This is a genomic window from Bradyrhizobium sp. (assembly GCF_027307225.1).
GTDB lineage: Bacteria > Pseudomonadota > Alphaproteobacteria > Rhizobiales > Xanthobacteraceae > Bradyrhizobium.
On sequence record NZ_DAHUXJ010000142.1, the window covers coordinates 55,637 to 99,061 of the forward strand.

The 43,425-nt window shown below is 62.7% G+C and carries 39 protein-coding genes, 1 tRNA gene and 1 pseudogene; 19 read left to right on the forward strand and 22 right to left on the reverse strand.

Annotation, left to right across the window (positions count from 1 at the left end):
- Window positions 1-31: 31 nt before the first annotated feature.
- From ubiE to trxA, 11 genes and pseudogenes are all read left to right on the forward strand, one after another.
- The gene (ubiE, locus tag M6D32_RS23735; protein WP_298260878.1) at window positions 32-793 is read left to right on the forward strand and encodes a bifunctional demethylmenaquinone methyltransferase/2-methoxy-6-polyprenyl-1,4-benzoquinol methylase UbiE; all 762 of its coding nucleotides are present in this window, start codon (window positions 32-34) and stop codon (window positions 791-793) included.
- Window positions 790-2,364, forward strand: a complete 1,575-nt coding sequence (gene ubiB / locus M6D32_RS23740) for a 2-polyprenylphenol 6-hydroxylase (RefSeq protein WP_298260879.1) — start codon at window positions 790-792, stop codon at window positions 2,362-2,364. The genes ubiE and ubiB overlap by 4 nt, the downstream gene beginning before the upstream one ends.
- Before the next feature lie 59 nt (window positions 2,365-2,423).
- Window positions 2,424-3,860, forward strand: coding sequence for a bifunctional phosphopantothenoylcysteine decarboxylase/phosphopantothenate--cysteine ligase CoaBC (coaBC, locus tag M6D32_RS23745; RefSeq protein ID WP_298260881.1), 1,437 nt, complete (start codon window positions 2,424-2,426; stop codon window positions 3,858-3,860).
- Window positions 3,857-4,315 (forward strand): dUTP diphosphatase, encoded by a 459-nt coding sequence (gene dut / locus M6D32_RS23750; protein WP_298260883.1) that lies wholly within the window; start codon window positions 3,857-3,859, stop codon window positions 4,313-4,315. The genes coaBC and dut overlap by 4 nt, the downstream gene beginning before the upstream one ends.
- A gap of 191 nt (window positions 4,316-4,506) precedes the next feature.
- Complete coding sequence (locus M6D32_RS23755) at window positions 4,507-7,026, forward strand: PAS domain-containing sensor histidine kinase (RefSeq protein WP_298260885.1); 2,520 nt, start codon at window positions 4,507-4,509, stop codon at window positions 7,024-7,026.
- Entirely contained in the window at window positions 7,023-8,546 is a 1,524-nt protein-coding gene (gene tsaE, locus M6D32_RS23760) for a tRNA (adenosine(37)-N6)-threonylcarbamoyltransferase complex ATPase subunit type 1 TsaE (RefSeq protein WP_298260887.1), read from the forward strand. The genes M6D32_RS23755 and tsaE overlap by 4 nt, the downstream gene beginning before the upstream one ends.
- Window positions 8,547-8,654: 108 nt before the next feature.
- Window positions 8,655-8,966, forward strand: a complete 312-nt coding sequence (locus M6D32_RS23765) for a PilZ domain-containing protein (protein WP_298260889.1) — start codon at window positions 8,655-8,657, stop codon at window positions 8,964-8,966.
- A 670-nt stretch (window positions 8,967-9,636) separates the two neighbouring features.
- Window positions 9,637-10,359, forward strand: a complete 723-nt coding sequence (locus tag M6D32_RS23770) for a nucleotidyltransferase family protein (protein ID WP_298260891.1) — start codon at window positions 9,637-9,639, stop codon at window positions 10,357-10,359.
- Window positions 10,360-10,535: 176 nt separating this feature from the next.
- Window positions 10,536-13,679: a double-strand break repair protein AddB gene (gene addB, locus M6D32_RS23775; RefSeq protein WP_298260893.1), complete on the forward strand. Its 3,144-nt coding sequence runs from the start codon at window positions 10,536-10,538 to the stop codon at window positions 13,677-13,679.
- Window positions 13,673-17,184, forward strand: a pseudogene (gene addA / locus M6D32_RS23780) (double-strand break repair helicase AddA). Before addB ends, addA begins: the two are co-directional and overlap by 7 nt.
- An 83-nt stretch (window positions 17,185-17,267) precedes the next feature.
- Complete coding sequence (gene trxA / locus M6D32_RS23785; RefSeq protein ID WP_298260895.1) at window positions 17,268-17,588, forward strand: thioredoxin; 321 nt, start codon at window positions 17,268-17,270, stop codon at window positions 17,586-17,588.
- Window positions 17,589-17,647: 59 nt separating this feature from the next.
- Here the strand turns inward: trxA and M6D32_RS23790 are convergent, their stop codons facing one another.
- The 13 genes from M6D32_RS23790 to aroA all read right to left on the reverse strand — a co-directional run bounded on the left by M6D32_RS23790 (window position 17,648) and on the right by aroA (window position 29,858).
- On the reverse strand, window positions 17,648-18,892 hold the full coding sequence (locus tag M6D32_RS23790; protein ID WP_298260956.1) for a folylpolyglutamate synthase/dihydrofolate synthase family protein: 1,245 nt from the start codon (window positions 18,890-18,892) through the stop codon (window positions 17,648-17,650).
- Window positions 18,893-18,978: 86 nt separating this feature from the next.
- The gene (gene accD, locus M6D32_RS23795) at window positions 18,979-19,920 is read right to left on the reverse strand and encodes an acetyl-CoA carboxylase, carboxyltransferase subunit beta (RefSeq protein ID WP_298260897.1); all 942 of its coding nucleotides are present in this window, start codon (window positions 19,918-19,920) and stop codon (window positions 18,979-18,981) included.
- Between the two features lie 99 nt (window positions 19,921-20,019).
- Window positions 20,020-20,844 carry a tryptophan synthase subunit alpha gene (trpA, locus tag M6D32_RS23800; RefSeq protein ID WP_298260899.1) on the reverse strand — a complete coding sequence of 275 codons (825 nt, stop codon included), beginning with the start codon at window positions 20,842-20,844 and terminating at the stop codon, window positions 20,020-20,022.
- Window positions 20,841-22,061, reverse strand: coding sequence for a tryptophan synthase subunit beta (gene trpB / locus M6D32_RS23805; protein WP_298260901.1), 1,221 nt, complete (start codon window positions 22,059-22,061; stop codon window positions 20,841-20,843). Before trpB ends, trpA begins: the two co-directional genes overlap by 4 nt.
- The gene (locus tag M6D32_RS23810) at window positions 22,058-22,717 is read right to left on the reverse strand and encodes a phosphoribosylanthranilate isomerase (protein WP_298260903.1); all 660 of its coding nucleotides are present in this window, start codon (window positions 22,715-22,717) and stop codon (window positions 22,058-22,060) included. The genes trpB and M6D32_RS23810 overlap by 4 nt, the downstream gene beginning before the upstream one ends.
- 65 nt (window positions 22,718-22,782) lie before the next feature.
- Window positions 22,783-23,163 (reverse strand): LapA family protein, encoded by a 381-nt coding sequence (locus M6D32_RS23815; RefSeq protein WP_298260906.1) that lies wholly within the window; start codon window positions 23,161-23,163, stop codon window positions 22,783-22,785.
- Window positions 23,164-23,204: 41 nt separating this feature from the next.
- Entirely contained in the window at window positions 23,205-23,510 is a 306-nt protein-coding gene (locus M6D32_RS23820) for an integration host factor subunit beta (protein WP_298260908.1), read from the reverse strand.
- 171 nt (window positions 23,511-23,681) lie between these two features.
- Window positions 23,682-24,659 (reverse strand): signal peptide peptidase SppA, encoded by a 978-nt coding sequence (gene sppA / locus M6D32_RS23825; RefSeq protein ID WP_298260910.1) that lies wholly within the window; start codon window positions 24,657-24,659, stop codon window positions 23,682-23,684.
- Between the two features lie 322 nt (window positions 24,660-24,981).
- Window positions 24,982-26,685 (reverse strand): 30S ribosomal protein S1, encoded by a 1,704-nt coding sequence (gene rpsA, locus M6D32_RS23830; protein WP_298260912.1) that lies wholly within the window; start codon window positions 26,683-26,685, stop codon window positions 24,982-24,984.
- 240 nt (window positions 26,686-26,925) lie between these two features.
- On the reverse strand, window positions 26,926-27,564 hold the full coding sequence (gene cmk, locus M6D32_RS23835; protein WP_298260914.1) for a (d)CMP kinase: 639 nt from the start codon (window positions 27,562-27,564) through the stop codon (window positions 26,926-26,928).
- Window positions 27,561-28,217: a zeta toxin family protein gene (locus M6D32_RS23840; RefSeq protein ID WP_298260916.1), complete on the reverse strand. Its 657-nt coding sequence runs from the start codon at window positions 28,215-28,217 to the stop codon at window positions 27,561-27,563. The genes cmk and M6D32_RS23840 overlap by 4 nt, the downstream gene beginning before the upstream one ends.
- Window positions 28,198-28,470 (reverse strand): hypothetical protein, encoded by a 273-nt coding sequence (locus M6D32_RS23845; protein ID WP_298260918.1) that lies wholly within the window; start codon window positions 28,468-28,470, stop codon window positions 28,198-28,200. Before M6D32_RS23845 ends, M6D32_RS23840 begins: the two co-directional genes overlap by 20 nt.
- 38 nt (window positions 28,471-28,508) lie before the next feature.
- Window positions 28,509-29,858 carry a 3-phosphoshikimate 1-carboxyvinyltransferase gene (gene aroA, locus M6D32_RS23850; RefSeq protein ID WP_298260920.1) on the reverse strand — a complete coding sequence of 450 codons (1,350 nt, stop codon included), beginning with the start codon at window positions 29,856-29,858 and terminating at the stop codon, window positions 28,509-28,511.
- Window positions 29,859-29,980: 122 nt separating this feature from the next.
- Between aroA and M6D32_RS23855 the strand changes: the two genes are divergently transcribed.
- The 3 genes from M6D32_RS23855 to M6D32_RS23865 all read left to right on the forward strand — a co-directional run bounded on the left by M6D32_RS23855 (window position 29,981) and on the right by M6D32_RS23865 (window position 31,053).
- Complete coding sequence (locus M6D32_RS23855) at window positions 29,981-30,391, forward strand: TIGR02300 family protein (RefSeq protein WP_298260922.1); 411 nt, start codon at window positions 29,981-29,983, stop codon at window positions 30,389-30,391.
- Window positions 30,392-30,496: 105 nt separating this feature from the next.
- Window positions 30,497-30,572 (forward strand) — tRNA-Ala (locus M6D32_RS23860).
- A gap of 241 nt (window positions 30,573-30,813) precedes the next feature.
- Window positions 30,814-31,053, forward strand: coding sequence for a GIY-YIG nuclease family protein (locus M6D32_RS23865; protein WP_298260958.1), 240 nt, complete (start codon window positions 30,814-30,816; stop codon window positions 31,051-31,053).
- A 15-nt stretch (window positions 31,054-31,068) separates the two neighbouring features.
- On the opposite strand, the gene M6D32_RS23870 is transcribed toward M6D32_RS23865, so the two are convergent.
- The gene (locus tag M6D32_RS23870; protein ID WP_298260924.1) at window positions 31,069-31,530 is read right to left on the reverse strand and encodes a MarR family transcriptional regulator; all 462 of its coding nucleotides are present in this window, start codon (window positions 31,528-31,530) and stop codon (window positions 31,069-31,071) included.
- Window positions 31,531-31,855: 325 nt separating this feature from the next.
- Between M6D32_RS23870 and M6D32_RS23875 the strand changes: the two genes are divergently transcribed.
- From M6D32_RS23875 to M6D32_RS23890, 4 genes are all read left to right on the forward strand, one after another.
- The gene (locus M6D32_RS23875; protein WP_298260926.1) at window positions 31,856-32,281 is read left to right on the forward strand and encodes an organic hydroperoxide resistance protein; all 426 of its coding nucleotides are present in this window, start codon (window positions 31,856-31,858) and stop codon (window positions 32,279-32,281) included.
- Window positions 32,282-32,406: 125 nt separating this feature from the next.
- Window positions 32,407-33,606 carry a CaiB/BaiF CoA-transferase family protein gene (locus M6D32_RS23880; RefSeq protein ID WP_298260928.1) on the forward strand — a complete coding sequence of 400 codons (1,200 nt, stop codon included), beginning with the start codon at window positions 32,407-32,409 and terminating at the stop codon, window positions 33,604-33,606.
- A gap of 195 nt (window positions 33,607-33,801) precedes the next feature.
- Window positions 33,802-34,227: an Hsp20 family protein gene (locus tag M6D32_RS23885; RefSeq protein WP_298260930.1), complete on the forward strand. Its 426-nt coding sequence runs from the start codon at window positions 33,802-33,804 to the stop codon at window positions 34,225-34,227.
- 50 nt (window positions 34,228-34,277) lie between these two features.
- Window positions 34,278-34,541: a DUF1150 domain-containing protein gene (locus M6D32_RS23890; protein WP_298260932.1), complete on the forward strand. Its 264-nt coding sequence runs from the start codon at window positions 34,278-34,280 to the stop codon at window positions 34,539-34,541.
- 245 nt (window positions 34,542-34,786) lie between these two features.
- Here M6D32_RS23890 and ptsN read toward each other — a convergent pair whose 3' ends face one another.
- The 8 genes from ptsN to M6D32_RS23930 all read right to left on the reverse strand — a co-directional run bounded on the left by ptsN (window position 34,787) and on the right by M6D32_RS23930 (window position 42,503).
- The gene (gene ptsN, locus M6D32_RS23895) at window positions 34,787-35,248 is read right to left on the reverse strand and encodes a PTS IIA-like nitrogen regulatory protein PtsN (RefSeq protein ID WP_298260934.1); all 462 of its coding nucleotides are present in this window, start codon (window positions 35,246-35,248) and stop codon (window positions 34,787-34,789) included.
- A 337-nt stretch (window positions 35,249-35,585) separates the two neighbouring features.
- A complete protein-coding gene (gene raiA / locus M6D32_RS23900; RefSeq protein ID WP_298260936.1) occupies window positions 35,586-36,179 on the reverse strand; it encodes a ribosome-associated translation inhibitor RaiA in 594 nt (197 codons plus the stop codon).
- Between the two features lie 57 nt (window positions 36,180-36,236).
- Window positions 36,237-37,871 (reverse strand): RNA polymerase factor sigma-54, encoded by a 1,635-nt coding sequence (gene rpoN, locus M6D32_RS23905; RefSeq protein ID WP_298260938.1) that lies wholly within the window; start codon window positions 37,869-37,871, stop codon window positions 36,237-36,239.
- Window positions 37,872-38,168: 297 nt separating this feature from the next.
- The gene (lptB, locus tag M6D32_RS23910; RefSeq protein WP_298260940.1) at window positions 38,169-39,179 is read right to left on the reverse strand and encodes an LPS export ABC transporter ATP-binding protein; all 1,011 of its coding nucleotides are present in this window, start codon (window positions 39,177-39,179) and stop codon (window positions 38,169-38,171) included.
- 353 nt (window positions 39,180-39,532) lie between these two features.
- On the reverse strand, window positions 39,533-40,225 hold the full coding sequence (locus tag M6D32_RS23915) for an LptA/OstA family protein (protein ID WP_298260960.1): 693 nt from the start codon (window positions 40,223-40,225) through the stop codon (window positions 39,533-39,535).
- A 79-nt stretch (window positions 40,226-40,304) separates the two neighbouring features.
- Complete coding sequence (lptC, locus tag M6D32_RS23920) at window positions 40,305-41,042, reverse strand: LPS export ABC transporter periplasmic protein LptC (protein ID WP_298260942.1); 738 nt, start codon at window positions 41,040-41,042, stop codon at window positions 40,305-40,307.
- Window positions 41,043-41,594: 552 nt separating this feature from the next.
- Entirely contained in the window at window positions 41,595-42,221 is a 627-nt protein-coding gene (locus M6D32_RS23925; RefSeq protein WP_298260944.1) for a ribonuclease D, read from the reverse strand.
- A gap of 123 nt (window positions 42,222-42,344) precedes the next feature.
- A complete protein-coding gene (locus M6D32_RS23930) occupies window positions 42,345-42,503 on the reverse strand; it encodes a hypothetical protein (protein WP_298260946.1) in 159 nt (52 codons plus the stop codon).
- 490 nt (window positions 42,504-42,993) lie between these two features.
- On the opposite strand from M6D32_RS23930, the gene M6D32_RS23935 reads away from it, so the two are divergent.
- Window positions 42,994-43,224, forward strand: a complete 231-nt coding sequence (locus M6D32_RS23935) for a hypothetical protein (protein ID WP_298260948.1) — start codon at window positions 42,994-42,996, stop codon at window positions 43,222-43,224.
- Window positions 43,225-43,425 lie beyond the last annotated feature (201 nt).

Genomic DNA, 43,425 nt, shown 5'->3' on the forward strand with positions numbered 1-43,425 from the left:
GCGCTATGGTCCGGATAGGAGAGACGAGTAGATGAACCAACCGGACGAAACCACGCATTTCGGCTTCAGGGACGTCCCCCTGGGCGACAAGCAGACGCTGGTCAACGACGTCTTTCACAGCGTAGCGCGGCGCTACGACCTGATGAACGATCTGATGTCGGGCGGCCTGCATCGCGTCTGGAAAGACCTGATGATCAACGCGCTCAATCCGCCGCGCGGCGATACGCCGTTTGCGCTGCTCGACGTCGCCGGCGGCACCGGCGATATCGCTTTCCGCGCGGCGAGCGCCGCGGGTCAGGGCTTCAAGGCGACCGTGTGCGATATCAATGCCGACATGTTGAATGTGGGGCGCGCACGCGCCGCCACGCGGCACCTCGATGACCGCGTCTCGTTCGTCGAGGGCAATGCCGAGGAGTTGGCTTTTGCGGACCGCGCATTCGACGCCTACACCGTTGCGTTTGGTATCCGCAATGTGCCGCGGATCGATCGCGCGCTTGCCGAGGCCTACCGCGTGTTGCGTCCGGGCAGCCGTTTCCTGTGCCTTGAATTCTCGACGGTCGACGTGCCCGGTCTGGATCGCATCTACGATCTGTTTTCGTTCAAGGTGATCCCCCCGCTCGGCCGCGCCGTGACCGGCGACGCCGACTCCTACCAATATCTCGTGGAATCGATCCGCAAATTTCCAAAGCCCGGCACGTTCGCCGAGATGATCGGCCAGGCCGGCTTTTCGCGCGTGACCTGGCAGAGTTTCTCGGGCGGAATCGTGGCATTGCATTCGGGCTGGCGTCTGTGATTTCGGCAACGATGCACATTGCGCGGATCGTCCGCGCCGCGTTCGTGTTTGCTCGTGAGGGTGTTTTCGGCACCGTCGATCCTTCGCTGGTGCCGCCGCCCGGACAGCTGGCGCTGAAATTCGCGCGGATGTTCGAGCGCACCGGCGCCAAGTCGGGACCGAGGCTGTCGCGCGCGCTGACCCGTCTCGGGCCGGCCTATCTCAAGCTGGGACAATTTCTTGCCACGCGGCCGGACGTCGTTGGCGTCGTACTGGCGCGCGATCTCGAAAGCCTGCAGGACCGCCTGCCGCCGTTCCCACAGGAAGAAGCGGAGACGGTGATCGCAACCTCGTTCGAGCGCTCTATTGCACAGGCATTTGCGAGCCTCGGTCCGGCGGTCGCCGCCGCTTCGATCGCCCAGGTGCATCGCGGCGAAGTCGCCTATGACGGCGTTCGCCGCGCGGTCGCGGTGAAGGTGCTGCGGCCCGATGTGGCTTCGCGTTTCCGGCGCGATCTAACCGATTTCTTCTTTGTCGCACGCCAGGCCGAAATCTATTCGGCGGAGGCGCGGCGGCTGCGGCTGGTCGAAATCATCAACACCATGTCGCGCTCGGTCGCGATGGAGATGGACCTGCGCCTAGAGGCGGCGGCGATGTCGGAGATGGCGGAGAATACCCGCGACGATGCCGACTTTCGCGTGCCCACCGTCGACTGGGATCGCACCACCCATAACGTCCTGACCATGGAGTGGATCGACGGCGTTGCGCTGTCCGACCACGCCCGCCTCGCGCAATCCGATATCGACCTGCCGGATCTCGGGCGCAAGGTGATCCAGAGTTTTCTGCGCCACGCGTTGCGTGACGGCTTTTTCCACGCCGACATGCATCCCGGCAATCTGTTCCTCGACAAGGAAGGTCGGCTGGTCGCAGTCGACTTCGGCATCATGGGCCGGCTCGGTCCGAAGGAGCGGCGCTTCCTCGCCGAAATTCTGCTTGGCTTCATCATCCGCGACTATCGGCGTGTCGCCGAGGTGCATTTCGAAGCGGGCTACGTGCCGTCGCATCATTCGGTCGACAACTTCGCGCAAGCGATCCGCGCCATCGGCGAGCCGATCCACAACCGCACGGCCGAAGAAATTTCCATGGCGAAGCTGTTGACCCTGCTGCTCGAGGTCACCGGCCTGTTCGACATGCGCACCCGACCCGAACTGATCCTGCTGCAAAAAACCATGGTGGTGGTGGAAGGTGTCGCGCGCAGCTTCGACCCCAGGCTCGATATCTGGAAGGTCGCCGACCCCGTGGTTCGCGAATGGATCGAACGCAATCTCGGCCCGATCGGCCGCATCCAGGGCGCGATGGCGGGCGCGGGCGAACTCGGACGCGTGGTCGCGAGCCTGCCGTCGCTCGCGACGAGAGCGGTGAGCGTAATCGAACAGTTGGAGACTATGACGCGCGAGGGGTTGACGCTGTCAGAGGAGACCATTGCGGCGATGGGGCGGACCGAGGGCCGCAAAAGCCGCTGGCGGGCGATCGCGCTCTGGGTCATCGCGCTGACCTTCATCGGCATCCTGTTCGCCATCCGCCAGATGTGATTGCATTGCAGTCGTATATCTGATAGCATTGCTATCAAATCTCCTCGTTGGAGGCAGCAATGGCCAGCCTGACCATCCGGAAACTGGACGACGCGATCCGCGATGCCCTACGGCTGAGGGCGGCGCGCAGCGGCCGTTCTGTGGAGGATGAGGTTCGGGTCATCCTGCGTGAGGCCGCCGAGGGGAGCCCTTCCGCGGTGTCGGCAACCGCATTACGCACCCTGCCAGGCCTCGCCGCACCCTCGTCCCGCCGCGACGTTGGTCTCGCGCGCGTCACCCTGATCATCGGCGGCGGCATTGCCGCCTACAAGGCGCTCGATCTGATCCGGCGGCTGAAAGAGCGGCAAATCGACGTTCGCTGCGTCCTAACCAAGGCTGCGCAGCATTTCGTCACGCCGCTGGCCGCAAGCGCGCTGTCGCACGAGCGCTGCTACACGGACCTGTTCGATCCTGGCAGCGAGTTCGATGCCGGCCACATCCGCTTAGCGCGCAACGGCGACCTGATCGTGGTGGCGCCGGCCACCGCCGACCTGATGGCCAAGATGGCGCACGGCACGGCCGATGATCTTGCCAGCGCCATCCTGCTGGCCGCGGGCGTGCCGATCCTGCTGGCGCCGGCGATGAATCCGCTGATGTGGAACAACGCCGCGACGAAGCGCAATGTCGCAACGCTGCAACGCGACGGCATCGTCATGATCGGACCCAATGCCGGCGAAATGGCCGAAGCGGGCGAAGCCGGTATGGGGCGAATGGCGGAGCCGTTGGAAATCGCCCAGGCAGCAGAACGCCTGTTGCGCCCGCCGCGGCCCGAACCACTCGCCGGCAAGCGCATGCTGATCACTGCCGGCCCGACCCATGAGCCGATCGACCCGGTGCGCTACATCGCCAATCGCTCGTCGGGCAAGCAGGGCTTTGCAATCGCGGCCGCCGCGCACGCCGCCGGCGCCGACGTCACCTTGATCTCCGGTCCGGTCGAACTCGGCGATCCCGCCGGTGTGCGAACGATCCACGTGGAATCGGCGCGCGACATGCTGCGTCACGTCGAAGCCACGCTTCCCGTCGATATCGCCATTTTCGCCGCAGCGGTTGCTGACTGGCGCGTCGCCCATGAGGGAGAGCAAAAATTGAAAAAGACGGCCACCGGCATGCCGCCGCTCCAGCTCGTCGAAAATCCGGATATTCTGGCGACGATTTCCCACCGCAAGGAAGGGCGGCCGCCGCTGGTGATCGGATTTGCCGCCGAGACCGAACATCTGATCGATAACGCTAGGACAAAACTTGCCCGCAAGGGCTGCGACTGGATCGTCGCCAACGACGTCTCGCCTTCGACCGGGGTGATGGGCGGCGACCGCAATACCGTTCACCTGCTGATCCGCCATGGCGGCAACATCGACGTCGATTCCTGGCCCGTGATGACCAAGGAAGAGGTCGCCACTGAGCTGATCGCGCACGTCGCCAAAGCCGTTGTCACCGAAGCTTTGGGCCAACCATCATGAGCAGTTCCGTCAAAGTCGAAGTCCTGCAACTGCCGAACGGCAAAGGCCTGAGCCTGCCGGCCTATCAGAGTGCCCTGGCGGCGGGCCTTGACCTGCTCGCCGCGATTCCCGAAGACGCGCCTGTTATCCTGGCGCCGGGAAAATATGCGCTTGTTCCCACCGGACTTTCGATCGCGCTTCCTCCCGGCTACGAGGCGCAGGTGCGGCCGCGCTCAGGGCTGGCGGCGAGGCATGGCGTCACCGTGCTGAACGCGCCGGGTACGGTCGATGCGGATTACCGCGGCGAGATCAGCGTGCCCCTGATCAACCACGGCGACGTGCCGTTTACGGTCCGGCGCGGCGAACGCATCGCGCAGATGGTGATCGCGCCGGTGGTCCAGGCCGAGTTCGTCCCTGTCGTCAAGTTATCCACCACCGCGCGTGGCAGCGGCGGCTTCGGCTCGACCGGGCGCTAATCCGTAAAAGTCCGGCGGCATTTTCCTAAAAGAAGCGCTCCGGTACTGACCTAATCCTCGATTTTTTGCTGACACGATTCGCGTTCACGAAATGGACTCTTACCCGCCCGGTCCCCTTGGCGATATTGTCGCTTGATTCGCGCACGGCGGGGGATTTCGCCGGGCTTGATGTCGTGCGGATTGGGGTATTCATGTCGGGCGTAGTCGCGGCGATGCGCCGGGCCTTGCTGTCGTGCACCTTTCTCGCACACGGCGGACGGGCAGCCTTGGGAATGATCGCAGGTGTCACCGGACTGGGCGTGGCCCAGCCGGCGCACGCGGTCGAGCTGCCTTTTGTACACCTTATCACCAATGTCATCGGCATCAGCCATCAGGAATTCGCCGCGCTGACGGCGGGGTTGTCGTTGCTCGGCTTTTCGGTCGTCTCCGCCATCCTCTTGATGCGAACGCGGCTGCGCGCGGCACGTACCGAGACGGGACTGCGCGGCGAAATCCAGGGCCTGCAAGGCGAGGCCGACCGCTACCGCGCGCTGCTGTTCGCCGAGCCGCAAATCCTGATTGCCTGGCCTGCGGGTGAAGATCGGCCGCAAATCAGCGGCGACCTCTCGGCTCTGGCCGGACAGGAGCAGCCGCAGCGCGTCCTGGCATTCGGGACCTGGCTCGCACCGGGTCCGGCGCGGCAAATGGACCGCGCGATCGACACCTTGCGCGAAACCGGCGAGGGATTTCTGCTCAACCTGACCACGTCGAAAGGCACGCCCATCGAAGCGCTGGGCCGCGCCATCGGCGGCCAGGCCGTGGTGCGGATCCGCGAGTTGTCCGGCGTGCGGCGGGAACTCGCTGAAACGAATCTGCGGCACCGGACGCTGTTGCAGGAAACCGAAATGTTGCGCGGCTTCGCGCAAGTCGCACCCTGGCCAATCTGGGCCAAACGCCCGGACGGCGGTCTCCAGTATGCCAACGACGCCTACGCCAGGGCGGCAGACGCAGCCAACAGCGCCGACGCGATCGAACGCAAACTGGAACTGCTCGACAGCGGCAGTCGCGCCGACATGGAGCGCGCGCTGAACGAGACCGCCGCATTCACCGCGCGGCTGCCGATCGTGGTTGGCGGCGCGCGCCGCTTTTACGACGTGCAGGCGCTCAATGTCGGGGGCGGTAGCGTCGGTATGGCGATCGATGCCTCGGAAGCCAACGCGCTGAACGATGCATTGGCGCGGATGATGGATGGCCACCGCCGCACGCTCGATCAATTGTCGTCGGGCGTCGCCGTCTTCGACGGGCGAAGGCGGCTTGCCTTCTATAACGACTCCTATCGCCGTCTGTGGGATCTCGACCGCGCCTTCCTCGACAGCAACCCGGACGATTCAAGCGTGCTCGACCGGCTTCGCGCCGCGCGCAAGCTGCCGGAGCAGCCGGATTTCCGGGCGTGGAAAGCCAGGTTGCATGAGGCCTACCGCGCCGTCGAGGCGGAAAAAGACACCTGGTATCTGCCCGACGGCCGTGCGCTAAGCGTCGTCACCACGCCCAATCCGGAGGGCGGCGTCACCTATCTGTTCGACGATGTCACCGAAAGCCTCGACCTCGCGCGGCGCTTCGACGGCCTGATCCGCGTTCAGCGTGAAACGCTGGACAGTCTCACTGAGGCGGTCGCGGTATTCGGCTCTAACGGCCGTGCGCAACTGTTCAATCCAGCTTTCGCCAGCATGTGGACGCTCTCGCCGGAGGCGCTCGGCGAACAGCCGCACATCAATACCGTCGAGACCTGGTGCAAGCCGCTGTTCGACGACGCGGCAACCTGGCGCATCATCCGCGAGGCGGTGACGCGGATCGGCAATCGCGTCGCGGTGCCGCTCAAGCTCGAGCGCAAGGACGGCAGCGTGCTCGACTGCATGACGATGCCGCTACCCGACGGCGCCACCATGCTGACGTTCCAGGACATCACCGACACCGAAAATGTCGAGCGCGCCTTGCGCGAGCGCAATGAGGCGCTGGAGACCGCCGACCAGATGAAGGTGGATTTCGTCCACCACGTCTCCTACGAACTGCGCTCGCCGCTGACCACGATCATCGGATTTGCGCATCTGTTGAACGACCCGACCACCGGTCCGCTGATGCCCAAGCAGGCCGAATACCTCAACTACATCACCGCTTCGACCAATTCGCTGTTCGCGTTGATCAACAACATTCTCGATCTCGCCAGCATCGATGCCGGAGCGATGACGCTCGAGATCGGCCCGGTCGATATCCGCAAAGCCATCGACAACGCGGCAGAGGGCATTCAGGACCGGTTGGCCCACAACCATATCGACCTCAAGACCGAGGTTGCTTCGAACATCGGAAGCTTTGTCGCCGATGGCGGGCGCGTGGTGCAGGTACTCTATAACCTGCTCGCCAATGCCGTCGGCTTTTCGCCACAGGATTCTGCGATTACGCTGAGCGCCAGACGCACCGACCACCACGTCACTTTTGCGGTGACAGATCACGGCCCGGGGATTCCGTCAGAGGTGAAAGACAAGGTGTTCGATTGGTTCGAGAGCCACTCCAATGGATCGCGGCATCGCGGCGCGGGGCTCGGCCTGCCGCTGGTGAAATCCTTTGTCGAATTGCACGGAGGCCGCGTGCGCGTCGATTCGGTGATCGGCAAGGGAACGACCGTGACCTGCGATTTCCCGATCGACCAGGCGGCGCATCGCAACGCCGCTGAATGACGAGCCCCTCCACATTCATCGTTGCGCTGGCGAACGAGACCGCGACCGCAAACCTGATGGCCGATCTCGCGCTCCTGATCGGCGCAGGCGACGTCATCACGTTGTCGGGCGATCTCGGCGCCGGCAAGACCGCAGCAGCTCGCGCCCTGATCCGCCATGTCGCCGATGACCCCGAGATCGAGGTGCCAAGCCCGACCTTCACGCTGGCGCAAAGCTATGACCTCGCCCCGTATCCGCTGATTCATGCCGACCTCTATCGCATTAACGATGCGAGTGAACTCGAAGAGATCGGCCTGTCGCCGCTGCCGGAAGGTGTGGTCGCCTTGATCGAATGGCCGGAGCGCGCGCCCGGCGCCATGCCGCCGGATCGAATCGATATCGCGCTCAGCCACCGCCCGGCGCTGGGATCGACCGCGCGCGCCGCCGAGATCACCGGCCATGGCAAGAGCGCCGCGCAGGTCGCGCGGCTGGAGGCGCTGCGGCAATTCCTCACCGCCGCCTCATACATCGAGGCGAAACGCCAGCGCATGGCGGGCGATGCCTCGACGCGCTCCTACGCCCGGCTCTACCGCGGCGACCAGCCCGTCATCCTGATGAATTCGCCCAAGCGTCCCGACGGACCCGCGATTTACGGCGGCAAATCCTACAGCGCCGGCGTGCATCTCGCCGAAGACGTCAGGCCGTTCGTCGCCATCGACAACGGCCTGCGCGAGCACGGGCTCTCCGCTCCGGTGATTCATCACGCCGATCTCGATGCGGGATTTCTGATCACCGAGGATTTCGGCCGCGAAGGTTTCGTCGAGGGCGATCCGCCGCACCCGATTGCCGAACGCTATGAGACCGCCGCTGACACGCTCGCGCTGTTGCACCGCGAGGCGCTTCCAGACGAGCTGCCGATCGCGCCGCAGATCACCTACGCGATTCCAACCTTTGACATCGACGCGATGCTGGTCGAGATCGGGTTGATGCTTGAATGGTATCTGCCGGATCGCGATGCTGTGCCGTCGGACGCGGCGCGCGAGGAATTCGTGACGCAATGGCGCGACCTCCTCGGCAAGACGGATGCGTTGCCGAAAACCTGGGTGCTGCGCGACTTCCATTCGCCGAACCTGATCTGGCTCACCGAGCGATCGGAGACGTCCAGGGTCGGCATCATCGACTTCCAGGATGCCGTGCTGGGGCCAGCGGCCTACGACCTTGTCTCGCTATTGCAGGATGCGCGGATCGATGTCCCCGAACAGCTCGAACTGACCTTGCTGACCCGTTACATCAAGGCGCGGCACGCGAGCGACAACACGTTCAATCCGGCCGGCTTTGCCGAAAGCTATGCGATCATGTCGGCGCAGCGGAACACGCGCCTGCTCGGCACGTTCGCCCGTCTCAACCGGCGCGACGGCAAGCCGCAATATCTGCGCCACCAGCCCCGAATCTGGACCTACCTGACGCGCTCGCTGGCGCATCCGGTATTGGGGGGCATCCGCGGCTGGTATGACGCCCACGTTCCGCCGCCCCAAGGCTAGCAATTTACCGGATGTTAGCCCTCTTCCGGCTAATCTGGCGGGTACCCTGTATGCAAGGATGGTCTCGTTCAGATTCTCCGCAGGGATGGCTTCGTAGAGGCGGAGTACATGTCGGTGACAGAGCGGCGCAGAGGTGAGCGTGTCACGTTCGAGCGGGGAATTTCCGCGCACATGATGGGCATCGACGGCACGTGGCGCCGCGACTGCATCATGGAAGATGTTTCCGAGACCGGCGCCAAGCTCACGATCGAGGGCTCGGCCGAGGGACTGCATTTGAAGGAATTCTTTTTGCTGCTGTCGTCGACCGGCCTTGCCTATCGCCGCTGCGAACTCGCCTGGGTGAATGGCGATCAGATCGGAGTCAATTTTCTCAAGACCGGCGACAAGAGAAAAAAAGGGCGCCGCCCCGCCGAAGCCTGAACTCGCCGCCTGAGCCCGTCTTATCGTCGTCATATCGGGCGACTATGGCGGTCGGCTAGTGGTCCGATTCTAACATTCGCATGCCATCTCAGCGAGCACCTTTGCGAATGTTAGAATCAAAGGACTACTAGCAAATATAGTTTCTTAGTGGAGTTTAGGATTTGACATTCGCTTTGCGAGTTTGCGGCACGGTGGGTAGCGAATGTCAAATCCACTCCACTAATCAATGCGCCGCTCGAATCGCCGTGATATGATTCGCGGCCGTCCCGGTTGCCCTCCTCCGGCAAGCAGGGTTGATTCCGTCCCTTCTTGCGGGAACCAGGAATTCGAGAGCTCTCCGGTGGAGTGGATTTGACATTCGCTACCAATCTAGTGCTCCGATTCCGAAGTTCGTATCATATTGCGGCTCCACGTTTACGAACTTCGGAATCGAAGGAGCACTAGCCAATTATATGATTCTAGTGCGGTTTAGAATTTGAAGTTCCTATGATGAGGTTACCGCGAAACTAATAGGAACTTCAAATTCACCGCACTGGCCGCAAGCCCGGAAAGCGCGTGTCAAATCCAAAACTCCACCAGAAACATAGATTTGCTAGTGGTCCTTTTGATTCTAACATTTGCAAAAGTGGCTGCTGTGAAGGGATGCCAATGTTAGAATCGGACCACTAGAATGCCTGTCAAACCCGACAAAGCCATGGTCCTCGCCGCCGGTCTCGGCGTGCGGATGCGTCCGTTGACGGATCGGATGCCGAAGCCGCTGGTGTCGGTGGCGGGCCGTCCGTTGCTCGATCACGTGCTCGACAAGCTCGGCAATGCCGGCGTCGGCCAGGCGGTCGTCAATGTCCACTATCTCCCCGATCAGATCATCGAGCACGTCAGAGGCCGCAAACGACCTCGCGTGATCATTTCGGACGAGCGCAACCAGGTGCTCGGCACCGGTGGTGGCGTCGTCAAGGCGCTGCCGCTCCTGGGCAATGCGCCGTTCTTTCATCTCAATGCCGATACGATGTGGATCGATGGCGTGCGGCCGAACCTGGCGCGGCTTGCCGAAGCCTTTGATCCCGCGCGCATGGACATCCTGCTCCTGATGGCGCCGACCGCGAGCAGCATCGGCTATGAAGGCAACGGCGATTACGCCATGCTGCCCGATGGCGCCTTGCGGAAGCGCAAAGAGCATCAGGTGGTTCCGTTCGTCTATGCGGGCGTCGCGGTCATGTCGCCCACGATCTTCGCCGGCGCACCGAAGGGCGAATTTTCGCTGACCAAGATGTTCGATGCGGCGAACGAGCAGGAACGGCTGTTTGGGCTGCGGCTCGACGGCACCTGGATGCATGTCGGAACGCCCGATGCGATCGGCGCCGCCGAAGAGGCATTTCTGGAAAGCGTGGCGTAGCCACCCCGCCGTCATTGCCGGGCATAGCTGTCCGAAGGACGGCGTCGCTTCCGCTAGCCTATGAACCGGCATTCCATCATTCTTCAAAGAATTTTTTGCGATGGATGCGCGGGTCAAACCCCGCGCATGACGCGCCGAGAATCTCTATATTCGCGTGATCTCGAATCAGGCAGCCCATGCGCGTCCTCAGCGTTCCCCCCTCCGTGCCGTTCCTGCGCACCGTCGTTGCGGCGCTGATCGACGGCCGGCTGGTCGAGGGCTTCGAGGCGCACACGCGGCCGGAACGGCTGGCGTCGGCGACGCTTTATCTTCCGACCCGCCGCTCGAGCCGGCTGGTGCGGGAAATCTTTCTGGAAGAACTCGGTGCCCAGGCGGTGTTGCTGCCTCGTATTGTCGCGCTCGGCGATATCGACGAAGACGAACTGGCCTTTGCCGAAGAGGATGAATCCTATGGCGGAACCACCGCGCTGGAGCTTCCGCCAAAACTCGGCGAGCTGGAACGCCGGCTGACGCTTGCAAGACTGGTGGCGGCGTGGGCGAAGAGCTCCGTCACGGCGCCGCTTGTGGTTGGGGGGGCGGCTTCGACGCTCGCGCTCGCCGGCGATCTTGCGCGGCTGATGGACGACATGGTCACCCGCGGCGTCGGCTGGGACGCGCTCGACGGCCTCGTGCCGGATGGCCTCGATGAATATTGGCGATATTCGCTCGACTTCCTGCGGATCGCGCGCGAAGCGTGGCCGGCTTACCTCGCGGAAATCGGCAAGATGGAGCCGGCTGAACGGCGCGATCGCCTGATCGATGCTGAAGCCAAACGGCTCGCCGCCCATCACGCCGGTCCGGTGATCGCGGCGGGTTCGACCGGATCGATGCCCGCAACCGCAAAATTCCTGCATGTGATGGCGCAGTTGCCGCACGGCGCGGTCATCCTGCCGGGACTGGATACCGACCTCGACGAAGTATCCTGGCAAAGCATTGGCGGGATACGGAACGACGAGGGCCAGTTCACCGAACATCCCGCGTCGAGCCATCCGCAATATGCGATGCATGCGCTGCTCGAACGCTTCGCCATCCATCGCAGCGATGTCGAAGTTCTGGGAACGCCGGCCCCGGATGGGCGCGACCTCTTGCTGTCGGAGGCGATGCGCCCGCCCAATGCGACGGCGCAATGGCACGATCGGTTGGCGCTGGCGGAAATCGCTCAACATATTGCCAGCGGCATGAAGGACCTTGCCGTGATCGAGGCGTCCAATCCGGAAATGGAGGCGCTAGCGATTGCGATCGCGATGCGTGAAGCCGCCCACTTGCAGAAATCCGCGGCGCTGGTGACGCCGGATCGCGCACTGGCACGCCGGGTGATGGCGGCACTCACGCGCTGGAATCTCGACGTCGACGATTCCGGCGGTGAGGCGCTGATCGAAACCTCCGCTGGCATCTTCGCGCGGCTGGTCGCGGAAGCGGCCGCAAGGGGGCTGGAGCCGCCGACGCTGCTGGCACTGTTGAAACACCCACTGTTCCGTCTGGGCGCCGCACCTGGTAGCCACAAGGCCGCCGTTGAGACGCTCGAACTCGCTTTGTTGCGCGGCACGCGCCCGCAATCGGGCGCCAAGGGGCTCGCTGAAGATTTCGCCCGCTTCCGCACCGAACACGGCAGGTTTCACCGCAAGGAAGTGTCATCGCTGCATGCATCGGAAAGGCGCGCACGGCTGAAGGATCGAGAGCTCGATCGCGTGCAGGCGCTGATCGCGGCACTGCAGGCAGCGCTGGCGCCGATGGAAAACCTCTCGTCCACGCGCCCGTATGATTTGGCCGAGATCGCCGCGCGTCACCGCGAGGCGCTGATCGCCCTGTCGGAAGATGCGGACGGCGTCGCGGTGGCGTTCGAAGGCGAGGCCGGCATCGCGCTCGCATCAAGCTTCGACGACCTGCTCGCCGGACAGACCAAGAGTGGTCTGTTGGTGGCGCTGCCCGACTACCCGGAGGTGTTTCAGACCGCCTTCGCCGATCGCGCCGTCCGCCGCCCCGAGAAGCCGGGCGCGTCGCTCCACATCTATGGTCCGCTGGAATCTCGGCTGATGCAGGCCGATCGCGTCATCGCCGGCGGATTGATCGAAGGCGTCTGGCCGCCGGCGCCGCGCACCGATCCGTGGTTGAGCCGGCCGATGCGGCACCAGCTTGGCCTCGACCTGCCGGAGCGGCGCATCGGCCTGTCGGCCCATGACTTCGCACAGTTACTCGGAAGCGAGGAAGTGTTCCTCAGCCATTCCGCCAAGGCCGGCGGCGCGCCCGCGGTCGCCTCGCGTTTCCTGCATCGGCTGGAGGCCGTCGCCGGCGAAGCGCGTTGGGAAAAAGCAAAGCAGGCCGGCAAGCAGTACGTTGAGTTTGCGCTCGCGCTCGACGCGCCGGAAGAGGTGAAGCCGGTCAGACAGCCGGCACCGACGCCACCGCGCGCAACGAGACCGTTGCGGCTATCCGTCACCGCGATCGAGGACTGGCTGCGCGATCCCTACACCATCTACGCCAAGCACATCCTCAAGCTCGAGGCGCTCGATCCCGTCGACATGCCGCTGTCGGCGGCCGATCGCGGCTCCGCCATTCACAATGCGATCGGCGACTTCACGAAGAAATTCGCCAAGGATCTGCCGGCAAACCCGGTCGAAAAGCTGCGCGAAATCGGGCTGATCCATTTTGCTCCGCTGATGGAGCGGCCCGAGGCACGCGCGCTGTGGTGGCCGCGCTTTCAACACATCATCCGATGGTTTTCGGAATGGGAAGCGGCGCGGCGCGGCAACATCGCCGCGATCGAAGCGGAGATCAAGGGCGAGATCCCGATCCACCTCGACCATGACCGGACATTCCATCTCTCCGCGCGCGCCGACCGTATCGAGCGCCGCGCCGACGGAAGCTTCGCCATCCTCGACTACAAGACGGGAACGCCGCCGACGGGAAAGCAGGTGCGGATGGGCCTGTCGCCACAGCTCACGCTGGAAGCAGCAATCCTGCGCCAGGGTGGCTTTGAAGGCGTCGATGCAGGTTCATCGGTCGGCGAACTCGCGTATGTCAGGATCAGCGGCAACAATCCGCCCGGCGAGCACAAAGTGCTGGACCTCAAGGTCAAGAACGAGGCGCCGCAACCGCCCGACGAGGCGGCCGACTACGCGCTGGCGCAGCTTGCGGCACTGATCCGCAAGTTCGAAAACGAGGCCGAACCCTACCGTTCGCTGAACCTGCCGATGTGGACCAACCGCTACGGCAGCTACGACGATCTGGCGCGGATCAAGGAATGGTCGGCGGCCGGCGGCCTGGCGCTTCCCGAATGGTGAAAGCGGCACGCAATATCCCCGCGGCGGTCCGCGACAAACAGGCCAGCGCCTCGAATCCGGCCTCGTCGTCGTTCGTTTCGGCGAATGCGGGCTCCGGCAAGACGCATGTGCTGGTGCAGCGTGTGATCCGGCTGCTGCTTTCCGGCGTGCCGCCGGAGAAGATCCTGTGCATCACCTTCACCAAGGCCGCCGCCGCCAACATGGCGGAGCGCGTCTTCACCACGCTCGGCCATTGGGTAACGCTCGACAACGACGCGCTCGATGCCGCGATCCGCGACGCCGGCCTCCCCCATCCCACGGCCCGGCTGCGCAAGGTCGCCCGCGAGTTGTTCGCGCGCGCGCTGGAAACGCCAGGCGGGCTGAAGGTGCAGACCATCCACGCGCTGTGCACCAGGCTTTTGCAGCAATTCCCGTTTGAGGCCAACGTTCCGGCACGCTTCGCCGTACTCGACGAGCGCGACCAGGCCGACATGATGGAACGCGCCAACCTCAAGGTTTTCCTCGAAGCGTCACGCGCCCCCGACAGCGTGCTCGGCCGCGCGCTGCAGACCGCGATGGCGAGCGCCGCCGATATCACCTTCAAGGACGTCGTTCGCGAGGCCTGCCTCTCCCGGGATCATTTCATGGCATGGACCGACGCTGCCGGGAGCGCGGAGGAAGCGGCTGCGCAGATGTCGGCTGCGCTCGGCGTGTCGGCAACGGACAATCTCGACGAGGTCGAGTGCGAGATCGTGGACGGCCCCTATTTGCCGCGCCGGCGCTGGACGGAGATCGCAGACGCGCTCGATGCCAGCAGCAAGCAGGACCAGAAACAGGCCGCACAATTGCGCTTTGCGTTCGGCGTTACAGGCAACGCGCAGGTGGACGAATATCTCTGCGTGTTTCTCACCGACGACAAGACGCCGCGGGCGAACGTTCTGACCAAGTCCTTCTTCAAGGACAATCCGTCGGTCGCCCGCCTGTTCGACAACGAGATCGCGCGCCTGGCACCGCTGATCGAAAAACGCCGTGCCGTCGTTGCCCGCGACCGCACCGAGGCGCTGCTGCATATCGCAATCGCAGCGGCGGCGAACTACCGCCGCGAGAAGGAAGAACGCGGGCTGCTCGACTATGATGACCTGATCGACAAGACACTGGTCATGCTGGGCAAGGTTTCCGCCGGCTGGGTGCATTACAAGCTCGACCGCGGCGTCGACCATGTCCTGATCGACGAGGCGCAGGATACCAGCCCGCGGCAGTGGGACATCGTCGAGCACATCATTTCGGAATTCACCGCTGGTCACGGCGCGCGCGACGGCGTTATCCGTACCGTGTTTGCGGTCGGCGACGAAAAGCAATCGATCTTCTCGTTCCAGGGCGCGGCGCCGCGCGAGTTCGCCGAGCGCCGGCAGCGCTTCGCTTCACGCTTCAAGGCCGCCGGCCTGGGCTTCGAATCGATTTCCTTCACCTATTCTTTCCGGTCCGGCGCCGGCGTCTTGCGCGCGGTGGAAAGCGCGTTCCAGTCGCCCGAAGTCTATCGGAGCATCACCACCGATCTCGACGGGATGCCGCCGCACCTCGCGCTTGCCGACGCCGGCCCGAGCACGATCGAACTGTGGCCGCTGGCAAAAGCCGACGAGCGCAAGGAGGTCGAAGGCTGGCTCGCGCCGTTCGATGATCTGTCGGTGACGAGCCCCGAAGTAAAGCTCTCGAAACGTATTCAGGCCGAGATCAGGCGGCTGGTTGCAAGCGGCACCATGACCGGCCCCAGCGGCGCGCGCCGTGCCTTGAGCTACGGCGATGTGCTGGTGCTGGTACGGCGGCGCGGCAATCTCTTCGACGCCGTGATCCAGGCCCTGAAGCATGCGAGCATCCCGGTCGCCGGCGCCGACCGGCTGAAACTGACCGAGCACATCGCAATCATCGACCTGATGAATCTGGCGGACGCGCTCTTGCTGCCGCAGGACGACCTTGCACTGGCTGTCGCCTTGAAAAGCCCGCTGTTCGCCCTCGACGACGACGACCTGTTCGCGCTCGCCTGGGATCGCAAGGGCTCGCTGCGCGCGGCGCTGTCGCGGCACGCCGCGACAAATCCGAAATTCCAGGCCGCGCTCGAGCGGCTTGAGGAATACGAGCGTCGTCTCACGAACGAAACTCCGTTTGCGTTCTACGCGTGGCTGTTGGGCGGCGATGGCGGCAGGCAGCGTATTCTGCGCCGGCTCGGCCATGAAGCGAACGATGCGCTCGACGAATTCCTCGAGCTCGCCTTGAACTATGAGCGCAAGGCCCCGGCCTCGCTGCAGGGATTCATGGCCTGGCTGCGCTCGGCCGACACCGAGGTCAAACGCGACATGGAAATCTCGCGCGATGAGGTGCGTGTGATGACCGTGCATGGCGCCAAGGGCCTGGAAGCCTCCGTCGTCATCATGGTCGATACGACATCGTCGCCCGCGGATACGCAGCGATTGCGACTGATCCTGTTGCCGCGCGGCAACGGCGGATTCGTCACGGTCTGGGCCGGCAAGAAGGCCGACGATCCGTCAGTCGTCGCCGCGGCGAGAGACGCGATGCTTGACGATACCGAGGACGAATATCGCCGCCTGCTTTATGTGGCGATGACGCGCGCCGCCGACCGGCTGATCGTTGCGGGCATCAAGCCCGGCAATATGAACAGCATCCGCAAGCTCTGCTGGTACGATCTCGCCGACAAGGGGCTGGCGGCCTCCGGCCTTCAGGAAGAGACCATCGAAACCGACGATGGCCCGATCCGGCGCTACACGCGCGCCGAAGACGGCGTTCAAGCAGGCGGCGCGATGGCGACCACGACCACCGCGCCATCGACATTGCCTTCCTGGCTGCGAACGTCGCTGCCGGCGCAAACGACAGGAACGGATCTGCTGCGTCCGTCGGACGCTGGCGGGGACGCCACGCGGCGCGTCAGATCCAGCGAGTTGGTCGAGCAGCGTAGCCGCGCCTTGCAACGCGGCACGCTGGTGCACCGCCTGCTGCAATCCCTGCCCGAGGTCGCGGCCGGGCGGCGGCGCGACGCGGCTGCGAATTTTCTCCGCCGCAATACCAACGACTGGACCGACAGCGAGCGCGAAGCGCTCGCCAGCAAGGTACTCGAGCTGATCGGTGATCCTCGCTTCGCGGCGGTATTCGCTGATGGCAGCCGGGCGGAGGTGCCGATCGTCGGCCGGCTGGATCGGCCCGGCCGCGCGCCCGTGCTGGTCTCCGGGCAGATCGATCGCCTGGTCGTGACCGACGAAGAGGTGCTGGTGGTCGATTTCAAGACCAACCAGAGCCCGCCGAAGACGGCCACTGATGCGCCTGCCGCCTATGTCCGGCAGCTTGCACTTTATCGTGCATTACTCGCCAGGCTCTATCCTCAGCGCGCTATCCGCACTGCCCTGCTCTGGACCGAAGCCACTGAATTGATGGAGATTTTACCTTCCGCGCTGGAAGCTGAACTGGCATCCGGCGCAAGCGGGGCTTGAAGCTTGACCCGGCAAGGGCGCATTCATAGTTTTCAATGCATGATCCAGCGGCGATTCCTTTAAGTGATTCCTTCAAGCGCCGCATCCGTCCCGAACTGAACGAGGTAATACAATGGCCGTTGGCAAGGTTTCCGACACCGATTTCGAAGCCGAGGTGCTCAAGGCACAAGGCCCGGTCGTGGTCGATTTCTGGGCTGAATGGTGCGGCCCGTGCCGCATGATTGCTCCCGCACTCGACGAGATCGCCGGCTCGATGGGCGACAAGGTCAAGATCGTCAAGCTGAACGTCGATGAGAGCCCGAAGACGGCGTCAAAATATGGCGTGATGTCGATCCCGACGCTGATGATCTTCAAAGGCGGTGAGATGGCTTCCCGTCAGGTCGGCGCCGCGCCTAAGGCAAAGCTCCAGCAGTGGATCACTGCGGCCGTTTGAGCTTTCCGCAAGCGACAAGATTTTGACGGCCGGCGAAAGCCGGCCGTTTGCGTTGACGACTACCGCAGCTCCGTGCCGTTCGCCGCAAGCACATGGCCAGCGAGGTAGAGCGACCCCGTGATCAATATCCGCGGCGGCACTTCATAAGCGAGACGGGCGACCGCCTGCAGCGCAGCCTCGACGCCGGCGGCGCATTCCACGCGCATGCCAAATGCGCGCGCCGCATCCATCAGCCGGTCGAGCGGCATCGCACCCTCACGTTCGGGGATGGGCACCGCGATGATGTGACGCGTGAGCCCGGCGAAATTGGCGAGAAAGCCGTCCGGGTCCTTGTTCGCCATCATGCCGACGATAACGACCAGCGGACGCGACACCCGCTCTTCGAGGTCGCCCAGCGCGGCCGCGGTGACGCGGCCGCCTTCGGCGTTATGACCCCCGTCTAGCCAGATCTCACCGCCGGCCGCCCCCTGGTCGACCAACGCACCGCTCGCGAGCCGCTGCATCCGCGCCGGCCATTCCGCATTGACGACACCGGCCTCGAAGGCGAACGGCTCGATCCTGAAAGCGCTGGTCGCGCGCAAGGTCGCTACCGCAAGTCCGGCATTGTCAAATTGATGGCGGCCAAACAACCTTGGCGCCGCGAGATCGAGCAAGCCGCGATCGTCCTGATAGACCAGTCGCCCGCGCTCGACGCCGACGTGCCATTCCTGCCCCGCGCGATGCAGCGGCGCACGCTGACGCCGCGCGCAACTCTCGATTTCGGCGAGCGCATCCGCCTCCTGCTGGGCGCAGATCACCGGCACGCCGCGCTTGATGATCCCGGCCTTTTCGGCCGCGATCGATCGCAGCGTGGGTCCGAGAAATTCGCTGTGGTCGATGCTGATGGGCGAGATCACGCAGGCCACAGGCTGCTCGATTACATTGGTCGCATCCAGCCTGCCGCCGAGGCCGACCTCGAGCAGCACGGCATCCGCCGGATGACGGGAAAACAGATCGAATGCGGCAACCGTCTCGATCTCAAAAATCGTGATCGGCTCGCCGGCATTGGCGCGTTCGCAGCGTTCCAGCGTGGCCGTCAGCTCGGCATCGTCGACGAGAACGCCGCCACCAATGTGGCCGAGCCGATAGCATTCGTTGAGCCTCACGAGATAGGGCGACGTGAACGCATGGACGCGAAGGCCTGCCGCCTCCAGGATTGCGCGCAAGTAGGCGACGGTCGAGCCCTTGCCATTGGTGCCGGCGACATGAATGACCGGCGGCAGCTTGCGTTCGGGGTGGCCGAGCCGCTCCAGGAGCGGCTGCATCCGCTCCAGGCCAAGATCGATGCGGCTGGGATGCAGTTGGGACAGCCGCGCGATCAGATCATTGTGCGGCGAGGGCGAAGAACCGTTCACGCGGAGGGCGCTGCCGGCGCCATCTCCGCGGCGGACGGAATCGTGGCAGGCGTCACAACCGGCGTCACGGGCTTCGCCGCGGTCTGCAGCGCCGGAGATTTGGTCAGGAGGCGGCAGAGCCGCGCCAGCGTCGGACGCAGGTCATGCCGATGCACGACCATGTCGACCATACCGTGGTCCTTCAGATATTCGGCGCGCTGGAAGCCTTCCGGCAGTTTTTCGCGGATGGTTTGTTCGATCACGCGCGCGCCGGCAAAACCGATCAACGCGCCAGGCTCGGCAATCTGCACGTCACCGAGCATCGCGTAGGACGCAGTCACGCCGCCGGTGGTCGGGTTGGTCAGCACGACGATGTAGGGCAGCTTGGCTTCGCGCAGCATTTGTATCGCAACGGTCGTGCGCGGCATCTGCATCAGCGACAGGATGCCTTCCTGCATGCGCGCGCCGCCGGAAGCCGCGAACACGATGAACGGCGATTTTTTCTCGAGCGCAAGCTCAAGCCCGCGCACGATCGCCTCGCCGGCTGCCATGCCGAGCGAACCGCCCATGAAATCGAAATCCTGCACCGCGACGACGACGGCCGCACCTTCGAGCCTGCCGTAACCGACCTTGACCGCGTCGTTGAGGCCGGTGCGGGTGCGCGCGTCCTTGACGCGATCGGCATATTTGCGTTCGTCGCGGAATTTCAACGGATCGGCCGGCACCTCAGGCAGCGCGACGTCGAACCAGGTCTCGTTGTCGAAGATCGACTTCAGCCGCGCGACCGCGCCCATGCGCATGTGATAGTTCGAGCCGGGAATGACGAACTGATTGGCCTCGACGTCCTTGTAGAACACGAGCTGCCCGGAATCCGGACACTTGATCCACAAATTCTCCGGCGTCTCGCGGCGGAGCATGTTGCGGATCTTCGGCCGGACGACGTTGGTGAGCCAATTCATGATTCGCTCCGAACTGCCTTCATGGGTCTGAATATATATGGCCTCCCCGGAAAGACCCGGCAAGGCAACGCTGTACGCCGCGCTACGAAAAATTATGAGCTATTTTGCGGCGCGGATGCCGCCGGCCAGCGCGGCCGTCAGTTCGGCCACGGCCGTGACTGTCTTGGCGGTGGCCTTACCTTCCGAATCAAGACTTCCGCGCAAGGCCTCGACAAGCGCGGTACCGACTGCAGCGCCGTCCGCGCTCGCCGCGATGGCGCGGGCCGCTTCCGGCGTGCGGATGCCGAAGCCGACGCAGACTGGCAAAGCCGTGTGACGCTTGATGCGCGTCACCGCCTCGCCGACGACCTTTGAGTCGGCACTGGCACTGCCGGTGATGCCAGTGACCGAGACGTAGTAGACGAAGCCCGACGTATTGGCGAGCACGGCCGGCAGGCGCTTGTCATCGGTGGTGGGCGTTGCGAGGCGGATGAAGTTCAACCCCGCCTTCAGCGCCGGCACGCACAGTTCGGAATCCTCTTCAGGCGGGAGATCGACCACGATCAAGCCGTCGAGGCCGGCGGACTTTGCGTCGTTGAGGAACTTGTCGACGCCGTAAATATAGATCGGGTTGTAGTAGCCCATCAGCACCAGCGGTGTGACGTCGTCGTCCTTGCGGAAATCGCGCACCATCGCCAGCGTCTTCTTCAGCGTCATGCCGGCCTTGAGCGCGCGCAATCCGGCCGCCTGGATCGACGGACCATCGGCCATCGGATCGGTGAAGGGCATGCCGAGTTCGATGATGTCGGCGCCCGCCTTCGGCAGCGACTTGACGACCTCAAGGGAGGTTGACGGATCGGGATCGCCCGCCATCAGATAGGTCACGAACGCCGAGCGGCCTTCTTTCTTGAGTTGCGCAAACCGCGCATCGATACGGGAGGTCACTTCTTCTTTCCCCGCAAGATATCGCCGACCTGCGGCACATCCTTGTCGCCGCGGCCGGAGAGGTTGACGACCATCAGATGATCTTTCGGCCGCTTCGGCGCGAGCTCCATGATCTTGGCGATGGCATGCGCCGGTTCGAGCGCGGGAATGATGCCCTCCAGCCGCGACAGGAGTTGGAACGCGGCCAATGCCTCCTCGTCGGTCGCCGACAGATATTTGACCCGGCCGATTTCATGCAGCCAGGAATGTTCCGGGCCGATGCCGGGATAATCGAGGCCGGCCGAAATCGAATGCGCGTCCTGGATCTGGCCGTCGTCATCCATCAACAGATACGTGCGGTTGCCGTGCAGCACGCCGGGCCGGCCGCCGGCGATCGAAGCTGCGTGCAGCTGCGTCAGGCCATGACCGGCGGCTTCGACGCCGAAGATTTCCACGGAGGGGTCGTCGAGGAACGGATGGAACAGGCCCATCGCATTGGAGCCGCCGCCGATGCAGGCGATGAGCGAATCCGGCAAGCGGCCTTCCGCTTCCTGCATCTGCTTGCGGGTTTCCTCGCCGATGATCGACTGGAAGTCGCGCACCATCATCGGATAGGGATGCGGGCCCGCCACCGTGCCGATGCAATAGAAGGTGTTGTGCACGTTGGTGACCCAATCGCGCAGCGCCTCGTTCATCGCGTCCTTCAGCGTGCGCGTGCCCGACTGCACCGGGATCACTTTGGCGCCCAGCATCTCCATCCGAATCACGTTCGGCTGCTGCCGCTCGACGTCGACCGCGCCCATATAGACGAAACACTCAAGCCCGAAGCGCGCGCACAATGTAGCGGTGGCAACGCCGTGCTGGCCGGCGCCGGTCTCGGCGATGATGCGCTTCTTGCCCATGCGCCGCGCCACCATGATCTGGCCGAGCACGTTGTTGACCTTGTGGGAGCCGGTGTGATTGAGCTCCTCACGCTTGAAATAGATCTTCGCGCCGCCGAGGTGTTCGGTAAGCCGCTCGGCAAAATAAAGCGGCGACGGCCGACCCACATAGTCGCGCAAGTGCCCGCTCATCTCGGCGTGGAACGCCGGATCGGCCTTGGCGTCCGTGTAGGCTTTTTCCAGATCGAGGATCAGCGGCATCAGCGTTTCCGCGACAAACCTGCCGCCGAAAATGCCGAAATGCCCGCGCTCGTCGGGACCGCTTCGAAAGGAATTGGGGGGTGGCTTGTTATTCATCGAACCATCAGTTCTTCGGTTGCGCGCGCGGCGCGAATAAAGGCGCGGATCATCTCGCCGTCCTTGACGCCGGAAGCGCGTTCGACGCCGGAGGACACATCCACGCCGCCGGCGCGCGTGATGCGGACGGCCTCCGCAACATTGCCGGCGTGGAGGCCGCCGGAGACCATGAACGGCAAAGCGAGATCGATGTTCTCCAGCACATGCCAGTCGAACACTGCGCCGAGGCCGCCGGGGCGCGTAGCTTCGCGCGGCGGCCTTGCGTCGAACAGGATGCGATCGGCGCCATCCCGATATTCCGAGAGGATCGCAAGATCCGCCGAGGTCTCGACCGGAAGCGCTTTCATGACCGGCAGGCCGAACTTCCGCTTGACATCCGCGAGCCGCGCAACGCTCTCGTGGCCGTGGAGCTGCAGCAAATCGGGCTGCAAGGCCTCCACGATGCCGGCGAGCGTCGCATCGTCCGCATCGACCGTGAGCGCCACCTTGGCCGCGCGCCGCTTGACGGCCTGGCCGAGATCGCGCGCCACATCGAAGCCGAGATGCCGCGGCGACGGCGGAAAGAACACAAAGCCGACCATGTCCGCGCCGGAATCCAGCGCGACATCGAGCGTCTCGCGCGTGGACAGGCCGCAAATTTTGACGATCAGGGACATGGTTCCACGGTAATCGTTCAATGGCAATGGTTAAGGGAGCCGCAAGGCTCCCGATGGCGCGCGTTCTACAACGTCGCGCCTTGCTTGTCTCGCCGATATCCGCCCTGCGATATGGCGGCCGGCAGGGCCTGCTCCCGCTGGGAGACGGCCAGGCTGGCGCGCACATCGGCCAGTTGGGACCGCATCTCGCGCGCATCCGCCTCATAGAGCCGGGCGGCGCGGCGCCAGCGGCGCTGACCTAGCCAGGTGGCGCAACCGCCCGCCACCACCCCCAAAATCGCCACCGCAACGATCACCACGAAAAGTGGCAGCGTGAGGCTAAGCGCGGAGTCCTGCGAATTGAAGGGATTGAATGAGACCGTGACGTCGTGGCGGTTGGCCACGGCGAAGATCACGAAGATCACAGCCAGCGGAATCAGGATGACCGCATTGAGAAACTTGCGCATGATCCTCTCGCTCTTTGGATGCAGGGAGAACGGGATCAGCTTTACGCGCCGGCGTCCGTTCCTCCGCTTTCGCGGTTCAGCCGTTCGCGCATTTCCTTGCCGGTCTTGAAGAACGGCACGCTCTTTTGATCGACCGGCACGTGTGCGCCGGTGCGCGGATTGCGCCCCGCCCGCGCCGGGCGGTGCTTGACGGAAAATGCGCCGAAACCACGCAGCTCAACCCGGTCGCCGCGCGCCAGGGCCGCGACGATCTCGTCGAGAATCGCGTTCACAATGTTCTCGACATCCCGCTGGTAAAGGTGCGGGTTGTGCTCGGCGATACGCTGGACGAGTTCAGATTTGATCATCGAGACGTGGACCCGGGAGCATTCGGACCTGCATTTCCGTGAAAATGCGTTGAACTGTCAAGACGCTAAATGCGATTAGGCGGGAGCGAAATGACGTGACAAACCGCCCGGCGGGGTATTGTGGCAGCGCGCGCACACCGGGAACGGCGGTGCGGAAACCCTCCATCCCGTTCAATTCGCCCCTGCCGGGTGCCACAGGGCGAGCATGCCGTCGAGCCCAAGACGGTCGGCGGCCTGGGTCATCCCGGTCTGCTCGATCTGCCGCGCAACCGCGCTCAAACCCAGCGCATCGAGCGTAATGGAGGCTGCCGTGCGCAGGAAAGTCAGGTCGCCAAAGCGCGGCGCGAGCTTGTAGTCGTTCACCGGCAGGTCCGCCTTCACGCCTTTTTGCGCGACCAGCCAGGCGATCGCGGCTTTTTCGTCGCCGAGCTGATCGATCAATTTGAGATCGATCGCCTGACGGCCGGTGAAGACGCGTCCGTCGGAAACCTTCTCCAGCTGCGCGTCGTCCATGCCGCGGCGTTGTTTCACGAGGCCGCGAAACCAGGCATAGGAATCCTTCACCAACGCATCCAGCGCTGCGCGCGCCTCGGGACTGGTCGGTTCAAAGCCATTGGGCGCTGCCTTGAGCGGCGTCGACTTTACTTCCTCGACCTTGACGCCGATGGTCTTCAACAGCTCCGAAAAATTCGGGAACTGAAACAGCACGCCGATCGAGCCGACCAGCGAGCTCTGCTGGGCGACGATGTGATCGGCCGCGATTGCGGTGATGTAGCCGCCCGAAGCGGCCAGCCCTTCGACCACGACGACCAGCGGCTTCTTGGCCTTCAGTCGCGTCAACGAATCATAGAGCTGCTCGGAACCGGCCGTGGTGCCGCCGGGCGAATTGATGTGCACGATGACGGCGGCGACCTTCGACTTCTCGAGCCGCTCGAGCGCCTCGACCCGCTCCTGATCGCTGCGGATCAGGCCTTCGATGTTGATGCGGGCAATCGAGCCGGCAGACGTCAGGCCAGTCCGGCCGGGCGCAGCGACGAGCCCGATGGCGACGATGGCCGCAATCGCAATCAACACTGCTGCGACGCGCCAGAACGTCAGCTTACGCCGGATCCTGCGGCGATCGACGATGACATCGGAGTCCAGCGACATCGAAATCTCTCCCGAAAGCATGCATTGCACGGGGCATGCCGTCTTTGCCGCATACCCCTAAAATTCCGTGCCCTGATTACATCAATTGCGATGCAATTTGAAGAAAACAAGACGTGTTGTCGTCCCCGCGAAAAGCCGGGCCCCACAACCACCGATGTCCGCGGCAAGAGCTCGCTGGACCACAGTGACGTCAATGACGGAGATCGGTGATTATGGGTCCCGGATCACGCTCGTTTCACTCTCTTGTCCGGGACGGCAGTAGAAACAAAAAAGCCCCGGTCGAAACCGGGGCCTTCGTCCGTAAGGCAGAAAGCCGAAAGGCTTACTTGTCGGTCCGCTGCTTGAGCGCGGTGCCGAGAATGTCGCCGAGCGTCGCACCCGAATCGGAGGAACCATACTGAGCGATGGCTTCCTTTTCTTCGGCAACTTCCAGCGCCTTGATCGAGACCTGCACCTTGCGGGCCTTCTTGTCGAACTGGATCACCCGCGCATCGACCTTCTCGCCGACGGCGAAACGATCGGCCCGCTGGTCGTTGCGGTCACGCGCCAATTCGGAGCGTTTGATGAAGGTGGCGAAGTCGGTGCCGACGATCTTTACGTCGATGCCGCCTTCCTTCACGTCGAGCACTTCACAGGTCACGACGGCGCCCTTCTTGACGTCGCCCGGCTCGGCAAAGGGGTCGCCCTCGAGCTGCTTGATGCCGAGCGAGATGCGCTCCTTCTCGACATCGACGTCGAGCACCACGGCCTTGACCATGTCGCCCTTCTTGAAGTTGTCGATCACCTGCTCGCCCGGCTGCTTCCAGTCGAGGTCGGAGAGATGGACCATGCCGTCGACGTCGCCCTCGAGCCCGAGGAACAGGCCGAACTCGGTCTTGTTCTTGACCTCGCCTTCGACCGTCGAACCAACGGGGAACTTCTCGACGAACACTTCCCAGGGATTACGCATGGTCTGCTTGAGACCGAGCGAAATCCGGCGCTTGACGGAATCGACTTCAAGCACCTGCACCTCGACTTCCTGCGAGGTGGAGACGATCTTGCCGGGATGCATGTTTTTCTTGGTCCACGACATCTCGGAGACGTGGATCAGGCCTTCGATACCCGGTTCGAGTTCCACGAACGCACCGTAGTCGGTGATGTTGGTGACGCGGCCGGTAAAGCGCGCATTGAGCGGATACTTCGCCTCGATGCCCTGCCACGGATCGTCGAGCAGCTGCTTCATGCCGAGCGAGATACGGTGGGTCTCGTGGTTGATCTTGATGATCTTGACCTTCACCGTCTGGCCGATGGTCAGCACCTCGGTCGGATGGTTGACGCGGCGCCAGGCGATATCGGTGACGTGCAGCAGGCCGTCGATCCCGCCGAGGTCAACGAACGCACCGTAATCGGTGATGTTCTTGACGACGCCGTCGATCACCTGACCCTCTTCGAGGTTCTGGACCAGCTCCTGACGCTGTTCGGCGCGGGTCTCTTCCAGAACCGTGCGGCGCGACACCACGATGTTGCCGCGGCGGCGATCCATCTTGAGGATCTGGAACGGCTGCGAGTTGTTCATCAGCGGAGCGACGTCGCGGATCGGTCGGATATCGACCTGCGAGCGCGGCAGGAAGGCGACCGCGCCGTCGAGGTCGACCGTGAAGCCGCCCTTGACCTGGTTGAAGATGACGCCGTGAACCTTCTCGTTGTTGTTGAAGGCCTTCTCGAGCTTGCCCCAGCTCTCCTCGCGGCGCGCCTTGTCGCGCGACAGCACGGCTTCGCCAAGTGCATTCTCGATGCGGTCGAGAAACACCTCGACCTCGTCGCCGACCTTGAGCTCGCTTTCGCGGCCGGGCCCGGCGAATTCGCGCAGCGCCACGCGGCCTTCGGTCTTCAGGCCGACGTCGATGACGGCCATGTCCTTCTCGATCGCAACCACCTTGCCCTTGATGACAGAGCTTTCCTGAAGGTGTCCGCCAGCAAAGGACTCATCGAGCATGGCGGCGAAATCGTCGCGGGTGGGATTATAAGAAGCAGCAGTCGAAGCCATTTGTTCTCCAGATGCGGATAAAGTGCCGGCCGGTCGGGTTGAAGGGCGCAATCGGACGAACAGGGTCAGGGTTCCGCAAACTCTGACAACCGCCTCGCAAAAGCTGCGACGGCGGGCCGGCTGTTGGCCTGCACGTTCAATGCGTTGAATTTGTCCGGGTTCGAATGCTCTCGAATATTCTGTTCGAGATACCGACTTCGCTAGGCTAGGAGCGGGCTTTCCTCCAATGACGGCAGAGGCTCAAACCTCACGCCGGCCCGCTCGGACGGCCTCGACAATGTCGATGGCGGCCCGGACGCCGCCTTCTATATCCAAATGGGAATTATCAAGCAAGTAAGCATCGCTGGCCGGCTTTAGAGGCGCAACGGTGCGGTTCTGGTCGCGTTCGTCGCGCGCCAGGATATCGGCCAGGATGGCGGCCTCGTCGGCCTGCTCGCCGCGGCCGTGGGCCTCGAGCGTGCGCCGGTGGGCCCTTACCCTGGGGTCGGCGACCACGAAAATCTTCACATCCGCGTTGGGACAGATCACCGTGCCGATATCCCGCCCATCGAGTACGGCGCCCGGCAGTTTGGATGCGAACTGGCGCTGGAACTCGACCAGCGCTGCCCGCACGTTGGGGATGGCGGAAACCACCGAGGCCGCCGTGCCAACCTGGTGCGATTTCAGCGCGGGGTTGTCAAAACTTGCGGGATCGAGCCCCTGGGCTGCGTTGACCGCGGCGGCCTCATCGCCAAGTGCCACGCCCTTGCTGATCAGCGCATAGGCGATCGCGCGGTAGATCAGGCCGGTATCGAGGTGGCGAAGCCCGTAATGGGCCGCCAGCCGCCTGGCGAGCGTGCCCTTGCCCGACGCCGCGGGTCCATCGATGGCGATGATCATCGCTTTTTCTTTTTAATTGGCCCCCGCCAAGGAAACCCTGGCAGCGCGCGCTTAAGAACGTCGGGAGTTTCGGGGTCGAATTGAGTCGTCCCATGTTCCTTCCGGCCCACAAGTCGCAGGTCGGAAGAATTGTCAAATATGAGGGCCGCGTCCGCTTGATTCAAAAACCAGGGCAATTGTCTTAACGACCTCGTCCAGCGCTCCCTTATTTTGCCGACAGGGACGGGATGGCCACCTTTCTTGACGCGCAGACGTACTCGATCAACGTTAAGTTCTGGCGTCTGTAAGATTACGTAGACAAGCCTGACTTCAAAGCCCCGTTTTTTGGCTGCCTTGACAAGTCTTCGATATTTATCGGTCGAAAGGACCGTTTCCACACCAACTGATTGATGAGCTTTGATCGATGCATCCAGCCATGCCTCGATCCGCTTGACCGCTTCAAGATTTGCCGTTCGTTGCCCGAGCTTTTCGTTGGACCGAATCCGCGACGCCAGCAGGTCCGGATTTATGATCCAGAAAGAACGAAAGAAGTCGAGAATGCTCGTGTTGCCGTAGATATTGTCGCGATTGGACCCGTAAAGACTGCTTTTGCCCGACCCATTGGGCCCCGCGATTATCCAGAATGTCGGAGCATCACTTTTTTCGCGGCCCATTGACCGAGCCGAAAAGCTTCTGGTTTTCACGACGAACGTGCTCGATATTTCTCATGAACACATGAGTCAAATCGTCATTGAGCGTCGTGCTGTTACCGTCGATGGTAAAAAATTGTACAAACCGGCCATCGGCAGAACGCTTGCGCTTCTCGACAACCGATCCGTTCCGCTCTCGACGTTTGCGAGAGGCAATTTTGGCAACTAACACGTTGACCACGGCGTACAATCCTTTAAATCGCTGCTCGACCGCCAATATAATTGCTGATCCCCGTTCTGGCTATAGGCGCAAGGCTAAATCAACTCCGCCCCGAGCGAACGCATCATCGTAATAAAATCCGGAAAGCTGGTGGCGATGAAGGCGGTATCGTCGACCTTGATCGGCTTGTCGGAGGCGAGCCCCATCACCAGTGCAGACATCGCGATCCGGTGATCCATGTGGGTGGCAACGAGACCGCCGCCGGGCACATGGCCCTTGCCTTCCACGATCAGGTCGTCGCCTGAGATCTCGACCTTGATGCCGTTGACGCGCAGCATGTCGGCGGTCGCGGCGAGCCGGTCGGATTCCTTGACCCGCAATTCGCTCAAGCCCCGCATGATGGTGGTGCCCTCGGCAAAGCCTGCGGCGACCGCCAGCACCAGATATTCGTCGATCATCGAGGGTGCGCGTTCGGGCGGGACCTCGACGCCCCGCAGCCGCGAGCCGCGCACGCGCAATTCCGCCATCGGTTCGCCGGCATCGGTGCGGACATCGCGCTCTTCGATCGATGCGCCCATCTCGCGCAAGGTCGTGAACAGCCCGGTGCGCAGCGGATTGGTCATGACGTCGGAGAAAACGAGATCGGACCCTTCGACGATCAGCGCCGCGACGATGGGAAAGGCCGCCGACGACGGATCGGCGGGCACGACGACTTTCTCACCGTGCAATTCAGGCTGGCCGGTCAGCGCAATTTTTCGGCCATGCGCGCCTTCCGGCGTCGAGGCAATTTCCGCTCCGAAATGCCGCAGCATCAGTTCGGTATGGTCGCGGCTGGCTTCGTTTTCGATCACGGTGGTCACACCCGGCGCGGCAAGCCCCGCGAGCAGCACCGCCGATTTGATCTGCGCGGACGCCACCGGGGTCCGATAGGTGATCGGTAGCGGGTCACGCGCCCCGGCGAGGCTCAGCGGCAGCCGGCCGCCGTCGCTGCCCTTCGTCACCCGCGCTCCCATCAGTTCGAGGGGATCGAGCACTCGCCGCATCGGCCGGGACCGCAGCGAGGCGTCGCCGTCGAACACCGCCGTGATCGGGCAGCCCGCAACCGCGCCCATCACCAGCCGGCAGCCAGTGCCGGAATTGCCGAAATCGAGCGGCTTGTCCGGCTCGGCGAAGCCGGTAACACCCACCCCTGTGACCTTCCAGGCGAAATCGCCTGATCGTTCGACCCGGGCCCCAAGGGTGCGCATCGATTTAGCGGTATTGAGGACGTCTTCGCCTTCCAGGAGGCCCGATATTCGGGTTTCTCCGACCGCCAGCGCACCCAGAATCAGGGAGCGGTGCGAGATCGATTTGTCGCCGGGAACGCGGACTTTTCCGGCCAAAGGACCGCTGGAGCGGGCTTCCAGGGGGGTTTTTCGATCGGCGGCGCGATCCGAATGGGTCAAGATTATGTCCTTTGGTCTCAGCGCAGGCTTCCGCCGTGATCTTCCGTAAAGCACTATTGACAGCGGCGCGCCAACTAGCCAAGTGAAGCACCGCTTTTCGAAAGATTCCCAGGATTCCGCACGTGGCCAAATCCGATCTCGGAACCAAACGCATTTGCCCGACGACGGGCAAGAAATTTTACGACCTCAACAAGAACCCGGTGATATCGCCGTATACCGGCGAGGTCGTGCCGATTGCGCCAGTCGCGCCGGCCCGGGCGACACGAAGTGATGCGCGCGCCGCTGCTGCTGCCGCCGAGACGACGCCCGGGCCCGTAGAGGCCGAAGAGACGGTGTCGCTCGAGGAGGCTGATGCCGAGGAGAACACCGGCAAGGTCAAGGCCGTGGTGCCTGAATCGGAAGACGACATCGAGGTCGACGAGACGATCGAAGACGACGATGACGACGACTCCACCTTCATCGCCGACGACGAAGAAGGCGACGAGGACGTCACCGACATCATTGGCGACGTCAGCGGCGACGAGGAGACTTGAGATCGACCCTGATCTGTGATCAGGGTCGAGTGAAATGCGACGCGCGTCGCCCAAGGCGCGCGGAGAGCATGATCCGGAAAGGATCGCGCTAAAGGCTGAAATTACGGGGCCATAGCTCAGCTGGGAGAGCGCTTGCATGGCATGCAAGAGGTCGGCGGTTCGATCCCGCCTGGCTCCACCACGCTCCGCCCTTCGGGCTTCGCGTGGCGCAGCCACAAGATGCCCGAAGGGCGGAGCGTGGTGCCCGGCGTAGCCCGCAGGGCGAAGGCGGGCCGGTGGTACTCGACTCCTTTTCTATCCACGTTATTGTGTTTGCGTTGTAGTGCAGCCCCGTGCATCGCACGGCGCAGCCACAAGATGCCCGAAGGGCGGAGCGTGGTGCCCGGCGTAGCCCGCAGGGCGAAGACGGGCGATCAAAGGCGATATGGTATGTCTACATCATCCGCAGCGCCAGTTTTCCCGAGCAAGAATACGTTGGCGCGACTTCCGACCTGAAGCGCAGGTTGCCCGAACATAACGCTGGGAAATCGGCGCACACCGCAAAATTCAAGCCTTGGAAGTTGGTTTGGTACTGCGCATTCCCGGACAAGTACAAAGCGCTGGCTTTTGAAAAGTATCTCAAATCCCACTCCGGCCGCGCCTTCGCCAGAAAGCGCTTCTGACGCCAACACCGGCCCCTACTCCCCAACCATCGCATTGAGCCGGTCACGCAGCGCGACGATTTCGTTCTTCACCGCCGTCAGTTCCGCGACCGAGCATTGCGCGGCCGCGAGGATCGACGGCGGCACGGCGCGCGCCTTGTCCTTCAGCCCGCTCCCTTGCGCGGTCAGACCGATCAGCACCTGCCGCTCGTCCTCGGTCGATCGGGCGCGCTTGACGAGCCCCGCCTGTTCCAGCCGCTTGAGCAGCGGCGTCAGCGTACCGGAATCAAGATGCAGCCGCTCGCCGATCTCCTTGACCGGCACGCCGGCACGCTCCCACAGCACCAACATGACGAGGTATTGCGGATAGGTCAGGCCGAGGCGGTCGAGCAGCGGCTTGTAGACGCGGTTGAAGGCGTGGGATGCGGAATAGACGGCGAAGCAAATCTGGTTGTCGAGCCGTAGTAATTGGTCGGAGACCAGCGGTTTTCGCGCCATTTTCGTTATTCCCTGTCACGATTCCCGGTCATTGTGGGCTAGTGCGCGGCGGTCCAGAAGTCCGCATCATTGCTATCGCGGGCTCGTCATGCGGACTTCTGGACCAAAGCCGCACTAGATTAAAATAGGTTTACTAGTGTCCTTTCGATTCCGAAGTTCGAAACGTGGCCCCGCAAAATGCGACGAACTTCGGAATCGGGACACTAGGCGAGCGACGTATTCAATTGCGGACAATTAAGTGTGAGGTCATGTTATTTACATTTCACACAATCTAGTTGTTTGCAATACAGATAGGCGCTAAGCCAACCAACAGAGGAGAAGCCCGATGTCCGTGAATGTGCTCTACAAGACAAAGGCCAAGGCCACCGGCGGCCGCGACGGCCATGCTGCGACGCTCGATGGCGCGCTCGACGTCAAACTCACCACGCCGAAGGAACTCGGCGGCGGCGGTGGCGCCGGCAACAATCCCGAACAGCTTTTCGCCGCGGGCTATGCCGCCTGCTTCATCGGCGCAATGAAATTCGTCGCTTCGCAAGGCGGGGCGAAGGTTCCGGCGGACGCGTCCGTGACCTCGACGGTCGGCATCGGACCGCGTTCCGAGGGCGGGTTTGGCCTTGAGGTCGCGCTTGAGGTTTCGCTGCCGGGCGTGCCGCGCGCGGACGCGGAAACCCTGGTCGCCAAGGCGCATCAGGTGTGCCCGTACTCCAACGCCACGCGCAACAACGTCGACGTTCGCCTGACGGTTGTCTGATCTCATTCCCGCAGAGCGCTCCGCCATGAGTGGTGGGGCGCTCTGCTGGAAAAGCATTTGATGCAGCCTCGGAAGCCCGATAGCTCTCAGATCTTCCCACCACGGATTTGAGCCAAGGGTTTTCGATGACTGAGACGAATTCGGGCGCGATGACGGGCCTGCGCGTGATCGACCTCACGCGCGTGCTCGGCGGCCCCTATTGCACGCAGATTCTCGCCGACCACGGCGCCAACGTCATCAAGGTCGAGCCGCCGGCCGGTGACGAAGTGCGCGATTGGGGTCCGCCGTTCCACGGCGAAGACGCGGCGTATTTCGTCGGCATCAACCGCAACAAGCGTTCGATCGGCCTCGACCTCGCTTCCGAAGGCGGCCGCGCCGTGCTGATGAAGCTGCTCGGGAGCGCCGACGTTCTGATCGAGAATTTCAAGCCGGGCACGCTCGACAAATGGGGCATCGGCAACGACGTCTTGCGCGCGAAATTTCCACGGCTCGTTCATTGCCGGATTTCCGGTTTCGGCGCCGACGGGCCGCGCGGCGGCAATCCCGGCTACGACGCGATCATCCAGGCGATGACCGGCATGATCATGGCGACCGGCTCGCCGCAATCAGGCCCGACGCGGATCGGGGTTCCCGTGGTCGACATCACGACCGGGCTCTATGCGGCGATCGGCATCCTGATGGCGTTGTCAGAGCGGCAGCGCTCCGGCCAGGGACAGTTTCTCGAAACCACGCTGTTCGAGACCGGCCTATCGGTCATGCATCCGCACAACGCGAATTATTTCATGCACGGCAAGCCGCCCGCGCTCACCGGCAACGAGCATCCGAATCTCGTGCCGTATGCGATCTTCCCGACGCGCACCGACAACATCTTTATCGGCGTCGGCAATGACGGCACCTTCCGCAAACTAGCCAAGGAGATCGGCAAGGGAGAACTCGCCTCCGATCCGCGCTTTGCCCGCAACCGCGACCGTGTCGCCAATCGCGAGGCGTTGCGCGAGGAACTCGCCGCCGTCTTCAGCCAGTACGATGCCGAGCCGCTCTGCGATCGCCTGCTCGCCGCAGGTCTCCCCGCAGGTCCGGTGCAGTCGATTGACCAAGCATTGACCAGCGCCCACGTCGCCCATCGCGGCGATGTCATCGAGAAGGACTGGTACAAGGGGGTGGCCTCGCCGATCCGCATGTCACGCAGCAAGGCGAGCCTGCGCAGCCTCCCGCCCAAATTCGGCCAGCACACCGCCGAGGTGCTCGCCGAATTCGGCTACTCGAAGCCGGAGATCGAGGGCTTGTTGGCCAATGGCGTGATCTCTACTCAACGCCGCCGCTAACGATTGGCCGCACTTTGCGTAACGCTTTGAAAAGGCCTTTGGGGAAAGCTTCTGGCTGCCTTCAAGGGGTGCTTGAACAGCCCCGGATGATGCCCATATTGGTTTGGCCGGAGGGTGAATCCACCTTCAGGTCGTTAAGGGGTGCCGCAAGGGCCCCGAAAACTTCAAAGTCGCTTCGAGAGGACTTTGTGAACTATGTCTCGTGTTCCCTCGTTATCGAGTCCGTTTCTGCTGGGATTTGACGAAATCGAGCGTGTGCTCGATCGTGTCGTCAAAGGCGCTGACGGCTATCCTCCCTACAACATCGAGCGTTGCGACCGCGCCAATGGGCAGCCCGAGCGGCTACGCATCACGCTCGCGGTCGCCGGATTTACCCGCGACCAACTTGATGTAACCATTGAGGAAAATCAGCTCGTCATTCGCGGACGCCAGCAGGAGGAAAAGGCCCGGCAATACATTCATCGCGGCATCGCCGCGCGCCACTTCCAGCGCACCTTCGTGCTGGCGGAGGGGATGCATGTGCTGGGCGCGGATTTGAAAAACGGGCTGTTGTCGGTCGATCTGGCCCGGCCCGAGCCGGAAAGGGTCGTTAAGACAATAGCTATCAATGAACACGAATAATGGAACGAGTAGCGGACTCGACCGCTTGGACTTGAGAAGGAGTCGAGACCATGACTGAAGGTAATGTCGCTTTAGAACCTCGCGTCTCCCTGGAGACGCTGGCTAGCCTCGGCGAGGGCCACATCGCCTATGTGAAACAGATCCGCTCCGAAGACGTGCCGGGCCTGTTTCCGGAGGCGCCTGAGATCGAGCCGGGACTGAAACTGTTTGCGCTTCACGCCGCCGACGGCACGCCGATCATGCTGACCGACAGCCGCGAAGCCGCAGTCGCAAATGCCTGGAGCAACGAATTGCAGGCCGTCAGCGTCCACTGACGCACGCGCAGCAAAACGAATTCAAACAACGGCGGGCTTGCCTCTCATGGGAGGCGGTTCGCCGTTTTCATTTCCAAAGGCAAGACCCCGCCGTCATCGCCCGCGAAAGTGTGTAGCCCGGAGGCATGGCGGGCGATCCAGTACGCCGCGGCTCATCGGCTTAACGCGCTACGGTTTCTGGAATACTGGGTTGCCCGGTCAAGCCGGGCAACGGCAGCGGGTTGAACCGGATTGGACGAGAAGGATTACGCCGCGCTGGCCGGCGGCAGGGCCAGCACTGAATAGATGGCCTGGGCCTCGCGCGAGGCGCGCAGCTTCTTTGCGACATCCAGGTCGCGCAACAGCCGCGCAATACGCGCCAGGGCCTTCAGGTGATCGGCGCCCGCGCCTTCCGGCGCCAGCAACAGAAAAACCAGATCGACCGGCTGACCATCCATCGCCTCGAAATCGATCGGGCGCTCCAGCCGCGCGAACAGGCCGAAGATTTTTTCCAGCTTGGGCAGCTTGCCGTGCGGGATTGCGACGCCGTATCCGACCGCCGTGGTGCCGAGCTTCTCACGCTGCAACAGCACTTCGAAAACCGAGCGCTCGTTCTGTCCCGTCAGCTCCGCGGCGCGCGCTGCCAGTTCCTGCAGCGCCTGCTTCTTGCTGTTGACCTTCAATGCGGGGAGAATCGCCTCGGGTGCGACCAGATCGGTAATCGTCATGGAACGTTCCGAGGTAAATTGCGCGGTAAAGCGACCGTCAGGTTGCGAATGGACGCCGGCAGGCGAGTGAGATGGTGAAGGCGGCCGCCCACCACCTCGGTCCTAATTGGGTGGGCTTCTACTCCAACACAAGAGCGGTGCCAACACCCGTAAAGATACCGCCACCCCGCATCGTTAAGGGCGCGGAACATAGGGACGGTCCCTCTACTCGTCAATGCCGATTTTCCCACAGAAGAGGTTGGGGCCGAATCGGCATGAAGCGTTAGTTTGCTGTTTTACCATGATTTTTCGTAAAACGGTTTTCCCCCTGATCGCCCGCGCGCGTGGATTCGCCACCTCAGTCCCCCGACTTCACCGCAGGAGGGTCGATCCAGCCGACATGGCCGTCCGCCCGACGGTAGATGATGTTCACCCGGCCGGAGGAACCGTGCTGGAACACCAGACAAGCCGCGCCGGTCAGATCGAGTTCCATGACCGCTTCCGACACTGACAGCCGCTTAAGGGACGTCGTCGCTTCCGCGATGATGACCGGACTATAGCCGGCGACCTCTTCGTCGCTCTCCCCGGGTGCCTCGATCACGTAACTCGGCGCATCGAGGGTCGCCAGCGCTTCCGAGGCCGCGTGCGCCTTGCGGGCCGAGCGGTCCTTCAGCCGGCTCTTGTAGCGGCGCAAGCGCTTCTCGATCATCAGCAGCGCCTGGTCGGCGCTGGCATAGGCGTCGGCCGCATTCGAATCGGCTTCCAGCGTGATGCCGGAATCAAGATGCAGCGCGCAATCGGTGCGGAAGCCCGAGCCGTCCTTGCTCAGCGTGATGTGGCCCGAATAATTGCCGTCGAAATATTTGCGCAACACCTCGTCGGTGCGATCGGAGAGACGTCCGCGCAAGGCCTCGCCGATGGAAATACTTTTTCCAGAGATCCGGAGACTCATGGTGTGCCCCAATCGTTAGGCGTACCCAAACACTATTCCGATTCCCGCAGGACGCAATCAGGCGGGCTGAGGGTCGCGGGATCGGTCGGCAGATGAGGGAGGAGCGGACAGGGCATTGCCGAGCATACCTTGTTTGTCGCGACGCCGCTGCACCGACGATGGAATCCGCATCGCCTCGCGGTACTTGGCGACGGTACGGCGGGCAATATCAATGCCGGTTGCGCGCAATCGTTCCACGATCGTGTCGTCGGAGAGGATCTGCGCAGGGTCTTCAGCTTCGATCAGCTGCTTGATGTGGTGACGCACCGCTTCCGCCGAATGCGCTTCGCCGCCGTCGGCGGACGCGATCGACGCGGTGAAGAAATACTTCAGTTCGAAAATGCCGCGATTGGTCGCCATGTATTTGTTGGCGGTGACGCGCGAGACCGTCGATTCATGCATCTGGATCGCGTCCGCCACCGCTTTCAGGTTGAGCGGCCTCAAATGCGCCACGCCGCGCGTGAAGAAGCCGTCCTGCTGGCGGACGATTTCGGTCGCAACCTTCAGGATGGTGCGGGCGCGCTGGTCCAGCGCGCGCACGAGCCACGTCGCGTTTTGCAGGCAATCGCTGAAATAGGATTTGTCGCCGTCCTTGCGGATCGTCTTCGACAGTTCGCTGTAATAGCTCTGGTTGACCAGGACGCGCGGCAGCGTCTCGCTGTTGAGTTCGATCAGCCAGCCGCCGTCGGGGCCGGATCTGACATAGACGTCCGGCACCACGGTCTGCGCACGCGACGCGCCGAACTTCAGGCCGGGTTTCGGATCGAGCCGGCGGATTTCACCGATCATGTCGGTGATATCTTCATCGTCGACGCCGCACAGTTTGCGCAAGGCCGCGATATCGCGCTTGGCCAGCAGTTCGAGATTTTCAACCAGCGCCCGCATCGCCGGGTCGTAGCGGTCGAGTTCGCGCAGCTGGATTGCGAGGCACTCGCTCAGGGAGCGCGCACAGATGCCAGGCGGGTCGAATTTCTGCAGCACGGCGAGCACCGCCGCGACGTCCGCGTCCGTTGCGCCGAGCCGCTCGGCTGCTCCTGCGAGATCCGCTGGCAGATAGCCGGCTTCATCGACCAGATCGATCAGATACTGGCCGATCATGCGCTGCGCCGGCGCGGTGAAGGCTACCGCCAGTTGTTCGGCGAGATGACCGGCCAGCGTCACCTCGGCTGCCGCGAAGGCCTCGAGATTGTAGCTGTCGTCGTTGGAAGCGCCGCCGCCCCATTCGGTATAGGTGGTAGGTGCGGAGTCCTGCGCGTTGCGCGCGGCGACCTCCGCCGGTTCTTCCGCAAACACATTGTCGAGCGGCGTATCGAGGGTTTGTTCGATCTCGGTCCGGTTGCCGAGATCGCGATTCATCCAGTCCTCCTGGACCGGCTCGAAGCCTTCGGCGGTGGAATCGGACGAGGCGGCGGAAAACTCGTCATCAAAGCCGCCATCCGCCGCCTCGGCCGCGCCTGCCACCGGCTCCCCGGCAACGGGCGGCTCCGGACCGTCGCTTTCCCGCTCCAAAAGCGGATTTCGCTCCAATTCGTCCTCGACGAAGGCGGAAAGGTCGAGATTCGACAGCTGAAGCAGCTTGATCGCCTGCATCAACTGCGGCGTCATCACCAGCGACTGCGACTGGCGGAATTCTAGTCTCTGCGTCAGTGCCATGGCGGCAAGTGCCCACTTTCCGAAGTTCGTGCTCCGCCTCGGCACCCACCTTTCACGAACTTCGGAAAGTCACGGGCACTAGCAAATTTACGGTTCTAGTGCCGCTTTTCCATGTGAAGTTCCTGGATTGCATTTGCCGCTTGTGGTGCAGGAACTTCAAATGGCCGGCGCGAGAGCCGATTCGGAAGAACTTGGTCCGATTCTTGCTTAAACTAGTCGCCAGCCGATGTACACGGCTTGACTCCACGGAAAAAAGACCGATGGCACCGGCGGTTTAAGGCCGGTTAATAGGGGTGGTCAGAGCCGGAATTCCTCGCCGAGATAGAGCCGGCGGACATCGGGATCGCTGACGATCTCGTCAGGGCTGCCTTCGGTCAGGATCTCGCCGGCATAGACGATATAGGCGCGATCGGTCAGCCCGAGCGTTTCGCGGACATTGTGGTCGGTAATCAAGACGCCGATGCCGCGATTGGTGAGGTGACGGACAAGATCCTGAATGTCGCCGACCGCAATCGGGTCGATGCCCGCGAACGGTTCGTCGAGCAGCATGTAGTTCGGGCGGGTCGCCAGCGCGCGCGCGATTTCAACGCGCCGCCGTTCGCCGCCCGACAGCGCGATCGACGGCGTCTTTCGCAGCCGCGTGATGTTGAATTCGTCGAGCAGCGAATCGAGCTCAGCCTCGCGCTTTTTGCGCGAGGGTTCGACGACTTCGAGCACCGCGCGGATATTCTGCTCCACGGAGAGGCCGCGAAAGATCGAGGCTTCCTGCGGCAGATAACCGATGCCGAGCCGGGCGCGCTGATACATCGGCAGCTTGGTAACGTCGTGGCCATCGAGCTCGATGGCGCCGCGGTCGGCCTTGATCAAGCCGGTGATCATGTAGAAGACCGTGGTCTTGCCTGCGCCGTTTGGCCCGAGCAGGCCGACGGCCTCGCCACGCCGGACATAGATGCTGACCCCACGCACGACCTTGCGGGTACCGAAGCTCTTTTCCACGCTATGCACAGCCAAATAGCCGGCGCGAGGTGCCTGCCGTGGCGCGGCCGCTCCGTTGGTCCTGGGCGCGGGTCTGGGCGCTGCCGGTTTGGGGGGAGCCGGGCGCGGAGGCGGGGATGGATTTTCGACCCGCGGCAATTCGAGCACTGGCGAGGGCGCGGTGCGGGCGAGCGGTGGCGCGTCGCGCACGGGGTTTGTCAGCATGTCGCCCATCCGGTCGCCTAGCGCGGTGATATCTTCGCGCGAGCGCGCAAAGCCCACCTTGCCGCGTTTTGCGGGACGCCGCCGGAACATGCCGAGTAAATCCACCATCCCCGCTTCGTCCGAACCCTCTCACAAGTTCCGCTGGCGATGATTCGCCCGCCCGGCGTGAATCAACGGATACCCCTTGCCCAGCGGACCGACCGCCGTTTTCGAAGCGCGTGACCCCGCGAAGCTAGTGCGGTGAATTTGAAGTTCCTATCAGTTTCGCGGTAACCTCATCATAGGAACTTCAAATTCTAAACCGCACTAGAATCATATAATTGGCTAGTGCTCCTTTGATTCCGAAGTTCGTAAACGTGGAGTCGCAATATGATACGAACTTCGGAATCGGAGCACTAGATACAGGCTCGGGCCGCCCCCTTCAACCGCGCGCTCGTCGCCCTTTTTTCAAGCTATTGAGACTACCTTGGTTTATTTGGGGCCAGGGATTGCGGCGCGCCCGGCTGGGGCGGCGAAGGTTGCCCGCCCGGCAGCGCCGGCCCGTTGCCATTCTGGCCGGACGATTGAAACAGGCCCTTGACCCGGCCAGTGTCCGATTCGACGCGCGAGACACCAGTGGTCATGTCGACCAGCAAGCGGTCCCCCGTCAGCACGTTTTTGCCCTGGGTCAGCACCACGCCGCTCGCCCCACCCATCATCGTGATCAGGTTGGTCTTGGTGTCGAACACCGCGCTTTCGCCGGTCACAATCTGATCCTTTTGCGTCACGATGACATCGCCCTTCGCCTCAAGCCGCCTGATCGACGATGCGCCGCCCGGACCCGGCGTTGAGGACTGCATCGGCGCGGATTGCGCGGGCGCCGATTTGCCAGCAGCGGAGGCCGATTTGCCGGACGTCCTGGCGTTGGCCGGCATTGCCGGCTGCGCGTTCTGATTGCTGGATTCGTAATAGACGACCAGGACCTTCGAGGTCATGGTGGTGTCGCCCTGAACCACCTTCACGTTGCCGGTGAAGGTCGCCTCCTTTTTCTTGTCGCGCATCTCGAGCGAAACCGATTCGATCTGGATCGGCTGATCGCGATTTTGCGAAAAGCCCTGCATGGCGTTGGGCACGCCGGTCACCGTGCTTTGCGATGCCGCCTCGCCGGGAGCCATCGCGAATGCAAAAACCGCGCAGGCGAAGCCAGCTGCAAAGCGGCCCTTGAGAAAACTCGTGCGGAACAGCGTCATCGCATCACTTGGCGTTGGAGGATTTGGCGGCGGACCGCGCTTTCGCAGGGCGCGCCGCCGGCTGCAGTGGCTCCGGCGGCGGGGCGTCGGCAGAGGGCGGCAACTTGTCGATGTTCATCACCACATGACCGTCGAAGCGAACGGTTTCACCACCGCCTAGCACTTTCATCGTGTCGGCAGAGATCTTTCCGTCGGCCCATTTGACATCGACATGCTCGTCCGATGTCACCGTGTTCTTATTCATGTCGACGAAGGCCTGGCTGAGCCACGCTTCATATCCGTTGGTGGTCTGGACATAGATGTCCTTGTGCAGGTTAAGCAGTTGCTGCTTGGTGTCCATCCGTCCGTTGACCGCCTCCAGCGTGACGGTTGATTGATCTTCCATCAGCATCTTGCCCCGCAGCGTGTGCAGATCGACGTGATCCGGGTCGGTCACGTCCTGGACGGCGGTATTGGCCCAGACCTCGTAGGGACGCTGGTCCTGCGAATAGCCCGCCAAATGTGGCGATTCCATCGTGACCTTGGTGCCCGAGATGACGAGGTTGCTCATGTCGACCGGCAACTTGGGCAACAACATCCGGAACGGGTTGTAGACCGACACCACGACGATGGTGGCGAGCGACAGAATCACGGCAGCAGGAACCGCGACCCGCAAGACGCGCACCATCCGGCTGTGGCGCGCCGCCATCGCAAAGCGCACCTCCATGGCATCCTGGTAGGCGGAGTTCTGAACCGAATTCACGAGATCCTAGTGCCCACTTTCCGAAGTTCGTGCTCCATCGCAGCACCCACTAACACGAACTTCGGAAAGTCATGGGCACTAGAAAACCTACTGATTCTAGTGCCGCTTTTCTATTTGAAGTTCCTGGGTCGAATTCGCCGCTTGTGGTGCAGGAACTTCAAATAGGCGGCACTAGTATTCCGACGTTCGCGAGAGCCCAGCCATTTTATCCTGACGGTACCGGGTCCGACACACTCCTTTTCACCTAGTGTGGCGCCCTGACGTTCCGTTCAGTCTTACAGCGACCTCTTCAAAGGAACGTCAGGGCCAAAGCCACACTAGAAAACCAATATTTCCTAGTGTCCCTTTGGTTCTGACATTCGTAAAACTGCCCGTCTCGGTATCATACGAATGTCAGAACCGGGACACTAGTGTGTCGGAAAAGGGGCGAGAAGCCGTTCATTTGATCAAGCAATTGCTAAGCAAACGTCCAGCAAAACGGCAGCAAACGTCGACCGCTCACACTCACACTAGAATCTTATTACCAGATCATCCGGCGGCGCGATGTGCTGCTCACGAATGCGCGAAAATGTCCTCGGCTTCCCAGCCTTGCAGATCGAGCCTGGCCCGCGTCGGCAGAAAAGCGAAACAGGCCCGCGCCAGGTCGAGGCGGCTTTCGCGCGCCAGCATCTCGTCAAGACGTTCACGCAGCGCATGCAGATGCAGGACGTCGGAAGCGGCGTAGGCAAGCTGCGCTTCGCTGAGAGCCGACGCGCCCCAATCGCTCGATTGCTGCTGCTTCGAAAGTTCGACGTTGAGCACCTCGCGCACCAGATCTTTCAGGCCATGGCGGTCGGTATAGGTGCGCGAAAGGCGGGAGGCGATCTTGGTGCAGTAGACCGGCTCGGGCATGACGCCGAACGCGTTGTAGAGCGAGGCAAGATCGAAGCGGGCGAAATGAAAAATCTTCGTGATCTTGGGGTTGGCGAGAAGCGCCTTCAGATTCGGCGCATCATTCGCGTCCTTGCCGTGATCTTTCGGGATCTGCACCACGTCCGCGCTGCCATCGCCGTTGGACAACTGCACGACGCAAAGGCGGTCGCGATGCGGATTGAGCCCCATGGTCTCGGTATCGATCGCCACGGCGTCGGTATAGCGGGTGAGATCGGGCAGGTCGCCGCGATGCTGGCGTACGGTCATAAATTCGAGGCCTCTGGTCGATTCGGAGCAAAGTTAAAGCTGGCCGCGACACTAGCGCCCAATCTCGCAAGAGGCGAGCGGCACGCACCCGCTGCGAAGCCGCTCCTTAAGCCAAGAATCGTCTCAGTCCGCCTCGATGTCCGGCAATTTCGGCGGTTGAAGCTCGCTGCTACTGGCCCAGCGCTCCAGATTTTCGATGATTTTCTGGTCGCTCGGACGCAACGGCTTCGGGGCGTCCGGCTCCCGGGATAGCGCGCGTGGCAGCTTGAGGTGGTCGGCCATAGGAAGTCCTCCTTCCACCCAGCCATGATGACTCTCCCGTAGCGCAAAATCAAACATAAGCTATTGTATCTATTATAAAATTTGTTTAACTGGCTTGTTTGCTGGAACCTTTGACAGCTACACTTTGGGCTACTCACAAACTTATTGATTCTAGTACCGCTTTATCGATCTGAAGTCCCCGATCGAATCCGCCGCTTATGGTGCAGGGACTTCAGATTGGCGGTACTAGCGTCCGGCTTCAGAAGTTCGCCTCATTTTGCGGCGCTTTTGAACCATCCCGGTGACCGGTTTTGTACCGGTTTTGCAGGCTGCCAAAGCGCAGACCGGGGGTCGTGATATGATCCGCGTCATGATTGAACCGCGTCGCCCTGAACGTTGCGCCACGATCAAGGTCTATTCCAGACCGTGCATCGAACCTCATCGCAAGAGAGGATGGGAGCTTGTCCTATGGACAGGCAATGCCTTCGACCATTCGACCCCGTTTCGGAAAATGCTGACCGATATTGCGGCGGTGTTAGCTAAGGAAGCACCGACCTCGATCGAATTGCCGGGCTATCTGGCCTCGGAGGATGATGTCGAAGGCCTGCTTCGATTCGGCGACGAGAAGATCGGCATCTATTACGAGCACTCGCTCAGTTATCTTTCGCTGATGAGCAGCAACGCCAGCGTACTTCAGCGGATCGCGGACCGGCTTCAGCCGCTGGTGGCGCTCGCCGCGTGAGCTGCGTGGCACTCAAATCGAAGGGCAGGGTGCCCACGACCGCACTGGATCAGCTAGTCCGAAGTTTGCGTTGCCGAATCGAGCAACCGACTGATCTGACTCACGATTCTCGAAAATCGCCTTTTCCGCTACTGGACACGCAGTTCGCTGCTGTGGAGCTTCGAATCGAATCACAAATTGGATGATTTGTGAACATCGGCG

Excerpts from the sequence above, each read along its gene's own strand:
- ubiE (WP_298260878.1), top strand. The coding sequence starts at position 32 with ATGAACCAACCGGACGAAACCACGCATTTCGGCTTCAGGGACGTCCCC.
- coaBC (WP_298260881.1), top strand. The coding sequence starts at position 2,424 with ATGGCCAGCCTGACCATCCGGAAACTGGACGACGCGATCCGCGATGCC.
- dut (WP_298260883.1), top strand. The coding sequence starts at position 3,857 with ATGAGCAGTTCCGTCAAAGTCGAAGTCCTGCAACTGCCGAACGGCAAA.
- M6D32_RS23755 (WP_298260885.1), top strand. The coding sequence starts at position 4,507 with ATGTCGGGCGTAGTCGCGGCGATGCGCCGGGCCTTGCTGTCGTGCACC.
- tsaE (WP_298260887.1), top strand. The coding sequence starts at position 7,023 with ATGACGAGCCCCTCCACATTCATCGTTGCGCTGGCGAACGAGACCGCG.
- M6D32_RS23765 (WP_298260889.1), top strand. The coding sequence starts at position 8,655 with ATGTCGGTGACAGAGCGGCGCAGAGGTGAGCGTGTCACGTTCGAGCGG.
- M6D32_RS23770 (WP_298260891.1), top strand. The coding sequence starts at position 9,637 with ATGCCTGTCAAACCCGACAAAGCCATGGTCCTCGCCGCCGGTCTCGGC.
- addB (WP_298260893.1), top strand. The coding sequence starts at position 10,536 with ATGCGCGTCCTCAGCGTTCCCCCCTCCGTGCCGTTCCTGCGCACCGTC.
- trxA (WP_298260895.1), top strand. The coding sequence starts at position 17,268 with ATGGCCGTTGGCAAGGTTTCCGACACCGATTTCGAAGCCGAGGTGCTC.
- M6D32_RS23790 (WP_298260956.1), bottom strand. The coding sequence starts at position 18,892 with ATGCAGCCGCTCCTGGAGCGGCTCGGCCACCCCGAACGCAAGCTGCCG.
- accD (WP_298260897.1), bottom strand. The coding sequence starts at position 19,920 with ATGAATTGGCTCACCAACGTCGTCCGGCCGAAGATCCGCAACATGCTC.
- trpB (WP_298260901.1), bottom strand. The coding sequence starts at position 22,061 with ATGAATAACAAGCCACCCCCCAATTCCTTTCGAAGCGGTCCCGACGAG.
- M6D32_RS23810 (WP_298260903.1), bottom strand. The coding sequence starts at position 22,717 with ATGTCCCTGATCGTCAAAATTTGCGGCCTGTCCACGCGCGAGACGCTC.
- M6D32_RS23815 (WP_298260906.1), bottom strand. The coding sequence starts at position 23,163 with ATGCGCAAGTTTCTCAATGCGGTCATCCTGATTCCGCTGGCTGTGATC.
- M6D32_RS23820 (WP_298260908.1), bottom strand. The coding sequence starts at position 23,510 with ATGATCAAATCTGAACTCGTCCAGCGTATCGCCGAGCACAACCCGCAC.
- sppA (WP_298260910.1), bottom strand. The coding sequence starts at position 24,659 with ATGTCGCTGGACTCCGATGTCATCGTCGATCGCCGCAGGATCCGGCGT.
- rpsA (WP_298260912.1), bottom strand. The coding sequence starts at position 26,685 with ATGGCTTCGACTGCTGCTTCTTATAATCCCACCCGCGACGATTTCGCC.
- cmk (WP_298260914.1), bottom strand. The coding sequence starts at position 27,564 with ATGATCATCGCCATCGATGGACCCGCGGCGTCGGGCAAGGGCACGCTC.
- M6D32_RS23840 (WP_298260916.1), bottom strand. The coding sequence starts at position 28,217 with ATGGGCCGCGAAAAAAGTGATGCTCCGACATTCTGGATAATCGCGGGG.
- M6D32_RS23870 (WP_298260924.1), bottom strand. The coding sequence starts at position 31,530 with ATGGCGCGAAAACCGCTGGTCTCCGACCAATTACTACGGCTCGACAAC.
- M6D32_RS23875 (WP_298260926.1), top strand. The coding sequence starts at position 31,856 with ATGTCCGTGAATGTGCTCTACAAGACAAAGGCCAAGGCCACCGGCGGC.
- M6D32_RS23880 (WP_298260928.1), top strand. The coding sequence starts at position 32,407 with ATGACTGAGACGAATTCGGGCGCGATGACGGGCCTGCGCGTGATCGAC.
- M6D32_RS23885 (WP_298260930.1), top strand. The coding sequence starts at position 33,802 with ATGTCTCGTGTTCCCTCGTTATCGAGTCCGTTTCTGCTGGGATTTGAC.
- M6D32_RS23890 (WP_298260932.1), top strand. The coding sequence starts at position 34,278 with ATGACTGAAGGTAATGTCGCTTTAGAACCTCGCGTCTCCCTGGAGACG.
- ptsN (WP_298260934.1), bottom strand. The coding sequence starts at position 35,248 with ATGACGATTACCGATCTGGTCGCACCCGAGGCGATTCTCCCCGCATTG.
- raiA (WP_298260936.1), bottom strand. The coding sequence starts at position 36,179 with ATGAGTCTCCGGATCTCTGGAAAAAGTATTTCCATCGGCGAGGCCTTG.
- rpoN (WP_298260938.1), bottom strand. The coding sequence starts at position 37,871 with ATGGCACTGACGCAGAGACTAGAATTCCGCCAGTCGCAGTCGCTGGTG.
- lptB (WP_298260940.1), bottom strand. The coding sequence starts at position 39,179 with ATGGTGGATTTACTCGGCATGTTCCGGCGGCGTCCCGCAAAACGCGGC.
- M6D32_RS23915 (WP_298260960.1), bottom strand. The coding sequence starts at position 40,225 with ATGGCTCCCGGCGAGGCGGCATCGCAAAGCACGGTGACCGGCGTGCCC.
- M6D32_RS23925 (WP_298260944.1), bottom strand. The coding sequence starts at position 42,221 with ATGACCGTACGCCAGCATCGCGGCGACCTGCCCGATCTCACCCGCTAT.
- M6D32_RS23930 (WP_298260946.1), bottom strand. The coding sequence starts at position 42,503 with ATGGCCGACCACCTCAAGCTGCCACGCGCGCTATCCCGGGAGCCGGAC.
- M6D32_RS23935 (WP_298260948.1), top strand. The coding sequence starts at position 42,994 with ATGCTGACCGATATTGCGGCGGTGTTAGCTAAGGAAGCACCGACCTCG.